The sequence below is a fragment of the Dactylosporangium sp. NPDC048998 genome, assembly GCF_043197855.1.
GTDB lineage: Bacteria > Actinomycetota > Actinomycetes > Mycobacteriales > Micromonosporaceae > Dactylosporangium.
Genome location: NZ_JBICTV010000004.1, coordinates 510,613 through 566,218, shown reverse-complemented (window position 1 = coordinate 566,218; position 55,606 = coordinate 510,613). Strand labels below are relative to the sequence as shown.

60 protein-coding genes (1 of these 60 cut by a window edge) are annotated in these 55,606 nt (G+C 70.9%); 23 read left to right on the top strand and 37 right to left on the bottom strand.

Going from position 1 to position 55,606, the window contains the following annotated elements; genetic code table 11:
- Positions 1–84 precede the first annotated feature (84 nt).
- Positions 85–834, bottom strand: a complete 750-nt coding sequence (locus ACGFI8_RS13395; RefSeq protein ID WP_392803909.1) for a phosphatase PAP2 family protein — start codon at positions 832–834, stop codon at positions 85–87.
- Positions 835–1,010: 176 nt separating this feature from the next.
- Here ACGFI8_RS13395 and ACGFI8_RS13390 point away from each other — a divergent pair, with 176 nt between their 5' ends.
- The 4 genes from ACGFI8_RS13390 to ACGFI8_RS13375 all read left to right on the top strand — a co-directional run bounded on the left by ACGFI8_RS13390 (position 1,011) and on the right by ACGFI8_RS13375 (position 5,223).
- Positions 1,011–1,610, top strand: a complete 600-nt coding sequence (locus ACGFI8_RS13390; RefSeq protein ID WP_392804103.1) for a DUF6193 family natural product biosynthesis protein — start codon at positions 1,011–1,013, stop codon at positions 1,608–1,610.
- Between the two features lie 358 nt (positions 1,611–1,968).
- The gene (locus tag ACGFI8_RS13385) at positions 1,969–2,631 is read left to right on the top strand and encodes a Type 1 glutamine amidotransferase-like domain-containing protein (RefSeq protein ID WP_392803907.1); all 663 of its coding nucleotides are present in this window, start codon (positions 1,969–1,971) and stop codon (positions 2,629–2,631) included.
- Positions 2,632–3,323: 692 nt separating this feature from the next.
- Entirely contained in the window at positions 3,324–4,559 is a 1,236-nt protein-coding gene (locus ACGFI8_RS13380; RefSeq protein ID WP_392803905.1) for an IS110 family transposase, read from the top strand.
- A 16-nt stretch (positions 4,560–4,575) separates the two neighbouring features.
- Positions 4,576–5,223 (top strand): YrhB domain-containing protein, encoded by a 648-nt coding sequence (locus tag ACGFI8_RS13375; protein ID WP_392803903.1) that lies wholly within the window; start codon positions 4,576–4,578, stop codon positions 5,221–5,223.
- A 199-nt stretch (positions 5,224–5,422) separates the two neighbouring features.
- On the opposite strand, the gene ACGFI8_RS13370 is transcribed toward ACGFI8_RS13375, so the two are convergent.
- The 3 genes from ACGFI8_RS13370 to ACGFI8_RS13360 form a co-directional block, all read right to left on the bottom strand.
- Entirely contained in the window at positions 5,423–5,893 is a 471-nt protein-coding gene (locus tag ACGFI8_RS13370; RefSeq protein ID WP_392803902.1) for a hypothetical protein, read from the bottom strand.
- Positions 5,894–6,394: 501 nt separating this feature from the next.
- Entirely contained in the window at positions 6,395–6,835 is a 441-nt protein-coding gene (locus tag ACGFI8_RS13365; protein ID WP_392803900.1) for a hypothetical protein, read from the bottom strand.
- 12 nt (positions 6,836–6,847) lie between these two features.
- Positions 6,848–7,618, bottom strand: a complete 771-nt coding sequence (locus tag ACGFI8_RS13360) for an ArsR/SmtB family transcription factor (protein WP_392804101.1) — start codon at positions 7,616–7,618, stop codon at positions 6,848–6,850.
- A 344-nt stretch (positions 7,619–7,962) separates the two neighbouring features.
- On the opposite strand from ACGFI8_RS13360, the gene ACGFI8_RS13355 reads away from it, so the two are divergent.
- Positions 7,963–8,628, top strand: a complete 666-nt coding sequence (locus ACGFI8_RS13355) for a Type 1 glutamine amidotransferase-like domain-containing protein (RefSeq protein ID WP_392803898.1) — start codon at positions 7,963–7,965, stop codon at positions 8,626–8,628.
- A gap of 42 nt (positions 8,629–8,670) precedes the next feature.
- On the opposite strand, the gene ACGFI8_RS13350 is transcribed toward ACGFI8_RS13355, so the two are convergent.
- Positions 8,671–8,982, bottom strand: coding sequence for a hypothetical protein (locus ACGFI8_RS13350; protein ID WP_392803896.1), 312 nt, complete (start codon positions 8,980–8,982; stop codon positions 8,671–8,673).
- A gap of 26 nt (positions 8,983–9,008) precedes the next feature.
- The gene (locus tag ACGFI8_RS13345; RefSeq protein ID WP_392803894.1) at positions 9,009–9,767 is read right to left on the bottom strand and encodes an SDR family NAD(P)-dependent oxidoreductase; all 759 of its coding nucleotides are present in this window, start codon (positions 9,765–9,767) and stop codon (positions 9,009–9,011) included.
- Between the two features lie 265 nt (positions 9,768–10,032).
- Here ACGFI8_RS13345 and ACGFI8_RS13340 point away from each other — a divergent pair, with 265 nt between their 5' ends.
- On the top strand, positions 10,033–10,437 hold the full coding sequence (locus ACGFI8_RS13340; protein ID WP_392803892.1) for a GntR family transcriptional regulator: 405 nt from the start codon (positions 10,033–10,035) through the stop codon (positions 10,435–10,437).
- Between the two features lie 56 nt (positions 10,438–10,493).
- Here ACGFI8_RS13340 and ACGFI8_RS13335 read toward each other — a convergent pair whose 3' ends face one another.
- The 9 genes from ACGFI8_RS13335 to ACGFI8_RS13295 all read right to left on the bottom strand — a co-directional run bounded on the left by ACGFI8_RS13335 (position 10,494) and on the right by ACGFI8_RS13295 (position 20,782).
- On the bottom strand, positions 10,494–11,510 hold the full coding sequence (locus tag ACGFI8_RS13335; protein ID WP_392803890.1) for a M36 family metallopeptidase: 1,017 nt from the start codon (positions 11,508–11,510) through the stop codon (positions 10,494–10,496).
- Between the two features lie 64 nt (positions 11,511–11,574).
- Positions 11,575–12,195, bottom strand: a complete 621-nt coding sequence (locus tag ACGFI8_RS13330) for a hypothetical protein (protein WP_392803888.1) — start codon at positions 12,193–12,195, stop codon at positions 11,575–11,577.
- A complete protein-coding gene (locus ACGFI8_RS13325; protein WP_392803886.1) occupies positions 12,185–12,784 on the bottom strand; it encodes an RNA polymerase sigma factor in 600 nt (199 codons plus the stop codon). Before ACGFI8_RS13325 ends, ACGFI8_RS13330 begins: the two co-directional genes overlap by 11 nt.
- The gene (locus ACGFI8_RS13320) at positions 12,781–14,895 is read right to left on the bottom strand and encodes a bifunctional polysaccharide deacetylase/glycosyltransferase family 2 protein (RefSeq protein WP_392803884.1); all 2,115 of its coding nucleotides are present in this window, start codon (positions 14,893–14,895) and stop codon (positions 12,781–12,783) included. Before ACGFI8_RS13320 ends, ACGFI8_RS13325 begins: the two co-directional genes overlap by 4 nt.
- Before the next feature lie 4 nt (positions 14,896–14,899).
- Positions 14,900–15,262: a hypothetical protein gene (locus tag ACGFI8_RS13315; protein WP_392803882.1), complete on the bottom strand. Its 363-nt coding sequence runs from the start codon at positions 15,260–15,262 to the stop codon at positions 14,900–14,902.
- A gap of 102 nt (positions 15,263–15,364) precedes the next feature.
- Positions 15,365–15,787 (bottom strand): hypothetical protein, encoded by a 423-nt coding sequence (locus ACGFI8_RS13310; protein WP_392803880.1) that lies wholly within the window; start codon positions 15,785–15,787, stop codon positions 15,365–15,367.
- A 65-nt stretch (positions 15,788–15,852) separates the two neighbouring features.
- Positions 15,853–17,247, bottom strand: coding sequence for a class II fumarate hydratase (locus ACGFI8_RS13305; protein WP_392803878.1), 1,395 nt, complete (start codon positions 17,245–17,247; stop codon positions 15,853–15,855).
- A 23-nt stretch (positions 17,248–17,270) separates the two neighbouring features.
- Positions 17,271–20,165 (bottom strand): BTAD domain-containing putative transcriptional regulator, encoded by a 2,895-nt coding sequence (locus tag ACGFI8_RS13300; protein WP_392803876.1) that lies wholly within the window; start codon positions 20,163–20,165, stop codon positions 17,271–17,273.
- A gap of 407 nt (positions 20,166–20,572) precedes the next feature.
- Positions 20,573–20,782, bottom strand: coding sequence for a hypothetical protein (locus tag ACGFI8_RS13295; RefSeq protein WP_392803874.1), 210 nt, complete (start codon positions 20,780–20,782; stop codon positions 20,573–20,575).
- A 374-nt stretch (positions 20,783–21,156) separates the two neighbouring features.
- Between ACGFI8_RS13295 and ACGFI8_RS13290 the strand changes: the two genes are divergently transcribed.
- Together ACGFI8_RS13290 and ACGFI8_RS13285 are read left to right on the top strand one after the other, a co-directional pair.
- Positions 21,157–21,717 carry an RNA polymerase sigma factor gene (locus tag ACGFI8_RS13290; RefSeq protein ID WP_392803872.1) on the top strand — a complete coding sequence of 187 codons (561 nt, stop codon included), beginning with the start codon at positions 21,157–21,159 and terminating at the stop codon, positions 21,715–21,717.
- Positions 21,714–22,784 (top strand): hypothetical protein, encoded by a 1,071-nt coding sequence (locus tag ACGFI8_RS13285; protein ID WP_392803871.1) that lies wholly within the window; start codon positions 21,714–21,716, stop codon positions 22,782–22,784. The genes ACGFI8_RS13290 and ACGFI8_RS13285 overlap by 4 nt, the downstream gene beginning before the upstream one ends.
- A 247-nt stretch (positions 22,785–23,031) precedes the next feature.
- On the opposite strand, the gene ACGFI8_RS13280 is transcribed toward ACGFI8_RS13285, so the two are convergent.
- The 3 genes from ACGFI8_RS13280 to ACGFI8_RS13270 form a co-directional block, all read right to left on the bottom strand.
- Positions 23,032–24,288 carry an MFS transporter gene (locus ACGFI8_RS13280; protein WP_392803869.1) on the bottom strand — a complete coding sequence of 419 codons (1,257 nt, stop codon included), beginning with the start codon at positions 24,286–24,288 and terminating at the stop codon, positions 23,032–23,034.
- Positions 24,289–24,403: 115 nt separating this feature from the next.
- Positions 24,404–25,030, bottom strand: a complete 627-nt coding sequence (locus tag ACGFI8_RS13275; protein ID WP_392803867.1) for a TetR/AcrR family transcriptional regulator — start codon at positions 25,028–25,030, stop codon at positions 24,404–24,406.
- 213 nt (positions 25,031–25,243) lie between these two features.
- Positions 25,244–25,411, bottom strand: a complete 168-nt coding sequence (locus ACGFI8_RS13270) for a hypothetical protein (protein WP_392803865.1) — start codon at positions 25,409–25,411, stop codon at positions 25,244–25,246.
- Positions 25,412–25,737: 326 nt separating this feature from the next.
- On the opposite strand from ACGFI8_RS13270, the gene ACGFI8_RS13265 reads away from it, so the two are divergent.
- Entirely contained in the window at positions 25,738–26,211 is a 474-nt protein-coding gene (locus ACGFI8_RS13265; protein ID WP_392803864.1) for a hypothetical protein, read from the top strand.
- Between the two features lie 228 nt (positions 26,212–26,439).
- Here ACGFI8_RS13265 and ACGFI8_RS13260 read toward each other — a convergent pair whose 3' ends face one another.
- Genes ACGFI8_RS13260 through ACGFI8_RS13250 form a run of 3 tightly spaced genes read right to left on the bottom strand, consistent with a single transcriptional unit; the run spans position 26,440 to position 29,079 of the window.
- Positions 26,440–28,074, bottom strand: coding sequence for a fumarate hydratase (locus tag ACGFI8_RS13260; protein ID WP_392803862.1), 1,635 nt, complete (start codon positions 28,072–28,074; stop codon positions 26,440–26,442).
- A gap of 13 nt (positions 28,075–28,087) precedes the next feature.
- Complete coding sequence (locus ACGFI8_RS13255; RefSeq protein WP_392803860.1) at positions 28,088–28,396, bottom strand: AzlD domain-containing protein; 309 nt, start codon at positions 28,394–28,396, stop codon at positions 28,088–28,090.
- Positions 28,393–29,079: an AzlC family ABC transporter permease gene (locus ACGFI8_RS13250; protein ID WP_392803859.1), complete on the bottom strand. Its 687-nt coding sequence runs from the start codon at positions 29,077–29,079 to the stop codon at positions 28,393–28,395. The genes ACGFI8_RS13255 and ACGFI8_RS13250 overlap by 4 nt, the downstream gene beginning before the upstream one ends.
- A 74-nt stretch (positions 29,080–29,153) precedes the next feature.
- On the opposite strand from ACGFI8_RS13250, the gene ACGFI8_RS13245 reads away from it, so the two are divergent.
- Positions 29,154–29,711 (top strand): helix-turn-helix domain-containing protein, encoded by a 558-nt coding sequence (locus ACGFI8_RS13245; protein WP_392803857.1) that lies wholly within the window; start codon positions 29,154–29,156, stop codon positions 29,709–29,711.
- Between the two features lie 5 nt (positions 29,712–29,716).
- On the opposite strand, the gene ACGFI8_RS13240 is transcribed toward ACGFI8_RS13245, so the two are convergent.
- On the bottom strand, positions 29,717–31,033 hold the full coding sequence (locus ACGFI8_RS13240; RefSeq protein ID WP_392803855.1) for a PQQ-binding-like beta-propeller repeat protein: 1,317 nt from the start codon (positions 31,031–31,033) through the stop codon (positions 29,717–29,719).
- 67 nt (positions 31,034–31,100) lie between these two features.
- Positions 31,101–31,601, bottom strand: coding sequence for an Lrp/AsnC family transcriptional regulator (locus tag ACGFI8_RS13235; RefSeq protein ID WP_392803853.1), 501 nt, complete (start codon positions 31,599–31,601; stop codon positions 31,101–31,103).
- 93 nt (positions 31,602–31,694) lie between these two features.
- Between ACGFI8_RS13235 and hppD the strand changes: the two genes are divergently transcribed.
- The 4 genes from hppD (at position 31,695) to hisC (ending at position 35,710) form a co-directional block, all read left to right on the top strand.
- Positions 31,695–32,852, top strand: a complete 1,158-nt coding sequence (gene hppD / locus ACGFI8_RS13230) for a 4-hydroxyphenylpyruvate dioxygenase (RefSeq protein ID WP_392803851.1) — start codon at positions 31,695–31,697, stop codon at positions 32,850–32,852.
- Positions 32,853–33,075: 223 nt separating this feature from the next.
- Complete coding sequence (locus tag ACGFI8_RS13225; RefSeq protein ID WP_392803849.1) at positions 33,076–33,624, top strand: RDD family protein; 549 nt, start codon at positions 33,076–33,078, stop codon at positions 33,622–33,624.
- A 44-nt stretch (positions 33,625–33,668) separates the two neighbouring features.
- Entirely contained in the window at positions 33,669–34,676 is a 1,008-nt protein-coding gene (locus ACGFI8_RS13220) for an RDD family protein (protein WP_392803847.1), read from the top strand.
- On the top strand, positions 34,673–35,710 hold the full coding sequence (gene hisC / locus ACGFI8_RS13215; protein WP_392803845.1) for a histidinol-phosphate transaminase: 1,038 nt from the start codon (positions 34,673–34,675) through the stop codon (positions 35,708–35,710). The genes ACGFI8_RS13220 and hisC overlap by 4 nt, the downstream gene beginning before the upstream one ends.
- 2 nt (positions 35,711–35,712) lie before the next feature.
- Here the strand turns inward: hisC and ACGFI8_RS13210 are convergent, their stop codons facing one another.
- The 3 genes from ACGFI8_RS13210 to ACGFI8_RS13200 form a co-directional block, all read right to left on the bottom strand.
- The gene (locus tag ACGFI8_RS13210) at positions 35,713–37,032 is read right to left on the bottom strand and encodes a PQQ-binding-like beta-propeller repeat protein (RefSeq protein ID WP_392803843.1); all 1,320 of its coding nucleotides are present in this window, start codon (positions 37,030–37,032) and stop codon (positions 35,713–35,715) included.
- A 493-nt stretch (positions 37,033–37,525) separates the two neighbouring features.
- Positions 37,526–38,737 carry a fumarylacetoacetase gene (gene fahA, locus ACGFI8_RS13205; RefSeq protein ID WP_392803841.1) on the bottom strand — a complete coding sequence of 404 codons (1,212 nt, stop codon included), beginning with the start codon at positions 38,735–38,737 and terminating at the stop codon, positions 37,526–37,528.
- Between the two features lie 67 nt (positions 38,738–38,804).
- Positions 38,805–39,668 carry a hypothetical protein gene (locus tag ACGFI8_RS13200; protein WP_392803839.1) on the bottom strand — a complete coding sequence of 288 codons (864 nt, stop codon included), beginning with the start codon at positions 39,666–39,668 and terminating at the stop codon, positions 38,805–38,807.
- A 78-nt stretch (positions 39,669–39,746) separates the two neighbouring features.
- Here ACGFI8_RS13200 and ACGFI8_RS13195 point away from each other — a divergent pair, with 78 nt between their 5' ends.
- Positions 39,747–40,910 carry a homogentisate 1,2-dioxygenase gene (locus tag ACGFI8_RS13195; RefSeq protein ID WP_392803837.1) on the top strand — a complete coding sequence of 388 codons (1,164 nt, stop codon included), beginning with the start codon at positions 39,747–39,749 and terminating at the stop codon, positions 40,908–40,910.
- A 6-nt stretch (positions 40,911–40,916) separates the two neighbouring features.
- Here the strand turns inward: ACGFI8_RS13195 and ACGFI8_RS13190 are convergent, their stop codons facing one another.
- Together ACGFI8_RS13190 and ispF are read right to left on the bottom strand one after the other, a co-directional pair.
- Positions 40,917–41,294, bottom strand: coding sequence for a PPOX class F420-dependent oxidoreductase (locus tag ACGFI8_RS13190; RefSeq protein WP_392803835.1), 378 nt, complete (start codon positions 41,292–41,294; stop codon positions 40,917–40,919).
- Positions 41,295–41,771 carry a 2-C-methyl-D-erythritol 2,4-cyclodiphosphate synthase gene (gene ispF / locus ACGFI8_RS13185; RefSeq protein WP_392804099.1) on the bottom strand — a complete coding sequence of 159 codons (477 nt, stop codon included), beginning with the start codon at positions 41,769–41,771 and terminating at the stop codon, positions 41,295–41,297. It abuts the gene before it with no gap.
- A 102-nt stretch (positions 41,772–41,873) separates the two neighbouring features.
- Between ispF and ACGFI8_RS13180 the strand changes: the two genes are divergently transcribed.
- Complete coding sequence (locus ACGFI8_RS13180) at positions 41,874–42,587, top strand: TVP38/TMEM64 family protein (RefSeq protein WP_392803833.1); 714 nt, start codon at positions 41,874–41,876, stop codon at positions 42,585–42,587.
- A 187-nt stretch (positions 42,588–42,774) separates the two neighbouring features.
- Here the strand turns inward: ACGFI8_RS13180 and ispD are convergent, their stop codons facing one another.
- Positions 42,775–43,458, bottom strand: coding sequence for a 2-C-methyl-D-erythritol 4-phosphate cytidylyltransferase (gene ispD, locus ACGFI8_RS13175; RefSeq protein WP_392803831.1), 684 nt, complete (start codon positions 43,456–43,458; stop codon positions 42,775–42,777).
- A gap of 39 nt (positions 43,459–43,497) precedes the next feature.
- Positions 43,498–43,983 carry a CarD family transcriptional regulator gene (locus tag ACGFI8_RS13170; RefSeq protein WP_392803830.1) on the bottom strand — a complete coding sequence of 162 codons (486 nt, stop codon included), beginning with the start codon at positions 43,981–43,983 and terminating at the stop codon, positions 43,498–43,500.
- A 365-nt stretch (positions 43,984–44,348) separates the two neighbouring features.
- On the opposite strand from ACGFI8_RS13170, the gene ACGFI8_RS13165 reads away from it, so the two are divergent.
- Positions 44,349–45,104 (top strand): TlpA family protein disulfide reductase, encoded by a 756-nt coding sequence (locus ACGFI8_RS13165; RefSeq protein ID WP_392803828.1) that lies wholly within the window; start codon positions 44,349–44,351, stop codon positions 45,102–45,104.
- Here the strand turns inward: ACGFI8_RS13165 and ACGFI8_RS13160 are convergent.
- Positions 45,093–46,109: a type III polyketide synthase gene (locus tag ACGFI8_RS13160; protein WP_392804097.1), complete on the bottom strand. Its 1,017-nt coding sequence runs from the start codon at positions 46,107–46,109 to the stop codon at positions 45,093–45,095. The genes ACGFI8_RS13165 and ACGFI8_RS13160 overlap by 12 nt on opposite strands.
- A 20-nt stretch (positions 46,110–46,129) precedes the next feature.
- Positions 46,130–46,840: a methyltransferase domain-containing protein gene (locus tag ACGFI8_RS13155; protein ID WP_392803826.1), complete on the bottom strand. Its 711-nt coding sequence runs from the start codon at positions 46,838–46,840 to the stop codon at positions 46,130–46,132.
- 45 nt (positions 46,841–46,885) lie between these two features.
- Here ACGFI8_RS13155 and ACGFI8_RS13150 point away from each other — a divergent pair, with 45 nt between their 5' ends.
- From ACGFI8_RS13150 to radA, 3 genes are all read left to right on the top strand, one after another.
- The gene (locus ACGFI8_RS13150; RefSeq protein ID WP_392803824.1) at positions 46,886–47,707 is read left to right on the top strand and encodes a UbiA family prenyltransferase; all 822 of its coding nucleotides are present in this window, start codon (positions 46,886–46,888) and stop codon (positions 47,705–47,707) included.
- 86 nt (positions 47,708–47,793) lie between these two features.
- Entirely contained in the window at positions 47,794–48,528 is a 735-nt protein-coding gene (locus ACGFI8_RS13145; protein WP_392803822.1) for a hypothetical protein, read from the top strand.
- Between the two features lie 35 nt (positions 48,529–48,563).
- Positions 48,564–49,970, top strand: a complete 1,407-nt coding sequence (gene radA / locus ACGFI8_RS13140; protein ID WP_392803820.1) for a DNA repair protein RadA — start codon at positions 48,564–48,566, stop codon at positions 49,968–49,970.
- A 102-nt stretch (positions 49,971–50,072) separates the two neighbouring features.
- On the opposite strand, the gene disA is transcribed toward radA, so the two are convergent.
- Positions 50,073–51,212, bottom strand: a complete 1,140-nt coding sequence (disA, locus tag ACGFI8_RS13135; RefSeq protein WP_392803818.1) for a DNA integrity scanning diadenylate cyclase DisA — start codon at positions 51,210–51,212, stop codon at positions 50,073–50,075.
- A gap of 88 nt (positions 51,213–51,300) precedes the next feature.
- Between disA and ACGFI8_RS13130 the strand changes: the two genes are divergently transcribed.
- Complete coding sequence (locus ACGFI8_RS13130; protein ID WP_392803816.1) at positions 51,301–51,693, top strand: hypothetical protein; 393 nt, start codon at positions 51,301–51,303, stop codon at positions 51,691–51,693.
- Here the strand turns inward: ACGFI8_RS13130 and ACGFI8_RS13125 are convergent.
- From ACGFI8_RS13125 to ACGFI8_RS13115, 3 genes are all read right to left on the bottom strand, one after another.
- Entirely contained in the window at positions 51,690–52,349 is a 660-nt protein-coding gene (locus tag ACGFI8_RS13125) for a hypothetical protein (protein WP_392803815.1), read from the bottom strand. The genes ACGFI8_RS13130 and ACGFI8_RS13125 overlap by 4 nt on opposite strands.
- Before the next feature lie 61 nt (positions 52,350–52,410).
- Entirely contained in the window at positions 52,411–52,920 is a 510-nt protein-coding gene (locus ACGFI8_RS13120) for a peptide deformylase (protein WP_392803813.1), read from the bottom strand.
- On the bottom strand, positions 52,917–53,426 hold the full coding sequence (locus ACGFI8_RS13115) for a glycine cleavage system protein R (protein WP_392803811.1): 510 nt from the start codon (positions 53,424–53,426) through the stop codon (positions 52,917–52,919). Before ACGFI8_RS13115 ends, ACGFI8_RS13120 begins: the two co-directional genes overlap by 4 nt.
- A gap of 16 nt (positions 53,427–53,442) precedes the next feature.
- Between ACGFI8_RS13115 and ACGFI8_RS13110 the strand changes: the two genes are divergently transcribed.
- A complete protein-coding gene (locus ACGFI8_RS13110; protein WP_392804096.1) occupies positions 53,443–54,330 on the top strand; it encodes an A/G-specific adenine glycosylase in 888 nt (295 codons plus the stop codon).
- 90 nt (positions 54,331–54,420) lie between these two features.
- Positions 54,421–55,356, top strand: coding sequence for a polysaccharide deacetylase family protein (locus ACGFI8_RS13105; RefSeq protein ID WP_392803809.1), 936 nt, complete (start codon positions 54,421–54,423; stop codon positions 55,354–55,356).
- 45 nt (positions 55,357–55,401) lie between these two features.
- Here ACGFI8_RS13105 and ACGFI8_RS13100 read toward each other — a convergent pair whose 3' ends face one another.
- On the bottom strand, positions 55,402–55,606 hold the final stretch of the coding sequence (locus tag ACGFI8_RS13100) for a hypothetical protein (RefSeq protein WP_392803807.1). It continues 596 nt past the right edge of the window; only the last 205 of its 801 coding nucleotides appear in the window; the start codon falls outside the window, past its right edge; the stop codon is at positions 55,402–55,404.

The following is a 55,606-nucleotide window of genomic DNA, read 5'->3' as shown; positions in this document are numbered from 1 at the left end:
TCCGTGGCAGCAAACTGAGCGGGTGGCCGAGATCGAGCTTCGGTCCGGCCCATTTGTCAGACGAACTCGTCATCGCATGGCGGCTTACGGGCGGAGTGATAGGCCCCGTCGCGGCGCAATCCATACGGACACGGGCATGCCGATCGCGGTGATCCAGAGCAGTGTTGAGCACACGAGCGCCACACCCGCGAACACCAGTGGGCGCACAACGGACTCCTCCCGTGTGCTTGCCAGCACTGATCCTGCCGCGGCAAGGGCAAGCGGTGGCAGCGCGCGAACCCGTCGTATGCCGACGGGGGCGAGCAGGCTGGTCGCCGTGGCATGACAGGCGCACGCCAGCAGCGTCGTACCGAGAACGTCGCTGGGCCGGTGCCAGTAGAGCGTTTGCACGGCGGCGGCGATGACGGCGAGCCAGATCGCGCCGGCGGCCGCGACGTATGGGCGAACGCGGGGGGATGAGACGACGGCGACGCCGAGGGCCAGTCCCGCCGCGATAGCGGTGGTACCGCTAGGGAAGCTCGCACCGGAGAGTGCCTGCGGCGCGGGGCTGAGATCAGGGCGGGGAAGGACGGCGTGCAGCGCCTCTGTCGCGCTAACGGTCACCACCACGATTGCGAGGGCGGCAATGCCCTCGCGCCAGCAGCGGCGTATCAGCGTGACCGCAATGATCAGCACCGCACCTGCGACCAGAACCGCCGTCTGCCGCGTGAGCGGGGGCACCGAGTGTCTCCACCCGAAGATTCTCGCCTGGTCGGCACGACCGACAATCAGCGCGTTCTCTGCCGACTGTCCGATCCCAGTCCAGACCGCGAAAAGGTAGACGACGGCGAACATCACAAAGAACCACAAGCCTGGCCTCACCCGGGCGACCATCTTCCGGAACGATGGGTTAGGCGAGTCTGTCACGGGAACGATCCTTCCAGGGCGTGACCGGTCATGCCGCATTGTGTGCAGGGTCGGTCATGCCGAGCGTGCGGCGCGATGTACGTCGGTACTGTCTCGGTGTGTCGATGATGGAGGATCTGCGTCGTCGTGACGAACTATCGGGGCATTCGCTGGCGCAGGTCCACGCCGGTCGGGACCGGTACGGCCCGGTCGCTGCGATCCTGTTCTCCTTGAACGGCTTCATTAGCGTCCGCCAGCGCACTGACGGCACCTGCGTGGTGACAGTCTGGGCCAGCGACAACCTCGTGGCGTGGGGACACACGCCCAGCCTGGACGACGTCGTCACCACGATGCAGGGCTGGCAGGACGGCCTGGCCGTGCCAGACCTGTGCGATGCGGCACCGTATCTTCAGGCACCCACCCCAGCCGCCGCTGTCGAGGCGCAGTGGATCTTGCTCGCCGACCACGGCGAAACGTATCTCCACCCGATCATCGCGGCGGTCGCGTCACACCCGACGCTGCGGGCTCTGCGGCCATGGATCGGCCACGGCACCCTGCACCTGATCCATCCAGACCATATCCCCGCCCACGGTCACCGCGGCATCGTCCTCCACCCATGCGGCAACTACAACTACCAAGTGCACGTCTACGGCGGCCCGACCGGACCCGCCGAAGACCCCGCCAGCGCGGCTGCGAGGGCAGCCACCGCGGCTGCCGCGTGGTAGGCGCTCACCTGGGATCGCCTTGAGGGGCGAGCCCAACCCGCCGCATAGATCAGGTGCGCGGACATGCCGCAGACATCGCGCCAGGGCCGGTCGACGTTCGTCACGCTTCGTAGCGTCCGCTGCGGATGCGTCCCATATGGCTGGCGCACACTCGTGCCGATGAGCGGTCGCCGCGACATGCGCATCCTGCGTGCGTCGGCCGGGTGCACGTGTTGTGCGGGTAGGACCGGGTGGAGGATTGGTGGGCAATCGCGCCCACCTGAGGGACCTCTGAAGAGGTTGCCCGACCTCCGATGAGTTCAGCACGGTCCCGGGTCTTCAGGCACATCCACCTTCCGCGCGCGAATTTGGAGGCACCTTGAAGCTCTTGCTTACGTCAGGCGGCGTAACGAACCCAAGCATCCACTCGGCGCTCGTGCAGCTCCTCGGCAAGCCGATCGCCGAGTGCCACGCCCTCTGCGTCCCGACAGCACAGTGGGGTCACCCGATGTGTGGTCCGAAATCGGTGCGGGGCTTTGTAGCCGCCGAGCCCGTGTTTCAGTACCTGTCCGGCCTGGGTTGGGCGTCGCTCGGTGTCCTCGAGCTCACCGCACTGCCCACCATCGGCGCGGAGCAATGGGTCCCCTGGGTCCGGGAGGCCGACGTGCTCCTGGTTGACGGCGGCGACGCGACGTACCTGTGCCACTGGATGCGGGAGTCCGGGCTAGCCGATCTGCTGCCATCGCTGCCCGACACGGTCTGGGTGGGAGTGAGTGCCGGAAGCATGGTGATGACGCCCCGGATCGGAACATACTTCGTCGAGTGGCCGTCCGCGCCGGACGACCGCACCCTGGGAGTCGTCGACTTCTCGATCTTCCCGCACCTGGACGCTTTCCCAACAAACACCCTGGCCGACGCAGAGCGGTGGGCCGCCGAAATCGGTGTCCCGGCCTACGCCATCGACGAACAGACGGCCATCAAGGTCGTCGACGGCTCCGTCGAGGTGGTCTCCGAAGGGCAATGGAAGAAGTTCGGGTCATAGCCGCCCGGCATCCGTGACGTCGCGTCGTTGGACGTGACCCCGTCGACTTGCAGCACTTCCGAGAGCGCCCGCCCATGTCCAGTTCGCGTGCGCTGCGGCCATCCGGATCTGCCGCTGGTCGCTCGGTGGGCGGCTCCGGCCTCGGTATCCATGGACGGCTGGCTGTCAGCGCCTCCTGGAGCGGCGTACCAGGAAAAAGATGACGACGCCGATGACTGCGACACAGCAAAACCCAGGGGTTGCATAGCCGAGCGCGTACGCAACGTCCTGTGCGGTGTCCGTGGAGGTGCGCGTCCCCGTCTCGGCCCAGGCCGGGGCGCCGACGGCTGTCGCGGCCACTAGACCGGTGACGGCAGCGCATGCACGCGCCGACAGGACTCCGAGGTTCATGATCGGGCATCGTAGATCCACGACGTCGTCGTCACAAATCAGCTGGAATGGCCAGACGTCCGCATCTAATGGGTTTTGTCAGCCTGCTGCGGCAGGATGGCTCCGGTAGCGGCTGGCGGGTCAGCACTCTTCTCATCTGACCTTCGAGGTCTTGCGGCAGACCGTGCGCCCGCTGGTCGTGAGGAGGCTGGACAGCTGATGGGATGACGTGCCCCGCCGGTGTGTGGTGAGCACTTGGCCATTAGATCGCTGGGGTCTCTTCCTCGCTGCCAGGACTACACCGTCCACAAGGGAGGGACGCGATGCTATACGTCGGAGACGACTGGGCCGAGGACCACCACGACGTCGAACTCGTCGACGAGCAGGGACGCAAACTGGCCCGGGCCCGACTACCCGAAGGCTTGGAGGGCATGACCCGCCTTCATGCGCTGATCGCCCAGCACCTACCAGCCGACTACGCCGACCTCGACCCGAACGAAGCGGCCGGCCTAGTGAAAGTCGGCATCGAGACCGACCGCGGCCCATGGGTACAGGCACTGGTCACGGCCCGCTACCAGGTCTACGCGATCAACCCGATGTCGGTGGCGCGTTACCGGGAACGGCACTCCACCTCGGGCGCCAAGTCCGACGCCGGCGACGCGCACGTGCTGGCCGAGATCGTACGGCTGGACCACGCCCATCACCGTCTCATCGCCGGTGACAGCGACCAGGCCGAGGTGATCAAGCTGGTCGCCCGTACACACCAGACGCTCATCTGGGACCGGTCCAGACAGGTGCTCCGCCTGCGCAGCGCACTACGGGAGTTCTTCCCCGCCGCACTGCACGCCTTCGACGACCTGACCACACCCGACGCGCTGGAACTGCTGGCCCACGCCCCGGACCCCGACCGGGCCGCGGCGCTTAGCCGCGCGCAGATCAGCGCAGCGCTGCGCCGCGCGAACCGTCGCGACATCGACGCCAAAACCGTTCGCCTGCAACAACTTCTCCGCACCGCACAGCTACGGCAACCCGGCCCGGTGCAGACCGCCTACGCGGCGATCGTGACCGCCCAGGTACGCCTGATCACCGCGCTCAACACCGAGAACGCTCAACTCGGCGAGGTGGTGGCCGACCATTTTGGCCGACACCCGGACGCTGACCGCTACCTGAGCCAGCCCGGCCTCGGCGTGGTCCTCGGCGCCCGGGTCCTCGGCGAGTTCGGTGACGCCCCGAAGCGGTTCGCCGACGCCAAAGCACGCAAGAACTACGCCGGCACCTCGCCCATCACCCGGGCCTCCGGCACCCGCCGCGTCGTGCTGGCCCGCTACGCCCGCAACCGCCGCCTCGGCGACGCCATACACCAGTGGGCCTTCTGTGCCATGAGAGGCTCCGCCGGCGCCCGTGCCTACTACGACGCCATGCGGAAACGCGGCATCGGGCACCAGGCCGCACTACGCCAGCTCGGCAACCGCCTCGTCGGCATCCTCCACGGCTGCCTCAAGACCGACACCGACTACAACGAAGACACCGCCTGGGCCCCTATCCCGCCAGCCTCTTGACACGAAAGAACATGGGATGTCTGCCGCGATCAGCTCGCTACGGAACGTCACGGCAAGTTGGGTCGCCCGACTCCCTGACATGCCGAAGAGCGGATGTCTCGGCCCGACGGCGTTCGAGACAGCGTGCTGGATGATGGCAGTTGTGATCACGAGGCAGCGTGCCGTCGAACTGGTCGAAGCTCTACTAGCCGACCAGCAGAGGCAACAGCCGACGCTTCCCGAACTTGCCGTCTTCCTTGTAAAGGAACATGCCTTCGGATGGCTGGTCTACTGGCAGTCTGCCGACTATCTCCGCTCCAGAGACTTCGGAAAAATGCTGATAGGACACGGCCCGTACCTCGTTGATCGACAGGACGGAAGCATCCATCACATCCCAGTAACCACGCATGTCGGCGAGAACTGGGAAGAGTCGTACCTGGAGCACGTCAGAGGCGTGAAGCCACCGGATCCGCTGCTCACGACGATCCGAGACCTGCTCCCGCGCGACGGCGCCATGGCCGCGCTTCGGCATCTCCGCAAGCAGGCGCCGCAGTTGGGACTTCAGGAAGCAAGAGCGTACGTCGACGCTGTGCGAAACGGCGATGAGCCCGCAGAAGACCTGCTGAACCGCACTCGCTCGCGAAGCGTGCTGTCGATCGAGACCCTCGCTGGTCCTGTGACGTGATACCTCCTGTCAACCAAGTTGGGCCGGCATTCAACCGCGGGGCGTGGCTGGTGCGGGGTCGGTCAAGCGTCCCGCCGCGGCGGCGCAGCCAGCACCGTCAATAGGGCGTGACCAACGCCGCTCGGGGCCAGGGTCCGGAGGGACGCCGGTGCAGTTCGGTGGCCGGCACCCTGGGCCGGGACGCAGCGGAGCCTGCCCTTCACCGGCCCGGGGATCGCAGGCGTCCGGCGCGGGTCTTCGCCAGGTTGCGGACCCGCTTCGTGCGACCGACCTCGCCCAGCACCGCCAGTGCCGCGGCTGAGTCAGCCTCCTCGACCACCTTGCGCTGGAGCCAGTTGGACGCGGCCGCCAACGCCTCGCGATCCACCGACACGCCGGACTGCAGCGCCTTGAACAGGCCCCACTCCTGCACTCGCCGCGCGATGAACCCGTCGGCGCCCACCGCGTCCAGCACCGGCGCCGCCCACGCGGCGAACGACGCCGCCGAACCCAGCCCCTCGGCCCGGCTGTCCACAAGAGACGTCAGCACCGACTCCGCCATGACCCGGTCAGGCTCGGCGAGCAGAACTGCGAGCAGCGCCGGGTCGTCATCGGGCCCGCACTCCCGCACGGCGGCGCTGAGCTGGTGGAATCGGGCGTGCCCGTCGGCCGGATCGTCGTTGGAGGTCACCCGGCGAGGGTACCGGCACACGAACGCTGCCCGCCGCCGCCGGGGCCGGGCGGGGTCAGTCCGGCGCGCCCAGGGCGGCGAGCACGGCGCGGTAGACGTTGGGGGCCCACGGGGAACGAGCCGTAGTACGGCTAGCCGGACTGGGCAGCGTCCGAATCTGCCGCCGTCCGGGCGCGCCAGTCGTCTTGGGCGCCGTCACTCCTCGTGGCCAGCCTCGGGCGCCGGACGGCGCCCGGAACTGCCGAGAAGCGGTCGTCACGGAAGGTAACCGGATCGCGGATACCTTCATCCGGGCGTGCGGATGAGCCTATGTTCGCCCGCCAGGCTGCTGAGATCATGACAGTTGGACAAGTGGCGCTGAGCACCCCACCTGCATCGATTTAGGCGCCGGACGGAGTGCAGATGATCGCGGGGTTCGACACGTTGTTCTTCAATGCCATACAAGTCGATGTCGGAATCCGGCACATGCCGGACGATCTGCAGCGCCAAGGGCCGGACACGCTAAAGCTGCTTCGTGTGCCCGGGCAGCTCCACGTCAGCGAGGCCGGCGAGGATGTCGCCCAGCGAGAGCGGCTGGTCCACCAAGCACGTGCCATTGGACAACAGCAGCGTCGGTACCTTCGTGGCAAGCTCGGCCTCGCTCAGCACCGCGGCGAGGGCGCACAGCGCCTCGCCCTGCGCACGGATGCGCGCCCGCAGGCCCGCCTCGCCGCCGGCGAGCGCGATGACGCGGTCTTGGGTCCACGGGTCCTGGGACAGGCGGTTGTCGTACGTCGAAATCGCCCCCGATGCGACCGCGGCAACGGTGCTGATGGTGGCCGCGCTGACGAGGGAGACGTGGGCCAGGATCTGCTCGGTGTTCCACTCGCCGGGCGGCGGTACGGCTCGCGGTTCGGCGGCCAGTAGCGTGTCGTAGGCCTGCCGGAGGTGGTTGGTGTCCATCGGGGGTGCCTCTCAGGCGTGTGCGCCGGTCATTTCCCACGGCGACTGCGGTAGCGCGTCGCCGGTCTCCAGCAGGGACTTCAGGTTCGATAGGACGGCCGGCCAGCCGCTCGAGATGCCGTTGAACATGTCGAGGTTGGCGAGGTTCTCGTGCGTCACCGTGAGGCGCACGATGTCCTGGTGCGGTTCGACGAGGAACGTGACGACCGACGGCTCCCGCTCCTCGTTCGGGCTGTCCTCGAAGGTGATGACCAGGCGCGCCGGTGGCTCGGCGGTGAGTACCTTGCCCACGACGTCGGCGACACCCGACCCGTCGGTGCGCTGGTGCTCCCACGCCGAGCCGGGCTGCCAGTCGGAGACGTTGGCGTGACCCCAGTACCGCGCCGTCAGGTCGGCGTCGGTGAGCGCCCGCCATACCTGCTCGGCGGTGGCGTGGATGTAGGTGACGTACACGTACGTCGGCACGGACGTCATGGCGTACTCCTCTGCTTGGTGCTTGATCGCGCTGAGTGCCCACAGACGGGGCTTGTCGAAGCCGGAGATCCAGCGCTCCTCGATCTCGTGGATCGGTACCGGGTTCAGATAGTGCAGGCGCTCCCGCCCTCGCCGCACGACGGTGACGAGGTTGGCTCGCACGAGGATGTCGAGATGCTGGGTGGCTGACTGACGGGCCATGGCCAGGTGCACGCAGAGTTGGCGCAGCGTCTGGCCGTTGCGTTCACGGAGGCGGTCGAGCAGGAGCCGCCTCGTCGGGTCGGCCAGGGCCTTGAAGACCAGCTCCATCTCGCTCACGCTCTCATTATGCAGGTGTTTACCTGCCTAATGTCAACCCGAACCCGGGTCGCCGCAAAGGCTTGATTCGCACTCTTTTGCCGCGAGGCGCGCGCAACGCAGCGTGACGAGCCGGGCCAGCGCTCGGCACCCGCAACTGCCGATGAGCGGTCGCCGTGACATGCGTGTCCCTCGCGCCTCGGTCGGCGCACGTGTTGGGTGAAGTAGGACCGGGTGGAGGGAAGTCGCCCCGCTAACTGAGGGACCTCCGAAAGTGGACGCCCGAACTACGATGAGTGCCGGCGCGGCCTTGGTCATCAGGCACATTCTCCTTCGCGCGTGAATTCGGGGGCATCGTGAAGCTCTTGCTCACGTCCGGCGGCGTCACGAACCCGAGCATCCACTCGGTGCTCGTGCAGCTGCTCGGCAAGCCGATCGACGAGTGCCACGCCCTCTGCGTCCCGACAGCACAGTGGGGTCACCCGATGTGCGGTCCGACGTCGGTACGGGACTTCGTCGCCGCCGAGCCCAAGCCTGACTGGCAGTACATGCCCGGCCTGGGCTGGGCGTCGCTCGGTGTCCTCGAGCTCACCGCACTGCCCACCATCGGCGCGGAGCGATGGGTTCCCTGGGTCCGGAAGGCCGACGTGCTCCTGGTCGACGGAGGCGACGCGACATACCTGTGCCACTGGATGCGCGAGTCCGGGCTAGCCGATCTGCTGCCATCGCTGCCCGACACGGTCTGGGTGGGAGTAAGCGCCGGAAGCATGGTGATGACGCCCCGGATCGGAACATACTTCGTCGAGTGGCCGTCCGCACCAGACGACCGCACCCTGGGCGTCGTCGACTTCTCGATCTTCCCGCACCTGAACCTCTTCCCGACGAACACCATGGCTGAGGCGCAGCGATGGGCCGCCGACATCGGCGTCCCGGCCTACGCCATCGACGAACAGACGGCCATCAAGGTCGTCGACGGCTCAGTCGAGGTGGTCTCCGAAGGGCAATGGACGAAGTTCGGGTGATTGTCGCCGGGCGACTATCCGGATCTGCCGCATTTCTTGCGCTCAGGTTCCGCGCAGGCCGTCACGCAGAGTGCGATGGCCGATTTCACCGGGTGAAAGGGCATTCTCGTAGCCCGGCTGGGCACGTTCGGCGGACAAGCCGTCGCATCCACAACCGTTGTAGGCGTGCAGGCCGACGTCGCCGAAGTCGATCCACAAACCACTGATGATCCAGACGATGACGTGCCGCCGATCCGGGTGGGCCGGCCCGGAGTGACGACATGCCGGCGGCACGAAGACGCGCGCGATCCATTCGGTTGGCCACCCGTTCCGCCGGCAAACGATCTCCCAGGCACCAGCGGCGATAAAGATCAACGCACGGAGACGTCGATGAGCGGACGTTAGCGGAGGCCGCCGGCGGCGGTGAGTTGTTCTCCGGTCACCCACGCCGCGTCGTCGGAGGCAAGGAACGTGGCGACCGAGGCGATGTCCTCCGGTCGCCCGGCCCGGCCGAGCACGGTGTGCTCGATGAGTTCCCGCCCGAAGTCGGAGCCAGTCACCCCGGCGGCGTCGGTGCCCTCGGTCTCGACGAAGCCCGGGTTGATGGAGTTGACGCGGATTTGCTTCGGGCCGAGTTCCTTGGCCAGTACGCCGGTGATCGCGTCGACCGCACCCTTGGTAGCGGTGTAGACAACGGTTTCCGGCGGCGTCACACGGCTGGCGGCGGAGCCGACGTTGATGATGCTGGCGCCGGCGCCCATGTGCCTGAGCGCGGCCTGTGTAGTGAGCAGCAGCCCCAGCACGTTGATATCGAACATCCGGTGGAACTGTCGCTCGGTGACGTCCTCGACCGGGGCGAACTCGTAGACGCCGGCGTTGTTGACGAGGATATCGAGGTGACCGTAATGCTCGACGGCCGCGTCGGTAATAGCCCGTGCCTCGGCGGCCTTGGAGACGTCACCGGCGATGGCGACCGCCGTGCCGCCTTCGCTCGCGATGCCGGAGACGACAGCCTCGGCGTCGCGCCTGCCGGTGGCGTAGTTCACGACCACGGACGCACCTTCGTCGGCGAACGCCTTGGCGATGGCCGCGCCGATGCCCTTCGACGCACCCGTCACCACGGCCACACGATCTTGGAGGCGATGCTCGAGCCCGGTCACGTCAGTACTCCCTCCGATGCTGGTCGCTTCCCCTATCGTTCGGCGGGTGGAGCGCACCGCGTCACCCACCGGGTATGAGTCGATTGACCGAGAGCAACCACTGGTACGGCTACTCATAGTGACGCCGGGCGTTCTTGCGGGTGGGCCAGTTACGACCGTCCTCCTGAGGCCGGTGTTGCCCTTCATATCCACTCGCCTCACCGCCGAAATACCCGCTGCCATGTGGCCTTTACACCACATGGCTATATGGCTAAACTGCGGAGCCATGCGCCAGGTCAGATTTCGGGATGTCGCGGATGTGCTCCGCCGGCAGATCGACGATGGGACCTATCCGCCCGGCGGCCGCCTGCCGAGCGAGGCGTATCTCGCCAAGACCTTCGGCTGCAGCAGGGACACCGTTCGCGACGCGTTGGCCGTGCTGGCCGCGGAAGGGGAACTCATCAAGCGGCGCGGGACGCCGGCCGTGGTTCGAACGCATGCGCCGCGGACCGCGGTCCGGCTTCCCCCGGACGCCACCGTCACCGCACGGCCCATGACCCTCGCCGAGGCGGAGGCGTACGGCTGCGGCCCCGGCGTCGCGATCTTCGAGGTCTCCGCCGGCAGTAGCGGCTACGCCCTGTACCGCGGCGACCAACACATGCTCACCACCGCGCCGTCGGCGACCGGCTGAGGTGCGACCGTCCGGACCCGGCTGGCACACCGGGCCCGGACGATCTTCCGCGAGCCCTACAACAGGCCGCGCGCGGTGAAGGCGGAACGCGTGGCCCGGGCGGCCGCGGAGCCGTAGAGCCGCTGGGCGGCATCGACCGTCGCCTGGGCGGCGGCCGCGAACGTGGTGTCCGGAGTGAAGGCGAACTGGGCCTCGACGATGAGCGTCGTGGCGCGCTGGTCGCCCAGAGCGGTGCGGATGTCCCACAGGGCCCGCGACCAGATCTCGCCGTCGGCGTGGACCTCGCCCACGACGTCGGCCGGGTAGTGCTTGTTGCCGTCGAGGCGGCGCAGGCAGTGCGGGGTGGTGACGGTGTACGAGGTGGAGTCCCAGTCGGCCACGCAGGCCTCGGGGGTCAGGGTCGGCGCGCCGGTCGCCCAGCTGGTGACCGCCACCGCGAGGTAGTCGCCGAAGCCCTCGCCGATCGAGCCGGACTCGAGCGTGGTGCCGAAGCCGGGGACCTGGCCGTCCTGCACGGAGTGGCCGTACTCGTGGACGATCACCTCGGCGTCCTCGGCGTCGTCGACGCCGCCCTTGCCGAGCGTGATGTTCGCCTTGTCGTCGCGGAAGAAGGAGTTGTCGCCGCCGTACTGGTCGATGCGCAGTTCGATCTGGCGCTGGTTGACCGGGCGCAGCGTGGAGCCGAAGCCGAGGTGCTGCAGGTAGTGCTGGGCCGTGGTGACCCAGTAGTACCCCATCACCTGCTCGAACTGGTCGGCGTCGCGGTGCCAGGCGGGAAACTCGCCGTTGACCAGGGCGGCGGGCTTGCCCGTGGCGCTCTTGACCACGGCGTACCGGCCGGCCAGGCGGCCCGAGCCGTCCAGGTCGGTGAGGGTCACGCGGCGGTACGCCGGGGCGAACGCCGGCAGGTCGGCGTCGTTGGCGTCGGTGAGGTCCTGCCGGCCGAGCGTCTGGACCGGGTTGGGAAAGAAGACGGTGCCCGGCGCCGACGTGACGGCCGCGTGCGCCTGGGTCGAGGGGATCACCGCGGCCACGAGCGCGACCGCGGTCAGCCCAAGAAGGCTTCGACGCATGACGATTCCCTTCGCGTTGGGGGCGAGGGAAGCAGCGCAGCGACCGTGTGCCGCGTTACACCGGTCAGGAGTTCTTGTTGGTGTGGCTGGGCTTCGACTTCTTCTCGACAGTCGCCGTCGCCGTCGCTGCCGGCGTCGGCGACGGCGTCACGCCGAGCAGGCGGTCGCAGTACTCCTCGATGGCCTTCTCCCCGTTGCCGGCGAGCGCCGTCAGCGCCTTGCGCTGGTCGCTGCTGATCTGCCCCGCGTGCGGGTCGTTGCGAAACGCCACGAAGGCCCGGCACGCCTCGACCGCCGACACGGGGGCCGAGGCCGAGGCGCTCGGGGACCCGGAAGCCGCGGCGGCCGAGGGGGCCGCGGACGCGGACCGCGGCTGGTCCGGCGAGCGGGCGGCCGACGTGCTCGCGGGCGGCGGCGCCTCCTCGAAGTCGAGCCAGGACCGGACGGGGGCGGGCAGGTGACCGGTGGTCGCAGCGAAGGCGGTACCGCCGACCGACACCGCGGTCACCGCGGCCACCGCCAGCGCGACCAGCCGTCGCCGGCGGTGCCGGGCGGCCGGGCGGTACGCGGCGCGGAACCCGGCGACGGCCGCGGCCTCGCCGGCGAGCTCGTACGGGCGCCCCGGCGCGGCGGCCGCCGACAGCAGCTCGCCCAGCCGCCCCTCGGGCGATCCCTCAAGATCCATCTTCGTCGTCCTCAACACTGTGGGCGCGCACCTCGGGGTGCTCGGCCAGCCGGCGCAGGCCCCGCATCGTCGCGATCCGCACCGCCCCCGAGCGCTTGCCGAGCACGCGCGCGGTACCGGCGACGTCGAGCCCGGCCACGACGCGCAGCATGACGGCCTCGGCCTGCTCGCGCGGGAGGGTGGCGATCAGCCGCACGGCCCGGTCGGTCTCGTCGAGCTCGACGACGTCGGCCGCCACGTCGCGCTCGATCGACGCGCTGCGTAGCTGGTCGACGGCCTCGTGCGGCTCCTCGTGCCGGCGCCAGGCCCGACGGTTCTCGTCGATGCCGCGGTGCCGGGCGATCCGGAAGAGCCAGACCCGGAACGCCGTCGCGCTGCCGCGGAAGCGCGACAGGTCGCGGGACACCTGCAGCCACGTCTCGGAGGCGACGTCCTCGGCGGCGTCGGCGCACACCACGCGCAGGTAGCGCAGCACGAACGGATGCAGGGAGCGCCACAACACCGCGAACGAGGCGGGGTCACCCTCGATCGCGGCGACCAGGGCGTCGGCGAGATCCTCGTCGCGAAGCCCCTGCACCGAGGCGGTCACCGCACCGGGGCGGCCAGGCCCGTGCGGGCCATCGCCCGCCACCGCTGCCGTCCGCCGAGCAACGCCGCCACTGTTCCCTGCACCACAACAAGGTAGAGGAGTTGCCGGTAGATTACCTGCTGGAGCGGTACAGACCACAGCGGCGCGAGCCGTTCGCCGTCCAGGCGCAGCGCATACGCGGTCGTCAACATCTGCAACGCGGTAAACCCGCACCACACTGCGGCGACGGGCGCCAACGGCAGGAAGAGCGCGCCGTAGATCGCGTAGACGTCGACCAGCGGCGCGGCCAGCGGCAGCAGCATCTGAAACAACACCAGGTAGAGCACGCCTCGACGACCGAGCCGGCCGCCGCCGCCCCGCTCCAGGACCGCGCCGCGATGCTTCCAGGCCGCCTGCATCGTTCCATAGCACCAGCGGTACCGCTGCCGCCACAACTGCCGCAGCGAACTCGGCGCCTCCGTCCACGCCACCGCGCGCTCGGCGTAGACCGCGCGCCACCCGGCACGCAGCACGGACATGGTCAGATCGGTGTCCTCGGCGAGGGTGTCGCCGGGCACCCCGCCGACGTCGCGCAGCGCCTCGCGCCGGAACGCCCCGATCGCACCGGGGATGGTCGGCATGCATTCGCCCAGGTCGAACAGGCGCCGGTCGAGGTTGAAGCCGACCACGTACTCCAGGTGCTGCCAGCGGCCGAGCAGCCCGCCGCGGTTGGCGACCTTGGTGTTGCCGCTGACCGCGCCGACGGCGGGATCGGCGAACGGCTGCACGAGCCGCCCGACCGCGTCGGGCTCGAACACCGTGTCGCCGTCGACGAGCACCAGCAGGTCGCCGCCCGCGGCGGCGATCCCCGCGTTCAACGCCGCCGGCTTGCCCGCATTGGCCTGCCGCAGCAGGTGTACGGCGGGCAGGCTCCGGCCCAGCCGCTCCACGATCGCCGCGGTCGCGTCCGTCGACCCGTCGTCGACGACGACGATCTCGCAGCCCGGGTAGTCGCTCGCGGCCAGCGAGCGTATCGTCGCCTCGATGTTCGCCGCCTCGTTGTAGGCGGGAACGATGATCGACACCGAGCCGAGGTACCGGCGCAGCTCGCGGCCGCGGCGCGAGCGGCGGGCGTGCCGGCGCGCGGCGACGACCTGGACGGCGAGCCGCAGCAGCGCGAGCGCGGTCCCGGCCACGACGATCCACTGGATCGCGACGGCGAGCCAGTGACCGGCGGCCTGGCTCCAGCGCAGCGCGGTACCGCGGGCGACCATGCCGGCGCCCGCGGCCGGCGACCCCGGCAGGCCGATCCCCTCCGGCACCGTGACAAACCGGTCTCCCCGGCTCCCGGCCAGGATGCGGCGGGTCGCCTCGACGGTCTGGGCCCGGTCCCCGCCGCCGTCGTGCAGCATGACGACCGCCCCGCCGCCCGGCGGCCCGGCAGACCCGATAGACCCGTTCAGGGCGGCCCGCACGATCGCGTCCACCCCGGGCCGCTCCCAGTCGCGGGTGTCGCGGTCGGCGAGGACCGTCAGGTACCCCTCGCCCGCCGCGGTCCGTAGCACCCCGGTCGCGGCGGCGTCGAGCGCGTCCGGCGTCGAAGAGTACGGCGGCCGCATCAGCAAAGGGCGCCGTCCGGTCGCCCCGGCGATCGCGTTGGCGGTCAGGCCGAGCTCGAAGCGTTGCCGCCACGAGGGCAGCGCGGCGAGGTCGGGGTGGGTGAAGGTGTGCACGCCGACCTCGTGCCCCTCCGCGACCATGCGGCGCACCAGGTCCGGGTAGCGGTCGACCTGCGCGCCCACGACGAAGAACGTGGCGTGGGCGTGGTACTCGCGCAGCACGTCGAGCAGCGCCGGCGTCCAGCGCGGGTCGGGCCCGTCGTCGAACGTGAGCGCGATGGCACCGGCGGGCATCCGGGCCGCCTGCACGCCCCCGTCGGGCGTTACGCGCAGTACAGGCCCATCGGCGCCCGCCGGCGCCATCCCGGCGGGCGGCTCGACCGCCCGGGGCCCCTCGGCCCCTACCCCGCCGGCGTATCCGTCCAGGCACAGTTCGGCGAGCACCACGACGGCGGCGAGCAGAAACAGCAACCAGTGCGCCCGTGGTTCGCGCCGGGCCCCGTGACGCGGCATGCGCTTACTTGGTCCGGCTCGGCTTGGGGTTGCCCGGATGCGAGGTCTTGTTCTTCCCGGGCTTGTCGGTCTGCGCGCCCGGCGCCGGCGTGGTGGGACCCGAGGCGGTCGAGACCCGGGGCCGGGGTGTGACCGGCCGTGCACTCGGCGTCGGCGCCGTCCCCAGCATCCCGGCCCCGTCCGCGTCGCCGTGCTGCAGCATGCCCTGCCCCTTGTCGGGCAGGCCCGGCAGCGGCACTGGCGAGGTGCCGAGCAGCCCGGCGATGAGCAGCCCGCAGCCCGCGATGAGCAGCACGCCGATCGCGGCGCCGAGGGCCGTGAAGAGCTGCCGCCGACGACCGCCGCGATCCATGAACACGGGTTCCACGCAGGTAAACGGCGGCGCGCCCCGCTGCCCCGTTACAGCGGACGGCCGGCCACCCGCGAGGGGCGACCGGCCGTCCGGACGTATGAGGTTAGGCGTATGAGGTTAGTTGGAGGCCATGCCCAGCTCGCCGGCACCGCCGTGGAACTGGGTGCCCTCGGCGAAGGCCGCGTCGAAGCGGTGCTGCAGGGCGTCGAGCTGGGAGAAGTCGGCCTGGTGGGCGTGCTCGCTGCCCTCGGCGGCGAAGACGTGGTCGTCGACCTCGGCGTTGTGGCTGTAGTTGGTGTAGTCGTCCGACTCGAAGTGCACCGCGGCCGGCTGGTCGTACTCGACGTGGTGACCCTGCGAGAAGTCCGTCGACTCCGCCGCGTGGTGGTCCTGCTCGTACTGACCGAACTGGCTGCCGTAGTCGGCCTCCGAGCCGTGGGCCTGGTGCAGCTGGTTCAGAGCGTCGTGCTCCTGACCCGCCTCGTAGTGACCGTAGTCCACGTCGTGCCCGCCGTCGTAGCCGGTGTCGATGTCGCTCATCTGTATCCCCTTGAAGTCTGAAGTCTTCGTTGTCGCCGTTGAGAAGAACAGTAGGGGCGCGCAGATCACGACGAATCCCGGAAACGTGCCATGCGCAGCAGGTCGAGGGCCTCGTCCAGCTGCTGCTCGGTGAGCGTCCCGCGCTCCACGTGGCCGCGATCCAGCACGACCTCGCGGATCGTCCGGCCCTGGGCCAGGGCCTGCTTGGCCACCGCAGCGGCCTCCTCGTAGCCCAGGTAGCGGTTCAGCGGCGTGACGATCGACGGGGAGCCGGCCGCGTACGCCGCGAGCACCTCCTCGTTGGCTCGCAGGTCCGCGATGCAGCGCTCCGCGAACAGGCGTGACACGTTGGTCAGCAGCCGGATCGACTCCAGCAGGTCGTGGGCGATCACCGGCAGCATCACGTTGAGCTCGAAGTCGCCCTGGGTGCCGGCGAACGCGACCGTCGCGTCGTTACCGATGACCTGGGCCACCACCTGCCGCACCGCCTCGGGGATGACCGGGTTGACCTTGCCGGGCATGATCGACGAGCCGGGCTGGAGGTCGGGGATGGCCAGCTCGCGCAGGCCGGCACGGGGGCCCGAGCCCATCCAGCGGATGTCGTTGGCGATCTTGTACAGGCCGGCGGCGATGGTGCGGACCACGCCCGAGGCCTCCACGAGGGCGTCGCGGGCGCCCTGGGCCTCGAAGTGGTTGCGGGCCTCGGTGAGCGGCAGGCCGGTCGCCTCGGCCAGCAGCTCGATGACCCGGGGCGCGAAGCCGGGCGGGGTGTTGAGGCCGGTGCCGACCGCGGTGCCGCCCAGGGGCAGCTCGGCCACCCGGGGCAGCACCGACGCGATGCGCTCGACGCCGTAGCGGACCTGTGCGGCGTACCCGGAGAACTCCTGCCCCAGGGTGACGGGCGTGGCGTCCATGAGGTGCGTGCGGCCAGCCTTGACGATCGGGCCGAACTCGCCGGCCTTGCGGTGCAGCGCGTCGCCGAGCGCGGCCAGGGCCGGGGTCAGCGAGAACGCGAGCTCGCCCGCGACGGCCACGTGGATGGCCGAGGGGAACACGTCGTTGGAGGACTGCGAGGCGTTGACGTGGTCGTTCGGGTGCACAGGCCGCCCCAGCGCGCGGCTGGCGAGGGTGGCGACGACCTCGTTGACATTCATGTTCGTCGAGGTGCCCGACCCGGTCTGGAAGACGTCGATCGGGAACTGATCCTCGTGCGCGCCGTCGGCGATCCCGCGCGCGGCGGCGACGATCGCGTCCGCGATGTCCGGATCGACCACGCCCAGCGAGGCGTTGGCCGCCGCGGCGGCCGCCTTGATCTGGGCGATCGCGCCGATCAACGCGGACGGTAGACGAAGACCGGAGATGGGGAAGTTCGATACCGCACGCTGGGTCTGGGCCCGCCACAGCGCGTCGGCGGGAACGCGCACCTCACCCATGGTGTCGTGCTCAACGCGGTACTCCATAACGGCAATACTGCCCCGCTCGATCAGCGCGTGAGGGCGGTCAGGTCACGGGCCCCCAGCGATGTGAACAGCGCCACGGCCTCATCCATGCGGTTCAGGCCGGCCAGGGCGCGGGCCTGCTCGTACCGGTCGCCGATGCGGGAGGCCTTGGCGTACGCCTCCTTGTTGAGCCAGTCGGCCTCGTCGCCGCGGCCCGCCGCGCGCAGCGTCAGGGCGAGGTCGTTGGCGGCCAGGCACTGGCCGGAGACGTCGGCGACGCGTTCCATCTGGTCGCGGGCGGCCCGCTGGCAGGTGATGGCGTCGGTGATCCGGCCCTGCAGGCGATAGGCGGTGCCGAGCTTGCTCAGCGTCTCCGCGGCGCCGTACTGGTTGACCGAGTCGCGCTTGAGCACCAGGGCGCGACGCAGCAGGGCGGTGGCCACGGTGAGGTGGCCCAGGTGCAGGTGCACGAGGCCGAGCTCGCCGAACATGATGGCGACGGGGCGGATGCCGCCGATGCGCAGGGCGACGGCGAGGCCGCGGCGGTTGGCGGCGAGCGCCTGCGCGTAGTTGCCGGCCTGGGTGTGGACGAGGCCGATGGTGCTGTTGCGCTTGAACTCGAGGCTCGGCGGTACCTCATCGATGGCGATGTCCGCGGCGGCCTCGGCCGACGCGATGGCCTCCGGATACTGCCCGAGGCGGCTGTACAGCATGGCGAGGTTGGTCAGGGCGGTGCCGATGAGCCTCGGCAGGTTCTCCCGCTCGCCGATGCGGATGACGGTCTGCAGCGCGGCGAGCGCGTCGGTGAGGCGGCCCGTGCGGAAGTACACGGCGGCCAGGTAGTTGCGGGACTCCCCCTCGAGCTCGGCGTCGGGCAGCGCGACGGCGGCCTCGATCGCCCGCTCGTACAGGTCGAGCTGGGCCTCGCCGAAGCCGAAGCCGAACAGCAGCGGCGACACCGCGCGGGTCAGCATGCAGGTGTGGCGGTGCCGGCCGGCCTCGGCGGCGAGCCGGGCGACGCTGAGCACGTTCGGCAGCTCGCGCTCGAGCCAGCGGCGGGCCTCGGGCTGGGTCGCGAACTCCGGCGCGGTCGGCGGCGGGGCGTCCAGGCGCAGCAGCGAGCGGGCGTCGGAGAGCTCCGTGAACCGCGTCGCGCCGACCACGCTGTACAGATAGTGATCGAGCAGTCGCAGCAGCGCCTCGGCGTCGTCCTGCGCCAGCTGGGCCGCGTAGTCGCGCAGCAGGTCATGCAGCCGGTACCGGCCGGCCGCCGGCGCCTCGACCAGGTGCACGTCGACCAGGTCCTCCAGCAGCGCCTCGGCCTCATGGACCGGCAGGCCGGCCAGGGCCGCGGCCGCCGCGGGCTCGAAGTCGCCCGACGGGTGCAGTCCCAAAACCGCGAAAAGCCTCCGCAGCGGTACCGCCAGTTGCTGGTACGACAGCGTGAACGCGGCCGCCACCGTCCGCCCGTCGACGGCGAGCTCCGGCAGCCGCCGGTTCGCGGTGCGCAGCCGGACGGCCAGGTCGGAGACGCTCCAGCTGGGGCGGTGCTGCAGGCGGGCGCCGGCCAGCCGGACCGCGAGCGGCAGCCGCCCGCACAGCTCGGCGACCTCGATGGTGCAGGCGGGGTCGGCGTACGCGCGCTCGCCGACGGTGCGCCGCAGCAGCTCGACGGCGTCGTCGAGGGGCAGCACGTCGAGCGAGACGGTCTGCGCGCCGTCGAGGCCGCCGAGGCGCCGCCGGCTGGTGATGACCACGCCGGTGTGCGCGGTGCCGGGCAGCAGCGGCAGCACCTGGGCGGTGCCGAGGGCGTTGTCGAGCAGCACCAGCACCTGCCGGTCGGCGAGCTCGGTGCGCCACAGCACGGCCCGGTCGTCCAGGCCCGGCGGTACCCGCTCGGCCGGCACGCCGAGCTGGCGCAGCAGCGCGCCGATCGCCTCGCCGGGGTCGAGGGGCGCGCGGTCGCTGTGCCCGCGAAGGTCGAGGTAGAGCTGACCGTCGGGGTAGCGCTCGGCGGCGGCGTGCGCGACCCGCACCGCCAGGGTGGTCTTGCCGGTGCCGGCCATGCCGTCGATCGCGACGACCTCGGGCCGCTCGTCGCGCAGCGCGCCGACCAGCCGCTGGACCAGCTCGGCACGGCCGGCGAAGTCGGTGATGTCGCGGGGCAGGCAGCGGGCGGCGCGGCGGCCGAGCGTGCGGGGCGCCTGCGGCAGCAGCAGCGCGGCGTCGCCGTTGAGGATGCGCCGGTGCAGCTCGACGAGCTCGGCGCCGGGCTCGATGCCCAGCTCCTCGGCGAGCAACGCCCGGCCGCGGCGGAACACCGCCAGCGCGTCGGCGCGCCGGCCGGTACGCACCAGCGCGGTCATGAGATGGCCGCGGAACTGCTCATGGTGCGGGAAGCGCTCGACCAGGTCGGCGACCTCGGCCAGGATCTCCTCGGCGAGGTCGAGCCGCAGCTCCAGGTCGAGGCAGAAGGCCATGGCGGCGGTCCACTGCTCGTCGAGGTGCGCGGCCGCGACGCGGACCACGTCGGAGTCGACGTCGGTCAGCGGCCGCCCGCGCCACAGCGAGAGCGCGGCCCGCAGCTCGTCGCGGCCGCCGGCCAGGTCGCCGTCCGCCGCGGCGGCGCGCCCGCGCTCGACCCGGGCGGCGAACAGCGCGGCGTCGAGGTCCTCCGGGCCGACCTTGATGCGGTACCCCGCGGGCTCGGTTACGACGAGGTCCTCCGGCAGCCCGGCCCGGCGCAGCAGCCGGCGCAGCCGGGAGACGCAGCTGTGCACCTGCGCCCGCGCGGTCAGCGGCGGGCTGGTGTCCCAGAGCGCGGCGATGACCTGCTGCACGGGCACCAACTGCCCCTCGCGCAGCAGCAACAGCGCGAGCAGGATCCGCTCACGCGCCGCAGCGACCGTGATCTCGGTAACCGGCGTGCGGATCTGCACCGGTCCCAAGATCGAAAAACGGGTCGAATCGCGCATAACCACCCTCTGTGCGGCTGCCGCCTCCCCTCGAAGCTGCCCGCTCGGAAACCCGATGGTAGTCAGATGAGAGCGACGAAAGAGCAGGGGCAGCGACCCTTTTTCACTGGAGCGCATGCGCGTGCCGGAATGCGTCCAGAGTTTGCGTGGTCCTTGCTCAAGAGCTGCGCTGGCCTTACTCAGGTGGGTCACTTCTGATGCTCTGGACGAACGGGGATATTTCGGTCGTGTAGGTGAAACCTTTGATGCGGGGCTGCGCCCGATGACGTGTGCGGCCCCCAAATCTCCCTTCGCGTTCACCGGACGGCCTGGCTGTCACGGCACCCCCGCGAACATGGTTTTTCCGATATTTCCGGCACTCATTCTCGCGGCTACCAGTGCCCGCGGAAATACCGGCGCATGCACAGCGCCACGGCCAGCAGGGCGGCGAGCCATCCGAGCACGCGCGAGTGCAGCACCACGGCGAACACCGCCGACACGACCAGGCCGGCCATGAAGGCCCAGCTGACGAGGACACCCCCGAGCCCGTCGCGGCGCGCCGCGTAGCGGTACAACCACCAGCGCACCCCACGCCCGACCACGCACCGAATCCTATCGGCGACGCACCGCAATGCCACGCCTGGATTCGAGCCACTCGGCGTCGTTCCCCGGCCCTGCCGCGCGACGGCGGGGGCGGTGTCGCGCGGGCGCCTGAGGCCAGGGCCCGCTCCGAGGGTCAGCTAATCAGGACCGCCGTTCTCGGGCGGGGCAGTGCCGGCCTGGTCCGCGTTGTCGGTCGCCGGGCCGAACATCTGCTGGATCGGCACCCAGCCCGCGCCGAGATCCTGTCCCGGGGGCGGCACGGTCACCGGGTCATCGCCGACCGGCAGGCGCTTCCGCGGAGGTCAGCCCTGTGCGGAGCGGTGCAGGGCGGTCCTTGCGGGAACCGAAACCGGGCTTGCGGGCAGTCATCAGTATGTTGCCCATCATGGCTAGGTCACAGCCCAGCCCGTTCGATGTGGCCGGCCTCTTTGACCAGTACGCGGCGGAGTTGCGCCAGTACTGCGCCAGCCGGATAGGACCGACGATCGCCGACGACATCGTCGCCCAGACCTTCCTGATCGTGTACGAGCGCCGGCACAGGCTGGAGTCCCGGCCGCCCCGGGCCTGGTTGTACGGCATCGCCACGAATCTGCTGCGCCGGCATCGTCGCACCGAGGTTCGGGGACTGCGGGCACTGGCCCGGACCGGGCATGACCCGTACACCCTCGATATTGCCGATTCGGCGGTGGCCCGGGTCGACGCGACCGCGCTGAACCGTCGGCTTGCGACGGTGCTTGCCGCCCTGCCGGCCCGGCAGCGCGATGTGCTGCTGCTGTACGCCGTCGCCGAGCTTGACTACGCCGAGATCGCCGCCTCACTCGATATCCCGCCAGGCTCGGTGCGCTCTGCCCTGCACCGCGCTCGGGCGAAGGTTCGCGCCGCCATCGGCGATCAGATTCCCGGCGTCGAGCCGGTGGCAGGATGGGCCCAGTGAACGACCAGAGTATCGATCAGGACGTTGACCTGCGCGTGGTGCGCGAGTTTAGTCAGGCCCGGACCCGCATCGCGGCGCAGCCGTTGACGGTCATCCGGCAGAGCGTGCTGGCCGCCACCGTGCAGCGGACGGGCAACCCGGCGCCGCGACCTCGGCTCGCGCCGCGGTGGGCCATCCCATTCGCAGGGGCTGCGGTCGTACTCGCGGTCGTGGCCGGTGCCGGCCTGGTGGCCGTCTGGCGCGGCTCGGCCCCCGAGGTCGCGGCACCCGACAACCCGTCCCCGGTGCTGGTGTACGGCCAGCAGCTCGATGTGCCGACCGTCTTCGCTGAGATGGAGCGGGCAGCCGCCCGAGCCACGCCGATCGTCCTGCCGCCAGGCGCGCTGATCTACCAGCGCATCGACGCACGCTTCAGCCTCGGCGGGCCGGGTGAGCCGCTGCAAGCCGAGCTGCATGAGCTGTGGTTCGACCCGCAGGGCATGATCATTGTGCAGGAACGCCGGGACGGCAGGGACGAAGTCGGCCCCAAGGGCGAGACCCAGGCCGAGCTGACGGCCGATCGACGGCAGGGTTTCGCGGAGAACGGCCCCGGGTTCGTCTACCCCACACCCGCCTGGCTGACTGGCCTGCCCACCGACCCCGACACTCTGCTCGCCCAGATCCGAGCGTCGGCTCCGCCAGCCTGGAGCGCTGACGACGAGATGCTGCTCGCAACCTATACCGATCTGCTGTCCAAGCTGGATCTGCTGCTGTCGCCGACCCACCGGATCGCCCTCTACCGGCTGATCGCCCGGATCGGCGGCCTGACGGCCACCGAGGTCACCGTCGATGGCCTGCAGCTCTTCGCCGTCCGGCACAGCAACCTCAACCAGGGCAAGGAACTACTGCTCGACCCGCAGTCCGGGCGGCTGGTCGGCTTCGTCGAACTGAGCCTGAACCGGTTCGCGCCCACCCCCCGACCCGGGGCGAGCCAGCAGCCGGCGCCGGTGGATCCCGTACCGACCATCAACCGCCAGGAACTCTGGCAGTTCAGCACCACGACACTCGGTCCGGCCACCCCGAACTGAGGTCCGCTCAGTCGTCCCACCAGTTGTCAGTGGCAGAGCTTCAGAGCCCGTCTTGGTGTCTCCGGACTCGGTCGCCGCGGCAGTCTACGGTCCTCATCTGGCGCGATGAGGGGCGCGCCTACCGTCACCAACCGTTAGCGGCTCCAGCCCGGACTCAGTGGGCACGTTAAGCATCAGGTGGGACGCGAGTGTCAAGCATGTGCCGAGACCGGACATGGCCTCCATCACTCGCATTGCTGAATTGGCCTCACCGCTCCCGTGCGGTGGATCGGGCGATGGCGGCCAGGCCGGCGACGGCCGCCAACGCCAGCGCGGCCGGGATGAAGAACACCCGTGGGAGTCCGACGGCGGCGGCGCCGACGCCGCCGGCGGCACCGCCGAGGGCGGAAGCTAGCGCGGTGGAGCTCATGAAGATCGCGGAGGCGGTGGCGACGGCGGTGGGCAGGAGGCGCTGGGCGACGATGATGCCGAGGGTGGCAAAGACGCCCCACACGCCGCCCATGAGGATCTGCCCGGCGAATAGCCCGACCGGGTTGCCGGTGACCGCGAAGCAGATGTTGGCCGCGACGCCGAACCCGGCGCCAAGGACCATCAGCTGCATCATGCCGGTCCGCCGGGCCACGATCACGGCGACGGGCATCAGGACGATCTCGACCAGCGGTTGGATGCCGATGATCGCGCCGCTAAGCCCGGCCGGAAGGTGCAGCTGCCCATTCATGTAGATCGGCAGGTAGGCGTACTTGATCGGCTCGCCGGCGTACACAAGCACGTACAGGCCGGTGAAGGCTAGTAGCGGCACCATCGCCCGCAGGCTCGGGCTGCGATGGCCCGCCTGCGCCGCGTCCCCGGGCTCGGCCGGGACGGCGGGCGCCATCCGGAGCGCCCCGAGCGGGACGATCTGGGCGAGGGTGCAGACCGCGGTAGCGAGCAGCATCGTGCGCAGCGACGTCTGGGCGGCCAGGAACGATCCGGCCACCGGGCCGACCACCCAACCGCCGGTCAGGGCCATCCGCACGACGGCGACCACCCCGTCGTTGTTCGGGCCTGGGTGTGCCTTGAGTTCGTCGTGGACTGCGGCGAAGAGCTGCGAAGTCGCGGCGCCGCCGAACGCGCCGATCACGGCGCTGATTACGTAGGGCATCCACAACTCAGTCGAGTACGCGATGCCCACCCAGCCCACGAACCCGGCGGTGGCACACACCCGGAACAACCCGAGCCGCCGGCCGGTGCGGTCAGAGCGTCGGCCGACGAGGAACCCGGCCACCGGGGCCGTCAGGCTCGTCAGGTAGAACAGCCCCGCCGCGGTGAGGGACGCGTGCAGCTCGTTGACCAGGAACGACGCGATCTGCGGAGCGGCCGCTGAGAACCCGAGCGCGGACAGGAACACCGCCAACGTGGCGCCTCGGTACAGCGGCGACGCGAGCGTCAGCCGCAGCGCCGACGCATGCGCCAGAGGCTCATCGAGCGCCGGGTCCGTCGGCTCGACCTGCTCGGGAAGGGCCATCCGCAGTGCCTCCACATCACGCTGCGGAGCAGCGGCTCGGCCCTGGCGGTTGGCCGAGCGTACCCGCAGCGGCAGATTCTTCCAATGGAAGAATCTGCCGTCAAGGACGACCCGTTCAGTCCCCCTCGGCGTGGTCTGTCTGCGGTGACGGCGGGAGGAGTCGTTCGAGCAGCGCGAGGGCCCGGCGTACGTCCACCGCCTCCGGGTCGAGTAGCCCCTGCAACTGCAGCCCGTCGGACGCGGCGATGACGAGCGAGGCCGCGTCGTCGGGATCGATGTCCGCGGCGATCGCGCCGGCGCGCTGCCCCGCACGAACCCGCTCGGCGAGATACCCGCGCACTGTACGGAATCGGTCCCGGACGAAGTCCTGGGTTAATGGATGCTGCTCGCCCTGCAGCGCGTCCGTGGTCAGCGTGGCGTACAGCTCGACCAGGCCGGGGATCGCGCGATTGCGCTCGGCACTTCGCTCCATCACACCGACCGCTGAAACCGAGTCCGGCGGCGGATCGCCATGCTCTACCTGCTCGTGCGCGCGGTACACCTCGACGAGCAGTTCGTCGCGTGACGGGAAGTAGTACCGCAATGCTGCATGCGAGACCCCGATTGCCTCGCCGATCGCCCGCAGGGAGGCACCGACGCCACGCTCGGCGAACAACTCGATGGCCCGCGCCAGGATCTCCGCACGCCGTACCGCGGCCTTCCGGTATGACCGCTCACGCCCTTCCACGCCGTGCTTCTCCACCCGCGCATCGTATGGGGAATCCCTGATCCGATTGCCGCTACCGGCTTGGCGAGCCCGAGCATGTGAACGGCTTGGCGGTCACCGCCGGACATCAGACGGCGGACGGCGCGTCCGGCGGCCTCGTCTCACGGAGAAGTCGCCCGGATCAGGCTCGATGAGACGACCACTCCCGGGATCAGGAAGGTAGAGACCAGATCAGATCCGATGACCGAACTACAGCGGTGGCATTCCAAGCCGCCGCTGCGGCGACCTGCCGCTTCGTATCTTCCACTCCGCATTGACCGCCGCGACCGTGCACGCATGGAACTCGTGCTGCTCGTGTTCGGTGCCATCATCGGCGGTGCCATCGGCCATACCCTCGGCCAGCGATGACTGGGTCAAGGCGTGACCGTACGCACTACGGTGAGCGTGGACAACGGTCGCCTGTCACCGGACCCTGGTGACACCCGCTGATGCGGGACCAACCGACTGTCCCAGCGGACACCCCGCCCAGAGCGGGTAGTAGTCGGTCCGAGCCGCCCGCCTTCCGGCGTGGCCGGCCGTTTCCCCTCGACGGCTTGTGGCAGCCCCGGATTTGACCTCAGAGCGCGAGGCTATCGCCATCCCACGCTACGGCCGCAACAGTTCGGTGCCGGCCGAACCGTTCCGATGCCATCCTGCTGCCCTGCCCAACTCCGGATCGAGCCAGCGAGGAAGGGACGAACAAAATGGTCAAGAAGATCGCGGTGGTGGCGGTGGCACTGCTGGCGACCGCCCTCGGGTTGCTGATCAGCCCGTCGCCTGCGCACGCCACCAACGGCGACGTCACGTACACCGTCAACGTCGGCTACATCGCCTTCAAGACGGCGGACGGCGTGCTGCGTGCCGAGATGCAGAACGTCAAGGTGGTGTTCTGGAAGAACACCATCGACGGCGTCTACTGGGAGGTGGTCACCGGCCAACTCCGCGACCGCTCGACGGACGGCTACTGCGCCAAGTCCCGGTACCTGGGCGGCACCACCTACTACGGCACCGAGTGCAGCGGGGTCTGGAAGGACATCGACGCCACCCTCAGTGATGTGCACTGCACGTGTGGTGAGTCGGTGGAGGTCAAGGTCTACCGCAACACGAGCGGCAACAACAACTTCATCTCCGGCGAGTCGGCCGGATACGGCATCGCCAGGACGCCATCGAACTGGTGACGGCACGCTGTCACAGATCCGGCCGGGCTGCGCGAACAACGCCATGTCCGCCAACCCCCGACGGGGCGTGACCCCGCTCATACCCGGCCAGGTTCCACGTGTACAGCGACCGTGACGGCGACTGGCCGTTCTGACCGAAGCTGCGACGCCCCGACCGCCTTCCATACGGTCGGGGCGTCGTCCTGTTCGACTCATCGGAACTGCCAGGCCACCGCGCGATTGATGCGGTTATCGCCTGCCGATTTGAACGGTCAGCTTAGGCTTGGTCACCTCGGCGAAGAAGTCGTTGCCCTTGTCGTCGACGACGATGAAGGCCGGGAAGTCGACCACGTCGATCTTCCAGACGGCCTCCATGCCCAGCTCCGGGTACTCGATGACCTCGACGTGCCTGATGCAGTCCTGGGCCAGGCGCGCGGCCGGGCCGCCGATCGAGCCCAGGTAGAAGCCGCCGTGCGTGCGGCACGCCTCGGTGACCTGCTTCGAGCGGTTGCCCTTCGCCAGCATGACCATCGAGCCGCCGGCGGCCTGGAACTTCTCGACGTACGCGTCCATGCGGCCGGCCGTGGTCGGGCCGAACGAGCCCGACGCGTAGCCCTCGGGGGTCTTGGCCGGGCCGGCGTAGTAGACGGCGTGGTCGCGCAGGTAATCGGGCATCGGCTCGCCGGCGTCGAGGCGCTCGGCGATCTTCGCGTGGGCGATGTCGCGGGCCACGACCAGCGGGCCGGTCAGGGACAGGCGGGTCTTGACCGGCAGGGCCGACAGCTGGGCGCGGATCTCGGCCATCGGGCGGTTGAGGTTGACGGTGACGACGTCGTCGTCGAGGTGCTCGTCGGTGACGTCGGGCAGGAAGCGGGCCGGGTCGGTCTCGAGCTGCTCGAGCCAGACGCCCTGCTCGTTGATCTTGCCGACCGCCTGGCGGTCGGCGGAGCAGGACACCGCGATCGCGACGGGGCAGGAGGCGCCGTGGCGCGGGAGGCGCACGACGCGGACGTCGTGGCAGAAGTACCGGCCGCCGAACTGGGCGCCGATGCCGAACTCGCGGGTCAGCTGCAGCACCTCGGCCTCGAGCTCCAGGTCGCGGAAGCCGTGGCCGACCGGGGAGCCGGCGGTGGGCAGGGTGTCGAGGTACTTCGCCGAGGCGAGCTTGGCGGTCTTGAGCGCGTGCTCGGCCGAGGTGCCGCCGATGACGATCGCCAGGTGGTACGGCGGGCACGCGGCGGTGCCGATCAGGCGCAGCTTCTCCTCCAGGAACTGCATCATCCGGGTGGGATTGAGCAGCGCCTTCGTCTCCTGGTACAGGTAGCTCTTGTTGGCCGAGCCGCCACCCTTGGCCATGAAGAGGAACTTGTACGCGTCGTCGCCCTCGGCGTACAGCTCGATCTGCGCCGGCAGGTTGGAGCCCGTGTTCTTCTCGTCCCACATGGTCAGCGGGGCGAGCTGCGAGTACCGCAGGTTGAGCCGCGTGTACGCGTCGAACACCCCCCGCGCGATCGCCGCCTCGTCCCTGCCGTCGGTGAGCACGAACCGGCCGCGCTTGCCCATGACGATCGCGGTGCCGGTGTCCTGGCACATCGGCAGCACACCACCGGCCGCGATGTTGGCGTTGCGCAGCAGGTCGAGCGCGACGAACCGGTCGTTCGGGGACGCCTGCGGGTCGTCGATGATCGAGCGCAGCTGCGTCAGGTGGGCGGGGCGCAGGAAGTGCGCGATGTCGTGCATGGCCTCGTCGGTCAGGCGGGTCAGCGCCTCCGGCTCGACCGTCAGGAACCGCCCGTCGCGCCCGATCCCGTCGCTGGTGACCAGGCGGTATTCGGTGGTGTCGGGTCCGAGCGGCAGCAGCGGCGAGAACGCGAATTCGGGCATGCCCCCGACTGTATTACTCGACTCCGGCGACCCTGAGCAGGGCGGCGGTGAGTGCGGCGGCCACCACCACGACGACGAACGGCGCCTTGCGCCAGGCCAGGACCGCGCCGACCGCGACGCCGGCCGGGCGCGCGACGCCGACGAAGTGCGTGCCGTCCAGCAGCGCGGCGGTGCCGATGAGCGCCGCCAGCAGCGCGATCGCGGCGAGCGTGAGGTACCGCTTGACCTGCTCCGAAACCGAGATCCGGTCGCGCAGGACGGGCCCGGCGAAGCGGAACGCGTAGGTCCCGGCGGCAAGCGCGATGATGGCAACCCAGCTCATGATTTCGCCGCCTTCCGCTTCGGTACCGGCAGGGCCAGCGCGAGGGCGACCAGTGCGACGAGTACCGGCAGGCCGGCCGGCAGGAACGGCGTGGTCGCGAGCGCGAGCACCGCGCCGGCTACGGCCACGCGCACCGACGCCCGGTCCTTGAGCGACGGCAGCGTCAGCGCCAGCAGCGCCGCCGGGAACGCGGCGTCGATGCCGAACGTGTTCGGGTCGCCCAGCGCCGAACCGGCGACCGCCCCGGCCGCGGCCGAGATGTTCCAGGTCAGGAACAGGGCGATGCCCGTCATCCAGTAGGCCCGGCGGCGGCGCGCCGGATCGTCCTGCGCGAGGGCGAAGGCGACCGACTCGTCGGTCATCAGGTGGCTGCCCAGCAGCCGGGCGGGGCGCCGGTCGCCGAGCACCTCGTTGCCGATCGCCAGCCCGAAGGGCAGGTGGCGGGCGTTGAGCAGCAGCCCGGCGAGCACGATCGCGGCCGCCGTGGCGCCGGCGCCGGCCAGGCCCACGGCCAGGAACTGCGCGCCGCCCGCGTAGATGAACGCGTTCATGACCAGGATCTGCCCCAGCGGCACGCCGGCGGCCGACGCGATCGCGCCGAACGACAGCCCGACGACCACGGCCGCCGCGCACAGCGCCGTCACGTCGCGGGCGATCGGATCTGTTCGGAGAATCGAACGCATAGTTCGGTATGCTGGACCCGTCCCTGTCGTTCGTCAAGCCGAATGACTCGTTCGACACACCGAACGGATCGCGCATGGACCCGAACAAGCCGCCGATCGACCTCATCGCAGCCGCACTTCGCCGCGAACGCGAGCGCGAGAAGCTGTCCCTGAGCGAGGTCGCCAAGCGCGCCGGGATCGCCAAGTCCACGCTCAGCCAGCTCGAGGCGGGCGCCGGCAACCCGAACATCGAGACGCTGTGGGCCCTCGCGGTCGCGCTCAACGTGCCGTTCAGCCGGCTCGTCGAGCCGCCGCCGACCACGCCGCGGGTGATCCGCGCCGGCGAGGGGCCGTCGGTGAAGTCCGAGCAGGCCGACTTCGTGGGCACGCTGCTGGCGACCTCGCCGCCCGGGGTACGCCGGGACATCTACCTGATGCGCGCGGAGCCGGTCGGCGCCCGCAAGGCCGACGCCCACCTGGCCGGCACGATCGAGCACGTCGTGATGATCAGCGGCCGGCTGCGGGTCGGCCCCGAGGACTCCCCGGTCGACCTCGACGTGCACGACTACGCCTCCTTCGCCGGCGACGTCGCGCACGCCTACGAGGCCCTCGCCCCGCACACGTCATTCGCGCTGATCATGGAGCACCGCTAGACCGATCAAAACGGCAGGTAGCCGATCGTCCGGCCGCGGGCGATCACCAGCCCACGCTCGCCGATGCCCAGCACGTCCGCGCTCGTCTTCGCCTCGATGAGCAGGCGGCCGCTGTCGGGCGCGTACGCGGTCACCTTGCCCTGCGCCGAGTCGCGCACCAGCACCGCGTAGCGCGAGATCGCCACGTCGGCCTTCGCCGGGACCGCGTGCTGCCACAGCCGGCCGCCGCGCTCGAAGCCCACGACCGAGAGGTTCTTGCCGCCGTCGGTGCGCACGAGGCCGTACTGGCTGTCGGCCGCGACGATCTCGTCGCCCTCGGCGCCGGCCCACATCTCGCGCCCGTCGCGCGGGGACAGGAACACCTCGCGGTTGTCCCCGCGGGTCGCCGCCAGCACGGTGTCCGCGCCGGCCGGGTCGCGGCGCTGCTCGCAGCCGGCGCCGGACGCGGTCCGCAGGTCGTACCCGTCCTTCTTCCACAGCGCCTTGCCGGTCTCCGGGTCGCGCCCCTCCAGGCTGTACCGGCAGCTGCCGTCCTTCGGGGTCGCCGTCGACGCCAGCACCCGCCCGCCCGCGACCACCACCCGGGTCGTGTTCGACGGCTCCTCCTCGCGCAGCAGCTTGCCGTGCACGGTGTCGACGACCCGCACCTTCTGCTCGATCGGGAACCCCAGCATCGCCGGGATCGACCGCGGCATGGCCCCGATCGCGTCGCGGTACGCGGCGGCCATCACCTCGGTGCCGAGCAGGTCCGCGTTGCCGCCGTTGAGCACCCGCCCGATGCCGGGCAGCGTGAGCTTCCACATCTGCGCGCCGTCGCGCGGCGCGCGGGCCGTCAGCGTGCAGTCCGACAGGCCGCCGCAGGCCAGGGTCAGCACGGTTTCGCGGTACGTCCACGCGCCGACGGCGTTCTCGTCCTTCCAGCGCGAGGTGCCGCTCGACGGGTCCAGCGCCTCCAGGCCCTTGCCGCGCCGCCCGACCACGGCGACCGTGTTGCCGTCGTCGCCGGCCACGCCGGCCCAGTCCGCCTCCCGCTGCCACAGCATGGTCCCGGTGCTGAGCGATCGCGCCTCGACCGTGCCGCGCATGGTGACGACGGCGGCGTTGCCGGCGACGACGGCCGAGGAGGGCTGGCCGCCGACCCGCTCGGTCCAGGTGGTGTCCGGGGTGGAGAGTTTGCTGGTACTGGAGGACACCTTCTCCCACCAGTCGGAGACCTTGGGCACCGGATTCCAGCCGGTGACCAGGATGCCGGTGATGATGAGCGCCAGCACACCGATCGCGCCGAGCGCCGTCTCGAAGTTGCGGACCGCTCCCCTAGCCACGTGGCGCAGCCTAGCGCCGCGCCATGATACGCCGGCGGATGGCCGCTTTTGCCCGTGTCGCGCGCTTTCACCCGCGCGGGTGGCCCTCCCGGGCGGCGGCCTCGACCAGCGGGAGCACGCGGTAGCGGATCTGCTCCGCCAGCGCGATGATCGTCGAGGACCGCACGATCCCCTCGTGGCTCATCACGCGGTCGATCACCCGCTGCAGGTCGGCGTTGGAGCGCGCCACGATCCGGCACAGCAGGTCGCCCGAGCCGGTGATCGTGTGCACCTCCAGCACCTCCGGGATCTCCTCCAGGTGCGCCGCCACCGGGTCGTGGCCGAAGCGCTGCCGGATCTCCAGCGTCACGAACGCGGTCACGCCGTAGCCGAGCGCCGCCGGGTCGATGTCCGGCCCGTTGCCGCGGATCACCCCGCGGGCCGCGAGGCGGTCGAGCCGGGCCTGGACGGTGCCGCGCGCCACCCGCAGCCGCCGCGAGCACTCCAGGACGCCGATCCGGGGCTCGGCGTCGAGCAGGGCGATCAGCCGTGCATCGAGAGGGTCGATTTCACTGGACAATCTGCTCACCGGTACACCCTAATGCTCGGGCCAAATGTGCAACTTGACCATGCGGATCGGCGTTCCTTGCCCAACCGGACGGGGCGGGCAACGCTGAGGGGCATGACCCGCGCCATCGAAGACCTCAGCGAGCTCATCGGGGCCGTCGAGCACGACGCGTCCCGCGACCCGTTCCCGCTCACCGGACTCGATCACGTCCGGTTCTACGTCGGCAACGCCAAGCAGGCGACGCACTACTACTCGACGGCGTTCGGCATGACGCTGATCGCCTATCGCGGGCCGGAGCAGGGCCATCGCGACCACGCCGAATACGTGCTGAAGGCCGGCTCCGCGGTCTTCGTGCTGGTCGGCGGCGTGCACCGGCAGGCCGAGGCCACCCAGCACTACGAGCGGCACGGCGACGGCATCGTCGACATCGCGCTGGAGGTGCCCGACGTCGACACCGCCTACGCGTACGCCCGGCGGCAGGGCGCGGCCGGGCTCGAGGCGCCGCACGACGAGCACGACGAGCACGGCGTGGTGCGCCGGGCCGCGATCGCCACCTACGGCGAGACCCGCCACACGCTCATCGACCGCTCGCGCTACGACGGGCCGTTCCTGCCCGGCTTCGTGGCCCGGCAGCCGATCGTGGCGCCACCGGCCCGGCGCTACTTCCAGGCCGTGGACCACGTCGTCGGCAACGTCGAGCTGGGCCGCATGGACGAGTGGGTGGAGTTCTACCGCCGGGTCATGGGCTTCACCAACATGGCGGAGTTCGTCGGCGACGACATCGCCACCGAATACTCGGCGCTGATGAGCAAGGTCGTGGCCAGCGGCACCCGAAAGGTCAAGTTCCCGCTGAACGAGCCCGCCGTGTCGCGCAAGAAGTCGCAGATCGACGAGTACCTGGAGTTCTACGGCGGGCCGGGCGCGCAGCACATCGCGCTCGCCACGAACGACATCCTGCGCACCGTCGACGAGATGCGCGCCGCCGGCGTCGAGTTCCTGACCACGCCGGACTCGTACTACGACGACCCCGAGCTGCGCGCCCGCATCGGCCAGGTGCGCGCGCCCATCGAGGAGCTCAAGTCCCGCGGCATCCTGGTCGACCGCGACGAGGACGGCTACCTGCTGCAGATCTTCACCAAGCCGGTGCAGGACCGCCCGACGGTCTTCTTCGAGCTGATCGAGCGCCACGGCTCGCTCGGTTTCGGCAAGGGTAACTTCAAGGCGCTCTTCGAGGCCATCGAGCGAGAGCAGGAACTTCGCGGAAACCTGTAACACTGTCCGGGTGACGTATCCGGGCCAGCCGCAGCCGGGTGGTGTCCCGAACTACGGGCCGCCACCCGGACATCCGCAGGGTTATCAACAGGGTTATCCACAGAGCGCCCCGCCGCCGGCCGGTTATCCACAACCCATCGGCTACGAACAGCCTGGTTATCCACAGCAAGGGGCGCCGTTACCGGGTTATCCACAGCCCGGTTATCCACAGGGTCCGTACGGCGTGCCGCGGGCCGTCGTGGCGATCGCCCCCGACGGCCGGCCGGTGGCGAGCTTCGCCGACCGGCTCCTCGCCTTCCTGATCGACACCGCGGTGCTCGCGGGCGTCAACATCGTGCTGCTGATCCCCACCATGATCGCGATCTTCGTGGTCATCGCCGGCGCCGCCTCAAAGGTGCAGACCGACCCGGTGACCGGCGAGGTGACCAGCTCGCCGAGCGCGGGCGTGCTCATCGGCGTGCCGCTGCTGATCGAGTTGGGCTACGTCCTGCTGACCTTCGTGGCCGCATACGTGTACTACGTCGAGATGTTCGGCCGGACCGGCGTCACCTGGGGCAAGCGGGCCATGAAGCTGCAGCTGATCCGCGCCGCCGCCCCGGCCGCGCCGATCGACCGGGGTGTGCTGGTCAAGCGGTGGGCGGTGCAGTTCCCGGCGGGGCTCGTCCTCCCGTTCTTCTCGTGGGTCGACGGACTGTGGCAGCTGTGGGACAAGCCCTACCAGCAGTGCCTGCACGACAAGGCGGCGGGCACCATTGTGGTGAAGGTCGGATGATCTGGTGAACATCGGATGAGCAGCGGCACGGAGGCGGAGGCGGCGTGACAGCGCCTGGGTGGTACAAGGACCCTGCGGACCCGGACGTCCAGCGGTACTGGGACGGCGAAGGCTGGATCGGCGAGCCCGTTCCCGCCTCGGAACCGACCCCGGCGGAGCCGCCGAAGGTCGCCGAGCCGACGCCGAGCACTCCCGAACATAACGGACAAAATACTCAAAGCACGCTGCCGCCCATCGTGACCATCCCGGGCACGCCGCTGCCGCAGGGCGCCGTGGTGCTCCCGCCCGGCACGCCGATCCCGCCCGGCGGGTTCCCCCCGGGCCGGCTGCCACCGGGCGCGATCGTGCTGCCGCCGGGCACGCCGCTACCACCCGGGCTGCTGCCGCAGGGCGGCCTGCCGGCCAGCGCGGTGCAGGTACTGCTGCCGCCGCAGCCGGGGCTCCCGAGCCCGGCGGTGCTCCCGCACGGGCACGCCCTCGCGCCGCTGGGATCGCGGCTGATCGCCCGGCTCATCGACATCCTGATGGTCGCGCTGCTCAACGCCGCGGTCACCGGCTGGTTCATCTACCAGTACGTCAAGGACGTCGGCCCGATCATGGCCGAGATCTGGCGCCGGCAGCTGGCCGGCGAGCCCATCAACGACCTGGCCACGCCCGAGCGCGCCAGCTACCTGCAGATCGTGATCCTGATCCTCATCGCGGCGCTGTGGTTCGCCTACGAGGTGCCCGCGATCGCCGGCAGCGGCCAGACGCTCGGCAAACGGCTGCTGAAGATCAAGGTCGTCGGCCTCGACAGCGACAAGCCGCTCGGCTTCGGCCGGGCGATCCGCCGGTGGAACCCGCTCGGCCTCTCCGTGCTGCTTTGGACCTGCGGCGTCGGCTTCCTGCTGCAGTTCGTCGACAGCCTCTCGCCGGTCATCGACTGGCCACTGCACCGCGCCTTCCACGACCGTTCCGCCGGCACCGTCGTGGTGATGGCGGAGCCCTCGGAGCCCTCGGAGCCCTCCATCGACCCCCAGAACCAGAACCAGAACGCCGGAGACCAGTCATGAGCCTCACCCGCCCGGATCTCGACGCCCTTCCCGCCTACGTCCCGGGCCGCAGCGTGCCCGGCGCGATCAAGCTGGCCAGCAACGAGGTGCCCTTCGGCCCGCTGCCCGGCGTGGTGGAGGCGGTCACCGCCGCGGTGGCCGGCGTGCACCGGTACCCGGACATGGGCGTCACCCAGCTTCGCGGCCGCATCGCCGAGCGGCTCGGCGTCGACCCCGAGCGCGTCGCCACCGGCTGCGGCTCCGTCGCCCTCTTCGAGCACCTGTTCCGCGTCGCCTGCCTGCCCGGCGACGAGGCCGTCTACGCTTGGCGGTCCTTCGAGGCGTACCCGATCATCGGCGCGACCACCGCGGCCACCAGCGTCCGCGTCCCCAACACCGCCGAGCACGGCCACGACCTCGACGCAATGGCCGCCGCGATCACCGACCGCACCCGGCTGGTCATCGTGTGCAACCCGAACAACCCGACCGGCACCGCGGTGCGCAAGGCCGAGCTCGACGCGTTCCTCGACAAGGTGCCCGGCAACGTGCTGGTCGCCCTCGACGAGGCCTACCGCGAGTTCGTCACCGACCCGGACGTGCCCGACGGCCTGGTGGAGTACGGCGACCGCCCCAACGTCGTCGTGCTGCGCACCCTGTCAAAGGCGTGGGGCCTGGCCGGGCTGCGCGTCGGCTACCTGATCGGCTCGCCCCAGGTGGTCACCGCCGTGCGCAAGGTCATCACGCCGTTCTCCACCTCGCTCGCGGCGCAGGCCGCCGCCCTGGCCGCGCTCGACGCCGAGGCCGAGATGCAGCGGCGGGTCGACGTGGTCGTCGCCGAGCGGTCCCGGGTGGTCGACGCGGTCCGGAAGGTGTACCCCGAGGTGCCCGAGACCCAGGCGAACTTCTTCTGGCTGCCGCTGGGCGACAAGTCCGCCGAGTTCTCCGCCGCCTGCGAGCGGGCGGGCGTGATCGTCCGCGCCTTCCAGGGCGACGGCGTCCGCGTCACGATCGGCACGCCGGAGGAGAACGACGCCTTCCTGAGCGTGATCCTTTAGCCTCAGCCGATGCCCACCAGGACGACCGTGTCCTGGCTGAAGTAGTACCTGTCGTCGATCTCGGATTCCTTGGTGGTCTGCAGCCGCTCGATCACCAGGTATCCGGCGTGCAGGTAGAACATGCTGTAGACGAACCGGTCCGCGGGCCGGATGCGCAGCTCGGTGCTCGACGTGACGGCCCCGGTCTCCAGGTTGAGCACCAGCAGCTGATACTCGTTGTTGATCAGATAGATGTTGCGCTGGTCGCCGCCGATCAACCGGCCGGCGACCTCCGACATCCACAGCCGCTTGCCGGTGCTGCGCGAGAACGCCCAGACGTACCCGCCGGTCATCTGCTCGGCGATGACGTCCCCGACCACGACGACGTTGTCCTTGTCCGCGACCGGCTCCGGCTTCACCACGTGGTCGGCCCCGAATGACCAGTACGCCGGCGTGATCGTGCCCACCCCCGAGGCGGCGTCGGTGTACGTCACGACGTCCCCCGTCGGCGCGGCCTTGAACATCGCGCAGCCGGACCGCCCGAGCTGGCACGACGTGGGCTCGATGAACCAGTTGGTGACGTTCTCGCCGATCGACGCGCCCGGCGGCCGCCAGGTGTTGAGCAGCACCCCGCTCGCCGCGTCGTAGATCTCCAGGGTCGCCGGCTTCGCGCAGGTGTTCTTCACGAAATACGCGTCCCCGCCGGTCCAGTTGTTCGTCCGGCACCCCGGCTCGGTGGTGAACGACCGCGTCCACCGCACCTCGCCGTTCACCGGGTCGATGCCCTCGGCCACGTCCTTGCCCGTCGCGATCACGACCGGCTGCTGGTCCACCGCCGACGCCGACACGAACAGGTCCTCGGGCGCCCACATCGTCTTCGCGCCGGTGCGCCGCCCCTTGAACGACTCCCCGTCCGCGGGCTCGATCTTCGTCTGCCAGACGATGTCACCCTTCTCCGCGTCCAGCGCGACGATCTCCCCGTCCGACCACTTCGTGACCACCACCGACATGCCGACCCCGCTCGCCAGCTTCTCCACCTCGACGATCGAGACAACCTCGGCCGGCCACCGCCGGTACGACCAGTGCGGCGTCATCATCCGCTGCGCCGTCACCGGCGTGTCCGCGAACACCCGCCGCTGCTCGGTGTAAACCCGAAGCCGCCCCTCCACAATCAACGGCGCCGACGCCAGCTCCGCATACTGGATCGACTTGATCGGCTCCGGCGACGGCACCGGCTTGTCGGCCCGGCTCACCGTCTCGGCCGGCTTCAGCGTCCGATACGCCGTGATCCCCATCGCGGCCACCACCACGAGGACGAGCAGCCCGGTGAGCACGAAGCGCACCGGCCGCGACCAGCTACGCGGCGACACAAGCCGACGCAGCCCCGCACGAGCCGTCCCCATAACCACCTCCGCGGGGCACCATACCCGGCGCATGTCGCAATCCGCTCACGGCGACCGTCGATCCGCAGAAGACTCACACCCGCTTCCCACCGCCCACCCACACAGACCAACCGTCAATTGACGGTCGCTCTTCGCCCCCTTCGCCAACCGACCCGGCTCGCGGCGCGGCCGGCGCCAGGCAACAGACAGACGGCAGACGGCGGCGGAAAGCAACGGACGGCGGACAGCGGGCCAGATTCACCCGAACGTTGTCAGCCAGGGCGAGACAGACGCGGCCGGCGCCGCACTCGGCACGGCAACCGGCAGTGCCGTCATCGGTAACGCCGTCGCTGGTACCAGCGTCCCCGGAAGCGCGGCCCGGGGCGTCGGCATCAGCCGGAACCGATCGGCGTGACCGGGGCAACGGGATCCGCGGCCGGCGCCGTGTTTCACGTCACTCGGGCTCGGTGATGGTGCCGGTCACCTCCCCGAAGCCGATGCGGGTGCCCTCCGGGCCGGGTGCGGTGGCGGTGATCGTGACCGTGTCGCCGTCGAGCAGGAACTTGCGCGTGGTCCCGTCGGCCAACTGCAGCGGCCGGGATCCGTTCCAGGTGCGCTCGATGAAGGAACCGGTCTGGTCGGATCCGGGGCCGGAGACGGTGCCCGACGCATACAGGTCGCCGGTGCGCGCCCAGGCGCCGTTCACCGTCATGTGGGCGAGCTGCTGGGCGGGCGTCCAGTACATCCCGGCGAACGGCGGCCGCGACACGAGCGTGCCGTTCCAGAAGACCTCGAGGTCGATCGCATACCCGTAGTGCTCGCTCGCCCGCAGGTAGGGCAGCACGGCCGGCTCCTGCGCCGGCCCCGGCACCCGGGCCGCGTCGAGCGCGTCGAGCGGCACCACCCAGGGCGAGATCGACGTGCGGAACGACTTGCCCAGGAACGGCCCCAGCGGCTGGTACTCCCAGGCCTGCAGGTCCCGCGCCGACCAGTCGTTGACGAGCACGGCGCCGAACACGTGCGCCCGGAAGTCGTCGATGGCCACGGCCCCGCTCGACGGCACCCCGACCACGAACCCGACCTCGGCCTCGATGTCCAGGCGCGCCGACCGGCCGAACGTCGGCGCCGGCTCGTCGGGTGCCTTGCGCTGCCCGCACGGCCGCGGCACGTCGGTGCCGGAGACGACCACGGTGCCGGCCCGCCCGTGGTATCCGACCGGGAGGTGCTTCCAGTTGGGCAGCAGCGCCTCCCCGCCGGGCCGGAACAGCCGCCCGAGGTTGGTGGCGTGCTCCTCCGACGAGTAGAAATCGACGTAGTCGGCCACCTCGAACGGCAGCTCGAGCCGCACGTCCTCGACCGAGATCAGCAGTGGCTCGACCGCCTCCCGATGCCGGTTGGTGCTGAGCAGCTCGGTGAGCCGCTCGCGCACTCTCGACCACACGGGCCGCCCCGTGCTCATGAACCGGTTGAGGGTGGCCTGCCCGAGGAACGCCCCGCCCGCGTCGATCAGCCCCCGCCCCTCGGCCGCGGCCAGGTTGAGAATCCGGTCCCCGATCCGCACCCCGGTCCACCGGAATCGGTCCTGCCCGAACGCGCAGTAGGGCAGGTTGTGCACCCCGAACGGCTCGTCATCGGCCAGCCCCAGCCAGCTCGCCGCCCCGCTCACGCCGCCACCTCCTTCGGCGCGGTGAGCCGCGGCCGGCCGAACAGGCCGAGCGTCGTCAGATCCGTGCTCACGCCGTCGCCTCCTTCGGTGCGATGGGGCGCGGCCGGTCGAGCAGGCCGAGCATCGTCAGGTCGGTGACCGGGTCCTGGACGCTGCAGCTGCCGAAGCCCACCCACAGCGGGCGGTCGCGGTCCAGCGCCGGGCGGACCCGGTCGGCCAGCGGCGGGCCCTCCGTGGCGGCCAGGATGCCGGCCAGGTCGGACGGCTCAGCGCCGTCGGCGGCGGCCAGGACGGCGGCCAGAATGTTGAGGAAGCCGTGGTGGACCAGGCCCGTCTCGGCGTCGGTGTGCCGGACCGCGTGGTGCAGGCCGGCGGTGAGCTTGAACGGCACGTCGCGGTCGCGGCAGGCACAGATGACGGCGGCGAGCTCAACCGGAGTGGGGAACAGCTCCGCGGCGAGGCCGCCGGTGCGGAACTTCGCCGCGGCGGGAAGGCCCTCGGCGCGCAGCGCCGCGACGGCGTCGAGCGCGGACATGAGGCCCCAGGCGAGCGGCACCTCGAGGTACCAATGCCGGGGTTCTTCGCTCTTCCTCATGAGCGCCGCGAGCCGCTCGATGCCGGGCAGCGGGTCCTCGCCCCGCTTGGCCATGGGGCTCTCGATCTGCCGGGTGCCGGCGGGCAGGTCCCCGATCGCGGCCTCAACGGCGGCCGGCTCGCCGACCAAGCCGACGGCCGTGCCGGGCGGGGCGAGCGCGCGGAAGGCGTCGCGGTCGGCGAGCGGGATCAGCAGCGGCCCGATGAGCGGCGCGAACCAGCTCTCGCGGTGCCGGGCGTGTGCGGGCACGGCGTCTTCCAGTGCGGCGCTGCCCGGCGGGAACACGGCGGCGTCGTCGACCAGTGCGGTCAGCAGGGGTGGCACTGCGTTTGACACGGCTTCCGAATCTAGTGGACGCTTTACAGGGCGGACAACTTCGTCCGTTATCCGGACACTCCGGTGAGGAGGGCCGTGATGCCGTACTACCGCCGCGTCGGCGAGGTGCCGCCGAAGCGCCATACCCAGTTTCGCCAGCCGGACGGCTCGCTGTTCATGGAAGAGCTGATGGGGCAGGAGGGTTTTTCGAGCGACTCTTCGCTGCTCTATCACCGCAATCGACCGACGGCGATCATCTCGGCCGTGCCGTTTGAACCGCCGGCCTGGTCGCGGGTGCCGAACCTGCCGCTCAAGCCGCGCCATCTGCAGACCGCCAAGATCGGGGGCGGCAAGGCGGACCCCGTGCTCGGCCGCCAGCACCTGCTCGCCAACGACGACGTGCGCATCTCGTACGTCGAGGCGTCGGAGCCGTCGCCGCTCTACCGCAACGCGATCGGCGACGAGTGCCTCTACGTCTCGGCCGGCGCCGTCACCCTCGAGTCGACCTTCGGCGTGCTGGAGCTGACCGAGGGCGACTACGCGATCATCCCGACATCGGTGATCCATCGGCTGGTGCCCAAGGACGGGCCGGTGAAACTGCTGGCGATCGAGGCTACTGGACACATCGGACCCCCGCGGCGCTATCTCTCCGTGCGTGGACAGTTCCTGGAGCACGCGCCCTACTGCGAACGCGACCTGCGCGGCCCCACGGCACCCATGCTCGTCGAGGGGTACGACATTTCTGTGATGGTCCAGCACCGCCGTGGCTGGACTGAGCACATTTACGCAAATCACCCATTTGACGTCGTGGGCTGGGACGGCTGCCTCTACCCGTGGGCGTTCTCGATCCACGACTTCGAGCCGATCACCGGGCGCCTGCACCAGCCGCCACCGGTGCACCAGACCTTCGAGGGCCCCAACTTCGTGATCTGCTCGTTCGTGCCGCGGAAGGTCGACTACCACCCGCTGGCCATCCCGGTGCCGTACAACCACCACAACGTCGACTCCGACGAGGTGCTGTTCTACACCGGCGGCAATTACGAGGCCCGCCGCGGCTCCGGCATCGAGCTTGGCTCGATCTCGCTGCACCCGAGCGGCTTCACCCACGGACCGCAGCCCGGCGCGGTCGAACGCGCGATCGGCGCCGAGGCGTTCGACGAACTGGCGGTCATGATCGACACGTTCCGGCCGCTCGACCTGTGCGAGCCGGCGCTCGCCATCGAGGACGCCGGCTACGCATGGACGTGGGCCCGCAACGGGTGAGTCGGCTCAGTGTTCGTTGACCCGGTCGGCGGTCACCCGGCAGACCACCCGGACGTTGTCGGAGTGCTTCTCGACCCAGGGCTTGCCGTCGTACGACCGGCTCAGCTCGTCGATGAGCTCCGGCCCGCCCTCCTCGGTGAGGGTGACGGTGCCGCGCACCTCGACGTAGCGGTACGGGTTGGCCGGGTCGTACACGCAGATCGAGACCCGCGGGTCGCGCTCCATGTTGCGGGTCTTGCGCCGCCCGCGGATCGTCGAGAACACGACGTCACCGGCGTCGTGCTTGCCCCAGATCACGCTGCTCTGCGGGCCGCCGTCCGGGTTGACGGTGCTGAGCACGAGGAAGGCCCGCCGGTCGAGCAGTTCGTGAAGCGTGTCGTTCATCTATCCCTCTTTCACGATCGGGTAGATCAACGCTACGGCCGTGGCGGCCAGGCCCTCACCCCGGCCGGTGAATCCCAGGCCGTCGGTGGTGGTGCCGGACAGCCGTACGATGGCGCCGATCGCGTCGTGCAGCGTCGCCTCGGCCTCGGCGCGGCGCGTGCCGACCTTCGGCTTCACGCCGATCACCTGCACGGACACGTTGCCGATCTCGAAGCCCGCGTCACGCACCCTGCGGGCGGTCTCGCGCAGCAGGGTGACCCCCGCGGCGCCCGCCCACTCGGGCCGGCCCGTGCCGAAGTTCGCCCCGAGATCACCCAGGCCGGCCGCCGACAACAGAGCGTCACAGATCGCGTGCGCAACGACGTCGCCGTCGGAGTGCCCGGCGAGTCCGTCCACCCCCTCCCATTTGAGGCCGGCGACCCAGCACTCCCGGCCGGATTCGAAGGCGTGAACGTCCGTGCCGTTACCGATCAGCATCACGTCGGGAGGGTACGACGATCGGTGTGCGATCGTGAACTTCCGGTTGCCGAACCGATTTCGGACTCGGCATCTCGGCGTTCCGGGCCTAGTCTGGATCGGGTGCGCAGCGACCAGACGACCCCGACGAGCCACAAGCAGTGGTGGCGCACCGGAGCCGCTCTTCGCTTCGGTCTGCTCGCCCTCCTTGTGGCGACCCTGTCCGTGGTGATCATCATCGTGCACCCGAACCGTGCGTCTCTGGTGCACGCGATCGGTCCCAGCCATCCGATGGCCCCGATCATCGCGATCGCGGGCTCGGCCGTGCTCACCACCGCCCTCGCCCCCCGCACCCTGCTGGCCGGCGTCGGCGGGGTGCTGTTCGGCTTCGCGGGCGGCGCGCTGTACATCATGCTCGGCGTCACCCTCGGCGCGCTGATCGCCCACTCGCTAGGGCGGCTGCTCGGCCGCGACTTCATGGCCCGCCACCTCAGCGGCCGGCTGCTCGCGATGGAGCAGGCGGTCGCACAGCGTGGCGTCTTGGCGATCGCGATCTCGCGGATGATCCCGCTCGTACCCTTCGGCATCGCCAACTACGTGTTCGGCACCACGAGCGTGCGGATGCGCGCGTTCCTCACGGGCACGGTGGTGGGGGCGCTGCCGGCGACGCTGGCGTACTCCGCGCTCGGCGCGGCCACCGCGCGGGGCGACGCGCTCGGCATGTCGATCGCGGGCGCGATGATCGTGGCGCTGGGCGTCGGCGGCTCGGTGGGCAGCTTCCTGCTGTGGCGACGCCGCCCGCGCAAGAGCGGAGCTGCGGCCACCGCGGCGGCCTGAGCCTCGGATCAAGACCCCCTGGCGGGCGACCAACAGGCCGCAGCCACCGCGACGGCGGCGGCCTGAGCCCCTGCGACGCACCACAGCCCGCCCGGGCGTGCGATCTGCGTCGATTGCCGTGATCACGGAGAGCCCCGTGGCCGCCGAGCGAATGATCACGGAGCGCCACCAGCCAATTGAACAAGGCTCAGAGCAGCAGCGACGCCACGGCCAGGTCGAACCGCCGGGTGATCTTCATGGCGGCCTCCGCGCCGGGCACGGTATAGACCGCGACCCCGATCCGCTCCGCGAGTCCCGCGTCGTCGGTGTGCTCATCGACGGCCGCCTCGTGGGCCTTCATGAGCACATCCCGCCGGAACCCCTGCGGCGTCTGCACCGCCCGCAGTGACGACCGCTCCACCGTGTCCACCACAATGCCCGAATCGGACACCCGCTTGATGGTGTCGACCACCGGAAGAACGGGTATGACGGCGCCGTGTCCCCCACGAACCGCCTCCGCGACCGACTCCACCAGCTCCGGTGGCGTCAGCGCCCGCGCGGCGTCATGGACCAGCACGATGTCGAACTCGACGGGGACGACGGCCAGCGCCGCCGCCACCGAGGCCTGCCGGGTCGCCCCGCCAGCGACGACGGTGACCGGCGCGACCGGCGCGAGCAGCTCCTCCACGAAGGAGACTGCGTCGGCCGGCGCCGCGACCACGATGCAGCCGACGCTCGGCGCGAGCGCCAATCGGCGCACGGCGTGCACGAGCAGCGGCTCGCCGCCCAGGAGGCGAAGTGCCTTGGGGCCGCCGGGCCCGAGTCGGACCCCCATCCCGGCGGCAGGCACGAGGACCGCAACGTCACCACGCACAGTAGCGTGCGCCGTCACGTCGCGGTCCTCGGTCGAAGGGATAGCCGGGCTGGAATGTCAGGCCTCGGTCAACACCTTGTCGAGCAGCGTCTCCGCCTCGTCCTTGGTGCTCTTCTCGGCGAGCGCCACCTCGCCGACAAGGATGTCCCGAGCCTTGGCGAGCATGCGCTTCTCGCCGGCCGACAGACCACGCTCACGGTCGCGACGCCACAGGTCGCGCACGACCTCAGCGACCTTGAGCGGATTGCCGGAGGCCAGCTTCTCCAGATTCGCTTTGTACCGCCGCGACCAGTTGGTCGGCTCCTCGGTGTGCGGAGCGCGGAGGACGTCGAAGACCTTCGTCAGGCCTTCTTCGCCGACCACCTCCCGCACGCCGACGATCTCGGCGTTCTCGGCGGGCACCCGCACCGTCAGGTCACCCTGAGCGACCCTGAGGACGAGATATAGCTTCTCCTCGCCCTTGATGACGCGAGTCTCGATTGCCTCGATGAGTGCGGCCCCGTGGTGGGGGTAGACAACGGTCTCGCCGACACTGAAAACCATAGGTTCGAAACCCCTTTCGCTGTGTCTAGGGTAACACGGTCACGCGCTGTCGGCCCACCCCAGAGAGCAGCATTCGCGCAGGTCAGAACACATGTGAGTCCTCTTTCTCCCGCTTGACAGATATCGTGGAACCTGCTGTGTAGCGGATCAACAACCCGTAGCACCCACAAATGACCTGGCAGTCGGACATATCCGATTGATTACGGCAAGTGTCTCCCCGGCCACGCTGAACGTCCAGCACGGACACTCTCCGTGACGTGACCGGCGGCGGAGCGTAGATGATACGCACACATCTCGATGGAGTCACCCTCTGGCGCGAGGCGGTCGCGTGAGGGAAAGTTGAGGCAGGTGCGAGGAGAACAGCGATGGGCACGCTGCGCGGCGACAACGGCGGTGGTGAGCGACCACAAGAGGGCGGTGGCCTGCCCGACCTCCCGCCTGAGTGGGGAACGATCATCATTCCCGACGATGCCGGCGCACTCGATCACGAAGGCGCTTCGATCCGTCGGCAATTCCGTCGCGCCGCAATGCGCCGCCGCTGGCGCCGCCGGCTGCACCTGCGGCCCGAGCCCCTCCGCCGGACCACCGATGATTCACCCGGCCTGGCCGTCCCGCTGCTGATCATGTCGATCGCCGTCATCGCGACGCTGGTGAGCCTGTTCGCCGTGGCCTGGCCCGGGCGCGCCCCGAAGACCACGCCCCGCGTCGGCTCGCCCACCACGCCGGCGGTCGCCGTCTCCCTGGCCGGCGTCAGCCTGCAGGACCCCGACGGCGCGCCGGTGGCGCTGAAAGACCTCACCCCCGCGGTGATCCTGCTCGTCGAGGGCTGCACGTGCGAGAAGCTCATCAGCAGTACCACGGAAGCGGTCGCCGGCTCGGCGAGCACGGCGAAGGTCCTCGTCGTGGCGGTCCACGCACCCACCCTGCCGAGCGGGCTCAACGAGAAGGTGACCGTCCGCGCCCTCGCCGACCCCAACAACTCGGTGCGCGCCACGGTGCCCGCCCTGGCCGGCGACCGCACCAGCTCCGCCGTGCTGGTCGACGCCGACGGCCGGGTGATCAGGGCGACCCGCTCGGTCACCTCGCCGGACGAGTTCCGAGCCGACCTGTCAAAGCTGTAACAGCACCCCGTAGAGGGTCAGGCCGGGGCCGAACGCCAGCGCCACCGTCCTGCGTGGTGGCCCACCGGCGCGCCGGCGCAGTGCGTCGATGATCAGCAGTACCGTCGGCGAAGAGCAGTTGCCGTGCGCCGCCAGCGTGTCGCGCGACTCGGCCAGCGCCGACTCCGGCAGCGCGAGCTGATCGCGCACGACGTCAAGGATCCGCGGCCCGCCCGGGTGTACGGCCCACCCGTCCACGTCGGCCAGGCTGAGCCCGCGCGGCGCGAGCAGCCGCCCGACCAGGTCGGCGACGTAGATCGACAGCACGTCGGGCACCTTCGGCGACAGCCCCATGCGAAACCCGAGGTCGGTGACGTCCCAGGTCATGTGGTCCGCGGTCGCCGTGTCGGTGACGGCCGCGATGTCGGCAACGCCGGTGCCGGTAGCGCCCGGGACCAGCACGACCGCGGCCGCGGCATCGGAGAACAGGGCGTGCGCCACGATCTGCTGCGGATCGTCGGTCGGCGGCTGGACGTGCAGGCTGGTCAGCTCCAGGCAGAGCAGCACGGCCGGCCGGCCCCGCGAGACCACGTAGTCCGACGCCGCGCCGAGCCCGGGCAGCGCGGCGTAGCAGCCCATGTGCCCGATGAAGAGCCGCTGCGTGTCGGCCGCCATGCCCAGGTCGCGGGCCAGCAGGATGTCGAGGCCGGGCGTCGCGTACCCGGTGCACGAACACACCACGAAGAGCCCGATCTCGTCCGGCCGCAGGCCCGCGGCGTCCAGGGCGCCGGCGACGGCGTCCTTGCCCAGGGGGAGGGCCTCGGTGAGATACCGGCTCATCCTTCTGGCGGTCGACCAGGACGAGGCGTCCTCGACCAGGGGGTTGACCGCCCCGTGCCGGGTGACCACACCCGAGTTGGCGAAGATCCGCTTCGCCAGCCCCCGGCGGGGCCCGTCGTAGTGCCGCTGGAAGAAACCGTCCCACACCTCGTCCTGGCGCATCAGCCCGGGAAACGTCACGTGCATCCCCGCGATGGCGGCACCTGTCACTGGCTCCCCTTCCTGCCGCGCCCCTGGTAGAGGATCGCGGTCGAGAACGTCGGCACGATCGGCACAGCATTGCGGCGGGTCACCAGCCAGCGAGCCAGCGCGGGCAGAGCCGGGCGGATGCCCCGCACGTCGAGCGGCACCCCGTGGCGGGCGCACTCGGCCCGCAGGCGCCGCGGATCGACGAACAGGGCGGGGTCGTGGATGCCGCGCACGGCGGGCACCACGGCCTCGGCGAGACGCACGGCGATGAGCCGCGACAGCGCCGTGTCGGCGAGAGTGTCGAGCACCAGCCAGCCGCCCGGCCGCAGGATCCGGCACGCCTCGGCAACCACCCGCGGCATGTCTGGCACGTGCTCGAGCAGCTCACCCGCACTCACCACGTCGGCGCTGCCGTCGGCGAACGGCAGGTGCCGCACGTCGGCGAGAACCGGCGTGACGCCGTGCGCAGCCGACTGCTCCAGGCCGGAGACGATCAGATCGACGCCGATATGGGTGTACCCCTTGCCGGCCACATGCGGCGCGAGCAGCCCGCCGCCGCAGCCCAGGTCGACCAGCACCGCACCGTCCCGCTCGGCCGGCGGGATCAGCCGTGCACGGGCACGCGCCAGCCAGTACAGCATCGACAGCGGGCTGCCGGGGCGCCACCACTCGCCGGCCAGGTCGTCGTACTGACCGGGATCGTTACGAGCGCGCCGCCGTGAAGGCATGAGACGAGCCTGACATGGAACCCCTCCGGCGGCCACACTTGCCGAATGTCGGTTGCGATCTCGCTGCTGCGGGCGAGTCATCCGGAGCCCGCGGCCGGCGTCACGGCGGTGGCCGCGCTGCTGTCGATCGGCCTCGAACGACCGGCGCCCGGCGTCGTCGCCGCGGCCGCGACGGTCCTGGCCAGCCAGCTCTCCATCGGGTGGGTGAACGACGCCCTCGACGCGCCCCGCGACGCCGCCACCGGCCGCGCGGACAAGCCGGTCGCGACCGGGAAGGTGTCGCGCCGGCTGGTGTTCGTCCTGGGCGCGCTCGCCGCGGCGGTGTGCGTGCCGCTGGGCTTCCTGTCCGGCCCGCGCGCCGGCCTGGTCTCCGCGCTGGCGCTCGTCTCCGCGCTGCTCTACGACTGGCCGCTGAAGTCGACGCCCGTCTCCGTGCTGCCCTACGCCGTGTCGTTCACGTGCCTGCCCGCGTTCGTGGTGCTCGGGGCGGGCCGGACGCCACCGCTGTGGCTGCTGGCCGCCGGCGGCCTGCTCGGCGCGGGCGCGCACTTCGTCAACGCGCTGCCCGACCTGGACGACGACGCGCGGACCGGGGTCCGTGGCCTGCCACACCTGCTGGGCCGGCGGGGGTCGCTGGCGGCCGCCGCGGTGCTGCTGCTCGCCGCCACCGCGGCGCTCGCGTTCGGGCCGCCGGGCCCGCCGCCGGTGCTGTTCTGGCCGGCCCTCGCGGCCGCGCTCATCGCCCTTTCCTGGGGTTGGTACCGCATGAGCCGCGACCCATCCTCCCGCGCACCCTTCCTGTCCGTCATTGCGGTGGCGCTGATCGATGTGGTGTTTCTGCTGATCAGCGGCCTCAACCTGGCGTAGGTCACCAAGCTCAAGGGTGGTCGTAATCGACCGATCAACGGCATCTAGGCTGTAGTGCGGCCACCCCTTGATTTGGAGGAACCAAGGTGACGCGTTCGACTCCGGCCACTCCGCTGGCCCGCCGCACCCTGCTGCGCGCCGGGCTGCTGGCAACGGCCGCGCTCGGCGCCGGCCTGCTCTCCGCCTGCGGTGCGGGCCAGATCACGCAGACCAACAACCAGGTCCCCGCCGTGCCGGGCATCAACGTGAACAGCGCCGACGGGCAGGTCGCGCTGCGCGACGGCGTCGTGGCCTACGCCGACGAGTACAAGACCGGCTCGACCGTCCCGATCAGCGTCCGGCTGTTCAACAACAGCACGCAGGCGGTCAAGCTGACCGGCGTCACGAGCGACAGCGGAAAGTTCGTCCTGGTCGGCGGCGCCAAGCCGGCAGCGGCCGCGGCCGCCCCGGCGCCCTCGTCCGCCTCGCCGTCCGGCTCGAAGAAGCCGTCGGGCAACGCCTCGGCGTCGGCGGACGAAACGCCGGCCGCCGACAGGCCGGTGGCGGCCCCGGCGCCGACCTCGGCCGGCTCGTCGAACATCTCCGTCGCGATCCCGGTCAACGGCGTCGTGGTGCTCAGCCCCTCGACCAACACCTACCTCGCCGTCGACAAGCTCACCGGCCAGCCGCTGCGGGCCGGCGGCGCGCTGAAGAACGTGGTGTTCACCTTCACCTACGCCGACGGCAAGACCACCACGATCACCCTGCCCAACCTGCCGATGACCCCGCCGCTCACCCCGCTGCCGAAGCCCAGCGCCGTGGTGCACAACGAGGGCGAGTGACCGTTTTTGTCGTACCCCTCGACTAGGTTCGGGGTGTGACGAAGACCAAGGGCGCCATCTATCAGTGCGACGTCTGCGGGCATCGGCCGCCGAAGTGGATGGGCCGGTGCCCGGAGTGCGGTGAGTGGGGCGCGATCCTCGAGCTCGCCGGCGGCGCCGCCGTCACCGGCCCGGCGGCCCTGCGTGCCGTGCCGTCCCGCGCCCCGCTCGAGCCGGCCCGCCCGATCGCCGAGATCAGCGCCGCGCCCGCCAAGGCGCGCCCGACCGGCGTCGGCGAGTTCGACCGGGTCCTCGGCGGCGGCATCGTCCCCGGCGGCGTGGTCCTGCTCGCCGGGGAGCCCGGCGTCGGCAAGTCCACCCTGCTGCTCGACGTGGCCCAGCAGTGGGCGATGCAGGGCGACAGCCCGTCCCTGGTGATCAGCGGCGAGGAGTCGACGAGCCAGGTCCGGCTGCGCGCCGAGCGCATCGGCGCCCTGCACGAGCGGCTCTATCTCGCCTCCGAGACCGACCTCTCCGCGGTCCTGGGCCACCTCGACGCGGTCAAGCCCGGCCTGCTGATCCTCGACTCGGTGCAGACCGTCTCCGCGCCCGGCGTCGACGGCGTGGCCGGCGGCGTCACGCAGGTCCGCGCGGTCACCGCCGCCCTGGTCGCCATCGCCAAGGAGCGCGGCCTGGCCACCGTCCTCGTGGGCCACGTCACCAAGGACGGCAACGTCGCCGGCCCGCGCGTGCTGGAGCACCTCGTCGACGTGGTCCTCAACTTCGAGGGCGACAAGCACTCCTCGCTGCGGATGGTGCGCGGCCTGAAGAACCGTTTCGGCGCCGCCGACGAGGTCGGCTGCTTCGAGATGCACGAGGGCGGCATCACCAGCCTGCCCGACCCGAGCGGCCTGTTCCTCACCCGCTACGCCGACGCCGTCTCCGGCACATGCGTCTGCGTGGCCATGGAGGGCCGGCGGGCGCTCGTCACCGAGGTGCAGACCCTCATCGGCGCCCAGATGCCGGGCTCGCCGCGGCGCACCGTGAGCGGCCTCGACTCGGCGCGGCTCGCGATGGTGCTCGCGGTGCTGCAGCGGCGGGCCGGGATCCAGCTGCACGACCGGGAGGTCTACGCGGCGACCGTCGGCGGGCTGCGGGTCACGGAGCCGGCCGCGGACCTCGCGCTGGCGCTGGCGGCGGCCTCGGCGGCGCACGAGCTGCCGATGCCGCCGGATCTCGTGGCGCTCGGGGAGGTCGGCCTGACCGGGGAGGTGCGGCGCGTGGGGGCCGTGCCGCGGCGGCTGGCGGAGGCGGCCCGGCTGGGGTTCCGGTTCGCGCTGGTGCCGCCGGGGTGCGGGCCGGCGGCCACCGGCGTGACTCCCCCGGGAATGCGGGTGCTGGAGGTCAACGACGTGCGGACGGCGTTGCACTATGCGGTGAAAGCCACGGCTGAGGAGGTCTAGAACCGAGGCCGGGGAGGCAGCCCCCTTGGAAACGTCGCTGTCCCGCGCGGGGCGCTCCGGGGAAACCACGGGCGCAGGGTGCGGCGGTGAAAGCAGACGACCCTAGACGTAGCGCTCCAGGATCGACGCCTCGGCCAGTCTCGACAGGCCCTCTCTGACGCCTCTTGCCCTGGCGTCGCCCACGCCGTCGACGGCCTGGAGGTCCTCCACCGTGGCGCCCAGCAGGCGTTGCAGGCTGCCGAAGTGCTCCACCAGGCGGTCCACCACCAGGGTCGGGAGCCTCGGGACCTTGGCCAGCAGGCGGAAGCCCCGCGGGGAGACACCGGCGTCCAGGGCGTCGCTCGCGCCCGGGTAGCCCAGCGACTTCGCCACAGCCACCAGGTCGATCAGCTCTGTGGCCGAGAGGGCGTCGAGTTCTTCCAGGGCGTCGTCCGACGAGCGGGTGCGGCGGCCCGTGGGCAGATAGTCGCGGATGACCAGGGTGCGGTCGGCCTCGACGCCGGCCATCAGCTCCTCGAGCTGCAGGGCCAGCAGGCGGCCGTCGGTGCCGAGTTCTACCACGTAACCGGCGATCTCGTCGGCGATGCGGCGCACCATCTCCAGGCGCTGGACCACGGCCACGGCGTCACGGACCGTCACCAGGTCCTCGATCTCCAGCGCCGACAGGGTGCCGCTGACCTCGTCCAGGCGCAGCTTGTAGCGCTCCAGCGTGGCCAGGGCCTGGTTGGCCTTGGACAGGATGGCGGCCGAGTCGTCCAGGACGTGGCGCTGGCCGTTGACGTACAGGCCGATGATCCGCATCGACTGGCTGACCGAGATCACCGGGTAGCCGGTCTGCTTCGCGACGCGCTCGGCGGTGCGGTGACGGGTGCCGGACTCCTCGGACGGGATCGTCGGATCGGGCATGAGGTGGACCGCCGCGCGGACGATTCTGGTGCCGTCGCTCGACAGGACGACCGCGCCGTCCATCTTGCACAGCTCGCGCAGGCGCGTCGCGGAGAACTCGACGTCGAGGGGGAAGCCGCCGGTGCAGATCTGCTCGACGACGCGGTCGTGGCCGAGCACGATGAGGGCGCCGGTCCGGCCACGCAGGATGCGCTCCAGGCCGTCGCGCAGCACGGTGCCCGGGGCCATCAGGGCCAGGGTGGCGCGCATGGGGTCGGCACCGGGCAGGGCGGCGGCCCAGCCCCCGATGAGGCCGGTGTTGGCGCCGCCCCTGCCGGGCTCGCGGTCAATCGGCACCTGCACAGTCTACGGATGGTCGGACATCCTGCGCTGGTGCGGTATCGACCCAGCCCGTAGGACGGCCGGCCTCGCCACGGCGGGCGGGGTGTCGCTCGCGCTCGCGGTGGCGCGCCGGCCCAGGGTCGGCGCCAACCACTTCGCGCTGACGGTCCGCCCCGGCTGGGTGCGCACGCTGGTGCTGCCGTGGTCGCGGGTCGGCGAGGTGGCCGCGATCGAGGTCGGCGGCGAGCGCTACCTCGCGATCCGCCTGCACGAGGGGCTCGACCGCACCGGCACCGACCCGGCGTGGGTCGACCGGACGGTGCTGCGGGAGATGGCGAAACTGAGCGAGCGCGCCGCGCGCGGCGTGAGCCTCGCCGTGCGCCTGCGGGACTTCAACGGCAGCCCCGACGGCCACCTCGCCGCCTTGGCCGCGTTCGCACCCGACCAGGTCCTGATCGCCAACAACCTCGGGAAACGCCAGCCCGACGCGCCCTAGGTGAGTTGCACCTGGACCGGCTCGCTGAACTTGGTGTCGAGGCGGCCCACGAGCTGGTACTTGCCGGCCGGCGGCGTCTCCCGGTTGGCGCAGCCGTTGTTCGTGGCCTTGCCGTTCCAGACGTTGTCGTACGACATCTCGATGTTCGGCTTCAGCACCGCCATGTGGCTGCCGTGCGGGGCGTTGCAGGCGTCGGAGGACCATATCTTGGCGGCGCCTACCTGGAGGTACAACTCTTGGGAATCGGCGCCGACGTCCCTGACGCAGTCGTGCGTCGTGATGTTCTTGATCTTCAGCGTGAACTTCAGGTAGGCGCCGCGGAACTGCACCGCCTGCTCGGGCGTGGCGACGAGCGACAGGTCGGCGTCGGCGCACGCGGGCACGGTCCCGGTGGGCGCCGGCGCGGACGAGGAGCCCGCGACCGCCGGGGCCGAGGACGCCGGCGGCTCGCCGGTCGTCGGCACCTGGATGGTGATCGTCGGCTCGGCCGCGTCGGACGTCGGCGTCCCGCCCGACGCCGCCAACGAGTTGTTGTTGGGATCGCTGCCGCCGCAGGACGTCCACAGCATGAGCGAGGCGACGACGAGCACCCCGCCGACGATCGCTCGACGCCGCCAGTAGACACCGGCAGGCAGCGGGCCAACGGTCAGCTTCATGATGCCACTCACCGTATCGGGGGAACGGCCCGTGATCGTGGCGGCACGCCGTGAGGAACGCTCAGAGATAGACCTTGCGGGCGTACACGGCGTGCGCCCCGGCGACGCGATCGAGGAACAGTAACCCTGCGCAATGGTCGATCTCGTGCTGCAGCGCCCGGGCCTCGAACGCGTCGGTGACGATCTCGATCTCCTCGGTACCGCCGGGCTCGTACCCCGCCACCACGAGCCGGTTGGCCCGTTTCACGTCGCCGGTGAGGTCGGGCACCGACATGCAGCCCTCGCGCCCCTTCTGCCACTGCGAGGCCTCCACGATCCGCGCGTTGCACAGCACGAACGCGCCGTGCACCGTGCGCGCCTTCGGGTGGCCGGTGACGTTCACGGCGAAGACCTGCGCGCCCACGCCGACCTGCGGCGCGGCCAGACCGACGCAGCCCGGCGACACGCGCATGGTCGCCACCAGGTCCTCGGCGAGCTGCAGAATCTCCGGCGCGGTCGGGTCGACCGGCTCGCCGGGGTTGCCCAGGACGGCGGCGGGCGCCCGCAACACCGGCAGGACGACCCCTGTCACAGCAGATCCGCGTCGGCCGGGCGCAACGTCACCTCGACGCCGAGGCGCTGCGCGGCGGCGCCCAGGGCGACCTCCAGCGCGGCCGGATCGGCGACGTCGACCTCGGCGACGACCACGTACAGGTGGCCGGACAGCCGCGTGGTCAGGTCGGTGATGTTGCCGCCGGCCTCGGCGACGGTGCGGGCGAGCGTGGCCACGATGCCGAGCTGGTCCGCGCCGTGGAGCGTGATCACATGGTGGCTGCCGGTTGGCTCGTGCACCGGCTCCTCCATGACCCCACGCACCGTCACCAGCAGCGTGCGGTCCGCGGTCAGCGGCTCCAGCGACGCCTCGATCTCCCCGGCGGCCGGCGGGCCGGAGCACACCAGCGTCATCGCGAAGTGGCCGCGCAGCCTGGTCATGGTCGAGTCGGTGAGGTTGAGGCCCAGGCGGGCGAGGATCTCGGCGACGTCGGCGATAATGCCGGGCCGGTCGTGGCCGATGACCGTGACGGCGTACTCGTTCACCGCTTTATCCTTGCGTATCGCCATCAACCAGAACACGCAGACCGCCATCGCGTCCACCGTGACGCGGTGGTACGACGAAAATGCCCGCGACCTCGCCTGGCGCCGGCCCGGCGCCTCCCCGTGGGGCGTGCTCGTCTCGGAGGTCATGCTCCAGCAGACCCAGGTGTCGCGGGTCGAGCCGGCGTGGCAGCGGTGGATGGAGCGCTGGCCGACGCCGGCGCACCTGGCCGCCGACCCGCCCGGCGAGGCGATCCGCGCCTGGGACCGGCTCGGCTACCCGCGCCGCGCCCTGCGCCTGCACGCGTGCGCCACGGCGATCGTCGAGCGACACAACGGCGAGGTCCCGCAGGACGTGGAGGCGCTGCTCGCACTGCCCGGCATCGGCACGTACACGGCCCGCGCCGTCGCCGCGTTCGCGTTCCGCCGCCGCCACCCCGTCGTGGACACCAACGTGCGCCGGGTCGTCGCGCGCGCCGTCGCCGGGGTTGCCGACGGCGGCGCCGCCACGACCCCGGCCGACCTGCGCGCCGTCGAGGCCCTGCTGCCGGAGGACGACGAGGCGGCGGCCCGCGCCTCGGTGGCCTTCATGGAGCTCGGCGCCGTTGTCTGCACGGCCCGGGCGCCCCGGTGCGACGAGTGCCCCCTGACCGCGGTCTGCGCGTGGCGCCTGGCCGGGACGCCGCCGCCGGACGGCCCCGCTCGGCGATCGCAGCGGTACCACGGGACGGACCGATACGTCCGCGGCCTGCTCATGGCCGTGCTGCGGGCCAGCGACGACCCAGTCCCGGCGCCGAGCCTCGACGCCGTCTGGCCAGACGCGGAGCAGCGCCGCCGGGCGCTCGACGGCCTGCTCGCCGACGGCCTGGTGAAGCGCCGTAAGGAGACGTTCACCCTGCCTGGGTAGGTTGTCGCCCGGGCGGGTGGTCTTATTCACCGGGACGGATACCCTAATCGGGTACTCAAATCATGGCTCGTTCTCGCTACGCTCACTTTCGTGCATGTATCCGCCAGAGCGCGCCGGATCACGGCGATGATCGGCGCGTGCGTCGCGCTGGCCGTCGTGGTCGCCGCCTGCGACGACAAAGCCTCCGGCCGGGGACAGTCGAACGGCGCCGCCCCGGCGGTCTCGGCCTCGGCCCACGGCGCGGTCACCCCGTCCACCGACGGCGCCAACCCCGACGACTCCGGCGACCCCGGATCGCCACAGCCGTCCGGCGCCGGCTCCTCGGCGGGCAAGCCCACGCCGTCGAAGTCCAGCACCTCCGCGCCGCCGCCCGGCAACACCTACGCGGGCCGCCTGCCCAAGTTCGGCCAGCCGCCGGTGCCGCACCGGATCAACCTCCCCGAGGGCGCCAGCGACCCGTACTACGCCCGCATCCCGACCGACCAGCCGGTGGCGTTCCTCACCATCGACGACGGCTGGATCAAGCGCCCCGAGGCCCTGGAGCTGCTGCGCGAGTCCGGCGTGAAGGTGACGCTGTTCCTCACCATCAACGCCATCAAGGACAATCCGGGATACTTCAAGCAGCTGCGCGACGCCGGCGCCGACATCGAGGCCCACACGCTCACGCACCCCAACCTCAAGGGCAAGTCGTACGACTTCCAGAAGCGCGAGATCTGCGGCTCGGCGGACCAGCTCGGCACCCTCTACGGCAAGCGCCCGACCCTGTTCCGCCCGCCCTTCGGCGACAAGGACGCGACCACGCTGAAGGTCGCGCACGACTGCGGCCTGCGGGCGGGCTTCTTCTGGAAGGAGACCGTCGACAAGGGCATCGTGCGCTACCAGGAGGGTCACGCCATCCAGAAGGGCGACATCATCCTGATGCACTTCCGCGACCGCTTCGTCGACGACTTCATCGCCGCGCTCCAAGCGATCTCCGCCGCCGGCCTGACCCCGGCCCTGCTGGCCGACTACATGCCAGCCGCGTAACGCCGCTCTGCCCGCGTGCTTGCTTGCACCCGGCGTGGATGGCCGCTACATGGCGGCCGCGTAGGCCGCGCGCAGTGTCGCGACCTCGGTCACCGGCATCCGCAGCTCGCGCGCGATCGCGGCCCGCCACCCGTCGGGCACCGCGAACCACCCCGGCCGGCGCGCCAGCCCCTGCACGAACGGCGGCACCGCCCCCAGGTCCTCGGCGATGTCGAGCCGTACGGCGAGCCGCGCGTCCACGGCGGGCAGC

Coding starts and splice junctions, on each gene's coding strand:
- ACGFI8_RS13190 (WP_392803835.1), bottom strand. CDS start 41,294: ATGAACGACACGCTTCACGAACTGCTCGACCGGCGGGCCTTCCTCGTG.
- ACGFI8_RS13380 (WP_392803905.1), top strand. CDS start 3,324: ATGCTATACGTCGGAGACGACTGGGCCGAGGACCACCACGACGTCGAA.
- ACGFI8_RS13245 (WP_392803857.1), top strand. CDS start 29,154: ATGGACCCGAACAAGCCGCCGATCGACCTCATCGCAGCCGCACTTCGC.
- ACGFI8_RS13310 (WP_392803880.1), bottom strand. CDS start 15,787: ATGAGCGACATCGACACCGGCTACGACGGCGGGCACGACGTGGACTAC.
- ACGFI8_RS13305 (WP_392803878.1), bottom strand. CDS start 17,247: ATGGAGTACCGCGTTGAGCACGACACCATGGGTGAGGTGCGCGTTCCC.
- ACGFI8_RS13260 (WP_392803862.1), bottom strand. CDS start 28,074: ATGCCCGAATTCGCGTTCTCGCCGCTGCTGCCGCTCGGACCCGACACC.
- ACGFI8_RS13160 (WP_392804097.1), bottom strand. CDS start 46,109: ATGCACGTGACGTTTCCCGGGCTGATGCGCCAGGACGAGGTGTGGGAC.
- ispF (WP_392804099.1), bottom strand. CDS start 41,771: ATGCTGATCGGTAACGGCACGGACGTTCACGCCTTCGAATCCGGCCGG.
- ACGFI8_RS13365 (WP_392803900.1), bottom strand. CDS start 6,835: ATGGACACCAACCACCTCCGGCAGGCCTACGACACGCTACTGGCCGCC.
- ACGFI8_RS13375 (WP_392803903.1), top strand. CDS start 4,576: ATGTCTGCCGCGATCAGCTCGCTACGGAACGTCACGGCAAGTTGGGTC.
- ACGFI8_RS13390 (WP_392804103.1), top strand. CDS start 1,011: ATGATGGAGGATCTGCGTCGTCGTGACGAACTATCGGGGCATTCGCTG.
- ACGFI8_RS13155 (WP_392803826.1), bottom strand. CDS start 46,840: ATGCCTTCACGGCGGCGCGCTCGTAACGATCCCGGTCAGTACGACGAC.
- hppD (WP_392803851.1), top strand. CDS start 31,695: ATGACCCGCGCCATCGAAGACCTCAGCGAGCTCATCGGGGCCGTCGAG.
- ACGFI8_RS13280 (WP_392803869.1), bottom strand. CDS start 24,288: ATGGCCCTTCCCGAGCAGGTCGAGCCGACGGACCCGGCGCTCGATGAG.
- ACGFI8_RS13125 (WP_392803815.1), bottom strand. CDS start 52,349: ATGAAGCTGACCGTTGGCCCGCTGCCTGCCGGTGTCTACTGGCGGCGT.
- ACGFI8_RS13395 (WP_392803909.1), bottom strand. CDS start 834: ATGTTCGCCGTCGTCTACCTTTTCGCGGTCTGGACTGGGATCGGACAG.
- ACGFI8_RS13340 (WP_392803892.1), top strand. CDS start 10,033: ATGCGCCAGGTCAGATTTCGGGATGTCGCGGATGTGCTCCGCCGGCAG.
- ACGFI8_RS13255 (WP_392803860.1), bottom strand. CDS start 28,396: ATGAGCTGGGTTGCCATCATCGCGCTTGCCGCCGGGACCTACGCGTTC.
- ACGFI8_RS13150 (WP_392803824.1), top strand. CDS start 46,886: ATGTCGGTTGCGATCTCGCTGCTGCGGGCGAGTCATCCGGAGCCCGCG.
- ACGFI8_RS13170 (WP_392803830.1), bottom strand. CDS start 43,983: ATGGTTTTCAGTGTCGGCGAGACCGTTGTCTACCCCCACCACGGGGCC.
- ACGFI8_RS13290 (WP_392803872.1), top strand. CDS start 21,157: ATGTTGCCCATCATGGCTAGGTCACAGCCCAGCCCGTTCGATGTGGCC.
- ACGFI8_RS13165 (WP_392803828.1), top strand. CDS start 44,349: ATGGGCACGCTGCGCGGCGACAACGGCGGTGGTGAGCGACCACAAGAG.
- hisC (WP_392803845.1), top strand. CDS start 34,673: ATGAGCCTCACCCGCCCGGATCTCGACGCCCTTCCCGCCTACGTCCCG.
- ACGFI8_RS13265 (WP_392803864.1), top strand. CDS start 25,738: ATGGTCAAGAAGATCGCGGTGGTGGCGGTGGCACTGCTGGCGACCGCC.
- ACGFI8_RS13250 (WP_392803859.1), bottom strand. CDS start 29,079: ATGCGTTCGATTCTCCGAACAGATCCGATCGCCCGCGACGTGACGGCG.
- ACGFI8_RS13330 (WP_392803888.1), bottom strand. CDS start 12,195: ATGGATCTTGAGGGATCGCCCGAGGGGCGGCTGGGCGAGCTGCTGTCG.
- ACGFI8_RS13320 (WP_392803884.1), bottom strand. CDS start 14,895: ATGCCGCGTCACGGGGCCCGGCGCGAACCACGGGCGCACTGGTTGCTG.
- ACGFI8_RS13335 (WP_392803890.1), bottom strand. CDS start 11,510: ATGCGTCGAAGCCTTCTTGGGCTGACCGCGGTCGCGCTCGTGGCCGCG.
- ACGFI8_RS13195 (WP_392803837.1), top strand. CDS start 39,747: ATGCCGTACTACCGCCGCGTCGGCGAGGTGCCGCCGAAGCGCCATACC.
- ACGFI8_RS13360 (WP_392804101.1), bottom strand. CDS start 7,618: ATGGAGCTGGTCTTCAAGGCCCTGGCCGACCCGACGAGGCGGCTCCTG.